Here is a 56,849-nt window from a genome sequence, read left to right on the forward strand (position 1 = left end):
GGTCGAGCGCCCGGCGATCGAACGGTTCCGTTCGAGTGGGGAATCCATGATGACCTCGTGGAAGGGATTGTGGCGCGGCCGATGCCGCGCCGATGGGAGAACGACGTCACGCCGGGGCGCCCGCGATGTGGAGCGCCCCGGCGCGCGGTCAGCGCAGCGCCTGTGCCGCTGCGACCAGGTTGCGCAGCGAGGCGGTCACCTCATCGGTGTGACGCGTCTTCAGACCGCAGTCCGGGTTGACCCAGAGCCGTTCGGCCGGGACGGCTTTCAGTGCCAGGCTCAGCGACTGCTCGATCTCACCCGGGCTCGGCACGCGCGGCGAGTGGATGTCGTACACGCCCGGTCCCACACCCAGGTCGAAGCCTGCGGCCGTGAGGTCGTCGAGCACCTCCATATGAGAGCGCGCGGCCTCGATCGAGGTGACGTCGGCATCCAATTCCGCGATGGCGCCGATGATCTCGCCGAACTCCGAGTAGCACAGGTGCGTGTGGATCTGCGTGGCGTCCGCGACGCCGGAGGTCGCCAGCCGGAACGCGTCCACCGCCCAGTCGAGGTAGGCGGGCTGGTCGGCGCGGCGCAGCGGCAGCAGTTCCCGCAGCGCGGGCTCGTCCACCTGGATGATGCCGATACCCGCGGCCTCGAGGTCCACCGTCTCGTCCCTGATCGCCAGCGCTATCTGGCGTGCGGTGTCCGCGAGCGGCTGATCGTCGCGGATGTAGGACCACGCCAGGATGGTGACCGGCCCGGTGAGCATGCCCTTGACCGGCTTGGCGGTGAGCGACTGCGCGTAGGTGCTCCAGCCGACCGTCATGGCCGCCGGGCGCACCACATCGCCGAACAGGATCGGGGGCCGGACGCATCGGGTGCCGTAGGACTGGACCCAGCCGTTCACGGTGGCGGCGAACCCGTCGAGCTGCTCGGCGAAGTACTGCACCATGTCATTGCGTTCCGGCTCGCCGTGCACCAGCACGTCCAGGCCGATCTCCTCCTGCAGCGCAACGACTTCGGCGATCTCGTCCTGCATCCGCGCTTCGTACTCGGCCCGATCGATCTCCCCGCGCGACAGTTCCGCGCGCGCCACCCGGATCCGGCCGGTCTGCGGGAACGAGCCGATCGTCGTGGTCGGGAGCAACGGCAGGTGCAGTCGCTGCTGCTGGAGGGTCCGCCGCTCCGCAGCCGGGGCGCGCCGGACGTCGGTTGCACCGGCCAGGCGGGCCCGCACGGTCGCGTTGTGCAGTCGAGTGTCGGATCGCCTGTCCCGCACGGCCGTTCGCGCGATCTCCAGCTGCTCGCCGACCGCGTCCTGCCCCTCATACAGGGCGCTCGCGAGCATCCGGATCTCCGCGACCTTCTCCGCGCCGAAAGCCAGCCACGAGCGCAGCCGCGGCTCCAGCGCCGTCTCGGCGTCCAGGCTGTAGGGAACGTGCAGCAGCGAGCAGGAGCTCGATACGGCGACCTGGGCGCCGCCCTCGCGCAGGGCGGCCAGCCGGGGCAGCGCGCGATCGGGATCGACGCGCCACACGTTGTAGCCGTCGACGATGCCGGCCACGACGAGCGTGTCCCGAAGCGACTGCGCCGCAACCACATCGGCGTCGCCGCCTGCGACCAGATCGACGGCGATGCCCTCGACACCGGTCGCCGCCAGCACCGGCAATGCCTCACCCAAGCGGCCGAAATACGAGGCCACCAGGAGCGCCGGCCGTGCGGACACCTCGGCCAGCCGGCGATAGACGGTGTGCACCAGCGCCAGTTCGGTCTCGCTCAGGTCGGTGACCAGCACCGGTTCATCGAGCTGCACCCAGCGCGCGCCCGCCTCCGCCAGCAGGCCCAGTAGCTGCTCATACAGCGGCAGCAGATCCGGCAGCCGGTCCAGCAGGGTGCTGCCGTCCACCGATTTGGCCAATTTCAGGAACGTGATCGGTCCGACGATCACGGGACGGGCTGGAACACCCAGTGCCAGTGCCTCTTTCAGCTCGGCCAGCGGCTTGGCCGGATGCAGCGAGAACTCCGTCGCGGCCGAGAGCTCCGGCACCAGGTAGTGGTAGTTGGTGTCGAACCACTTGGTCATCTCCAACGGTGCGACCTCGGCGGTGCCGCGCGCCGCGGCGAAGTACCGGTCCAGCTCGTCCTCGATGCCGCGCACCCGGTCCGGCAGCGCACCCAGCAGCACCGCGGTGTCGAGCACATGGTCGTAGTACGAGAAGGTCCCCACCGGAACCGAATCCAGGCCGGTGTCGCGGATTCGCAGCAGCTGCGTAGCGCGCAGACCCGCCGCGACGTCGTGCAGGGTCGCGGCGTCGATCCGCCCGGCCCAATAGGACTCGACCGCGCGCTTGAGCTCGCGGTTGGGCCCGATGCGCGGCAATCCGAGCACCGTGGCGGTGAAAGTGTTGTCAGGGTTCAGCATTGATGAACTCCTTGGTCAGTAGCCGATGGCCGCCGCCCTTAAGAACGCACGCTGACGGAGCCCGCAAAGCATCGATCCCGTGCCCAGGTCCCACTCGGCGTACCGCCCAATCCACGAGGCGACGACCGCCGGATACGGCGTATCCGGCACAACGGGCAGGTCTTCGGACTCGTGGGCATCGACCCGGAAGGGTCGGCCCCGGCGCTCGAGGCCCGGGGTTGGTCCTACTGGCCGTCGCTTCCCAGGCATCATTTCTTGCGCCCAGTGCGAATGACGGCTGTCGTTCCCACTCACCGCTGCGGGACAGTCCCGGATTCTCACCGGGTTCCCTCTCACCCGCTCGGCACGCGAACGCACCGCCGGGCTTCGACGCCATCGGATGGATCAGGGGCTCCTCGACTCCACCTCCGGCGAACCAGCTGCGATGGCGAATATAGCGAAGGTTCTCACGAACCTGTTGCGCGGCCGGTGCGATCCCATCAGGTGGACCCGGATTGACCAGCGGGGATGTGTCTTCGTATGGTGATTCGACGATGTCCTGAGGAATCCGGTGCAATTCCGGAGCGGTCGCGCCACTGTGAGCATCCCGGTAGGGGTGCGAGTCAGACCCTCGCATCGTGAATTCGATCGACTGTGGGGACGCGAAATCCCCCTGACTCAAAGGGGTCACCGTGGCTACGTCCTACGCTCCTCGTTCCGGTCTCGGCACCGGCGCGCTCGCCCTCCCCACCACCGCCCTGTGGCTGGTCGGCACCACCGTTCTCGCGCTGCTCGCGATCTACTTCATCGGCATCGACCAGGGTGCGGTGTCGATCTTCGGCAGTGACATGCACGTCCACGAGTTCGTGCACGACGGACGGCATTTCCTCGGGTTCCCCTGCCACTAGTCGCGGGAATCGAGTCACCACAATGGAAAAGCGAATCATTGGCCGAGGAGTCCTGCTGGGCGCACTCGGCGGATTGCTGGCGTTCGTCTTCGCCCGGATTCTGGCCGAGCCCATCATCAATAGGGCCATCGACTACGAATCCGGCCGCGACGACGTGCAGATGGCCCTCGACAAGGCCGCCGGAAAGCCCATGGCCGACATGGGTCCTGACATCTTCACCCGCACCCAGCAGGAGAACATCGGGCTGGGCTTCGGCGTGATCGTGTTCGGCGCGGCGCTGGGTGCGCTGTTCGCGGTCGTCTACTTCCTGGCGCTGCGTAAGGCCGGCAAGATCGCCCCCCGCAATCTGGCGCTGCTGGTGTCGGGCGGCATGTTCCTGGTGCTGTACGCGGTGCCGTTCCTGAAATATCCGGCCAACCCGCCCTCGATCGGGCATCCGGAGACCATCAAGGAACGAACGGCGCTGTTCGTGGGCATGATCGTGATCAGTGCGGTTGTCCTGCTCGCCGCCATCTGGCTGGGCCGGAAACTGGCGGCACGGCTGGGTAACTGGACCGCCACCATCGCGGTTTCCGCAGCCTTCGTGGTGGTCATGGGCGCGGTCATGGCATTGCTCCCGTCCCTCGGGAAGCTCTCGGCCAATAAGGAGTACGGCGACTTCGCCACCGAAACCCCGCAGCCACTGAAGGATCCGTCCGGAACGATCGTGTACCCCGGCTTCCCCGCCGACGATCTCTATCACTTCCGGCTGTATTCCTTCGCCGCCCAGCTGATCCTGTGGGCGGTCATCGGCGTCGGCTTCGCCTGGCTCGCCCCGCGCCTGCTCGGCGACCGCTCGACCACGACCGAACTGGCCGCATGAGCGCGGTCACCCGCCTCACCCTGGTGACGCACGCGATCACCGACGCCGTGCAGGCCGCCCGCTTCCCGGCCGACGAACCGCTCAACCCGCTCGGGTCGCAGTCGGTCGAGAAAGCGGGCGGCCTCCCCGGCCTCGAACCCGCCGTCGTCTACCACGCCCCGGAAATCCGTACGGCCCAAACCACTCACGGTCTGGGCTTGACCGGAACTCCCGAGCCGGCCCTCCGGGATATCGACCACGGCACCTGGAGCGGCCGGTCGATGGATGCACTTCCGCCCGACCAGCTGATGGCCTGGCTCACCGATCCCGCCTACCGCGCCCACGGCGGCGAATCCATCATCGGACTCCTCGACCGCGTCGGCTCCTGGCTGACCTCCCTGGCCGGCCGAGGCGGCCGCATCGTCGCGATCACCCACCCCGCCGTGGTCCGGGCCGCGGTGTTGCTCACCTTGAACGCCCCCGCGGAGTCCTTCTGGCGCATCGACATCCCGCCGTTGACGGCCACCACGCTCCACCATCGCGCCCCCGCCTGGACCCTGCGGACCACCGCCCACGACCTCATCGTTTGATCGTCGGTGGCGAGAGCGGACCTCCAGCGGCGGTCGCTCACGCGGGTTATCGGATCCCGACGATCACGCGGTCGTCGCCGTACTGCCACACGATTCCGGATTCGGCGAAGCCCGCCTCGCGTGCGAAGGCGATGTAGTCGTGGACGGTAGGTCGGTCGTCGACCGGGTGGGCGAATCCGCCGTCGCGCAGGCGGACCAGGTCGGCCAGTTCGGGAGCGTGGTCGACCGCGGCCCACCACGCGTCCCAGTCCTCCGAACCCGCGGTTCCCATGCGTTGGGCACGGTGGGCGGTCATGGCTTCGCCCAGTGCGTCCAATCGCGGGCCGGTGGCTCCTTCGTGGAGATGGTCCCCGTCGATGAACAGACCGCCGGGTGCGAGTGCGTCCGCGCAGGTGCGGATCAGCGCGCGAAGCGGTTCACGGTTCATCCAGTGCAGAGCGGTGGTGCTCACGAACGCGTCGGGCACTCGATGCAACCGGAGTCTGTCGAGCCAATCGCGCTCGCGCAGATCGGCGTTCACCGTACGGAATCGCGGTGACCCCAGGGTCATCTCGGCCAATGTCAGCAGCAGCGGATCCACGTCCACTCCGACGATGGTGGCGGCAGGCATTCGCGTGAGCAGCCGGTCCGACAGCGTTCCCGGACCGACGCCGAGGTCGACGATCAACGGGTCCGTCCGGTCGACAAGTTCGGTCAGGACGTCACCGATCACCTCGAACCGCTGTTCGCGATCGGGCATGTAGTGCTCCTGCTGACGATCCCACCGGCCGACCCAGTACCGCGCCCGCGACATATCGAGCTTGCTGGTCGTCACACGAATCCTCCTCGCAGGTAAGGTATTTCGCGCATTCTGCGACAACCGCCGCCGAGTCCTCCCCGGTCGACGCGCTTCGACGCCCCAGCATAAGTGTGTTCAACCCAATACAAGACCATTTGGTCCGGTTCAGAGCGAAAAGACTTCTGCGGCCGCTCACGGACAGAGTCGGATATGAGGTCGCAACTCGTGCGCACCCGCCGATGGTCCGGGCATCCCGGATATCACCGCGGCGTGCTGGTATGCATGCATTGCCGTAAAACCCACTCGATACAGAAAAGGAACCGGGATATGACCGACGAACACTCCCACGTCGAGCCCCATACCCATCCGCACAGTCACGGCACCCATACCCATACCCACGCCCACAGCACGCACGAGCATGACCACAGCGAACACGAACACACCCATACGCACGAGGATGGGACCGTGCATTCGCATCGCCATGTGCATCAAAGCGATCTACTCGACGATCACTCACACACCCACGACTGAGCCGAACCGTGCGGGAACACGGCTGCGGTGTGGCTGGGCGTCAGCTGGTCAGTCCTGGTCGGTTCGAGGCTGGAGTCCGGCAGTCCATTTCTCTTCGATGCGTCCATAGCGCCAGGCGAGGATGGCGATGGCCCAGGTCGCGACGAACAGGCCGACGATGAGGTAGCCGATCAGGTTGAGGTCCAGGGCGCTGATCCAGTCGAAGAAGCCCCCGGTCCAGCCGAATTGGTCGGCGAGCAGGCCGAGAAGTTCGACGGTGCCGATGATGAGGGCGACCGCGACCGAGAGCGCGGTGATGGTGATGTTGTAGTAGACCTTGCGCACGGGTTTGGCGAAGGCCCAGCCGTAGGCGAAGTTCATGAAGCTGCCGTCGATGGTGTCGAGCAGGCTCATGCCGGCGGCGAACAGGATCGGCAGGCACAGGATCGCGTACCAGGGCAGGCCCGCCGCGGCGCTGGTGCCGGCCAGGACCAGCAGCGCGACTTCGGTGGCGGTGTCGAAGCCGAGGCCGAACAGCAGCCCGATCGGGTACATCTGCCAAGGCTTGGTCACCGACTTCATCACCGGACCCAGCAGCCGGTTCACCAAACCGCGTTGTGCGAGCTGGTTTTCCAGCTCGGCCTCATCGAACTGGCCGCCGCGCATGCGCCGGAACACACGCAGAATGCCCACCAGCACAGCGATATTGATGATCGCGATGATGTAGAGGAACGTCCCCGAGACGGTCGTTCCGATCAGTCCGGTGTAGTGGTGCAGCGCCGAGGAGTCGTCCTCGACCGGCCCGACGATGGCCTTCACACCGATCGAGAGCAGCAGCGCCAGACCGAAGACGACGCTGGAGTGGCCGAGGGAGAAGAAGAATCCGACCGACAGCGGTCGTTGCCCGTCGTGCATGAGCTTGCGGGTGGTGTTGTCGATCGCAGCGATGTGGTCGGCGTCGAAGGCATGCCGCATGCCCAGCGTGTAGGCGGTCAAGCCGACGCCGACACCCAGGGTCCGGTCGCCCAGGCTGAAATGCTGCGGAGCGACGAACGCGACCAGGGTGAACCAGCCCAGCACGTGCAAGCCGATGATGACCCCGGCCATCGCGGCCAGCCGCAGCCATTCCGGGCGGGTCAACGCCAGCCGATCGGTGACCGCGCGAAAAGGTTTCAGGATTGCAGACATCACGATATCCCCTCTCCGCGCGAGCCGAATTCATCGAAGGTAGAACGCATCCCGCCTTGTTGCAAGTGATTGGCAAGACGGGGGTTGGCGGTCGAGCGGGTCGAAACGGCAGACTGGGGGCCATGGCGCGCGTTTCGCACCTCACTCACGCCCCGGCGCCGACCGGTGAGCACAACGCTCGCCGGCTGCTGCGCAGCCGCGGACTGCGGTGCACCGCACCACGACTGGCTGTGCTGTCGATCCTGGACGGATCGCGCGAGCAGGGGCACCTGACCGTGGCCCAGATCCAGCAGGGCCTCGCCTCGGCCGGCCACGAGGTCGACCTCACCACCGTCTACCGGACCGTGGCGACCCTGGTCGACGCGGAAGTGCTGCACGCCTTGGTTATCGATGAACGGATCACCAGTTACGGACTCACCGACATCCCGCACCATCACGCGGTGTGCACCCGGTGTGGCGCGATCGACGAGGTCCCCTCGGCGCATCTCACCGTGGCCCTGGCCGAAGCACGCAACGGCAGCCGCTTCGCCCTGCCCGACACCGGCGGACTCACCCTGCACGGTTTATGCCCAGCCTGCCAGCAGGACACCGAGGACTGACCACGCAGGAACCGCGGTCGACTACTCGATGAGTTTTATGGGGTCAATTCATGTTCGCGATGTGGTGTCGGATGACGTCGTCGACCGGGTGCCGGGTCGGGCCGGAATCCGGGGGATCGGCGCCGTCGAGAATGGAGTCGAGGATGGCCGCCCGGTCGAGAGTGGCCGGGACTCGGTGTGATTCACGCGCGCTGACGATGACCGCGTGCAGGACGGTTGCGTAGATCTGGGAGCGGGGCACGGTCAGTCGCCACCCGCACAGCTCGCGCTCGCGCAAGCGGGCCTCGACGATATCGAGAACATCCTTGATCACCTGAATCTCGACTCGATCGTAGTCATCCCGGTCGCAGTCATCGCAGGGCATGGCGACCGCCGAGAAACAGTGCACCCCAACCGGAGAGCGCGTCACGTAGCACGGCGAGCGGCGATCTACGGGCTGCATTGGTGCGCGTGGCACGCGGGTCCAGCACCATACGGCCAGCCGCGACCAGCGCGGTGCGTGCCCGCCGCCGCACCCGGCAGGTATCAACGCCGCACCCGAGATGCAGCTGCATGGCCGTATGCGCTTGCGCGGCAGTGAGTTTGCCCGGATCCGAGTAGCACGACCACAACCCGCGTACCGAATAGCCGACCTTGGTTTTGCTGGCCGTTACGCGTTCGGCGTCGGCCAGCTGCTTCTCGTGTTCGATGCGGTCGATGATGGCTTGCACCGACCACGCGCCGTCGTAGGACATCTCGCTACCTCCCTGCCGTCGTTGTGGTTTCAGCACACCACCAGCGACGCGGCGGATACAGTGATATCGGGTTCCCGGCCACATGTCGTTCGAATCGGCATGAACAGATTCGGAAAGGCAGTGGATCACACCCGATTTCGCGATCCAATCAACCCGATTTCGCGTAATGATGGGACGCCGATATGCCCGGTACTTGCGATGACGACACTGAGTTCGCCCCGAGTTCGACGCTTCCGCGGCGGCAGTTGGGACGGTTTCTGCGGGAGTGGCGTGAAGCCAACGGGTTCACTCTCGCGGCTGCTGCGAAGCTGGTTGATTTATCCGCCTCGGCGCTGCAGCGCATCGAGGCGGGACAGACGCAAAAGGTTCGCAAACAGGATGTGCGCGCACTATGCGACGTCTACGGCGTCGGCTCATCCGAAACAGCTGCTGCCATCGATCTGGCAACGATCGCCAGGATGCAAGGTTGGTATCGCGCCTACGGTGGGTTGTACTCGGATGCGTTCAATATGTATGTGGGTCTCGAGGCCGCCGCCCGGCGGCTGATCACCTACCACGAACATGTACCTGGACTGTTGCAGACCTCCGACTATGCCCGCGCGGTGATCGGCGCGTACCCGGGATTCGTCAGCAGCAGCGACATCGATCGTCGTGTCGAGTACCGTATGAAGCGGCAGGCGATCATTACCCGCAAGACCAATCCGGTTGCGCTGGAGGTACTTCTGCACGAGTCTGCGCTGCATCGAGTGATCGGCAGCCGACGGACCATGGAGGCCCAGTTGCGTCACCTGGCCGAGGTTTCCAAGCTGCCCAATGTCATTCTGCGCATCCACCCGTATTCGGCGGGATTGGCTTGGGGAATGCGGCATGGGTCGTTCACGATCCTCGAGTTCGACACCACCACCACAGCAGACGGGCCCGTCGAGCCGCCGATTGTGTTCATCGAAGGTGGCCCGGCTCAGGATGTGTACCTCGAAAAGCGTGATGACGTGCGGCTCTATAGTGAATTTGCTTCGGCGATCCGAAGCGCCGCACTGGAGGATCAGCCGACCCGGGAGTTGGTTCGCCGGGTGACGAAGGAGTTTGAGCATGACCAGCATTGACCTATCCGCGGCCGAGTGGTTCAAGAGCAGTCACAGTGGCAGCCAAAGTGATTGCGTTGAGGTCGCGCATCTGGACGGCGGCATGGTCGGTGTCCGGGACTCCAAGAATCCGACCGGCCCGGCTCTGGTCTTCGGGCCGGGGGAGTGGGATGCCTTTACGTCCAGTGTGGTCGCCGGAACGTTCGGTCATCCGGCCTGACGTCGATCGGCCTGATGCTGCGGTGACAGGTCAAGTAGATCATCGGGTTTCGGCCTGACGCGCAACTTCCGAGGGCTCGGCACCGCAGCGACACCGATGTGGGTGCGTGGCCGTGCGCGATGTCGGTGGTGCGGATCTTTGTGTGGCGGAGTTGGATTCGCTGATGGTCCGAGGCGCGTCCGAGGGCTCGGCCCGCTCCCTGTCGGAAACGAGGGAGTGGGCGTCGGCCGACTCTGGCTGCCGGACAGAGGGTTCCGGGTCGGTCGAACCTTCGGCTAGCCGGAGATGCTGGGGAGCGGGCAGCCGAAGCTGCCGGTGGAGCCGGCTGCGCCGACCTGGACGGTCAACGGCGTCAGGGGCATGGGGGTGTTGAAGCTGAAACCGGCTGTGGCGGTGAGGACGTGCTGGCCCGGGGTGGCCGGTGTCCACGAGACTTCGGCCGGGTTGCCGAGCAGGCTGGTGCCGACCTTGCCGGTGCCGATGGTGGCCCCGTTGTCGTAGAAGGTGACGGGCATCTCGTTGAACGAGCTGCTGCCGCCGCCGACCAGGTCGCCGCTGGTCAGCGTGTAGCTGCACCCGGCCTGCGGGTTCGAGCCCTTCAGCGTCACGTCGCCGATGCCGGCGGCCCCGGCGTCCGGGGCCGCGGCCAGCAGCAGCGCGCCCGTGCCCGCGACCGCCGTCACGGCGAGTTTCGCGTGGCGCACCCAGGGTGTTGTCATGGCGTCCCTTTCACTACGAGATGTCCGCGCGGTCACGAACATCCGACGCGATCCGCGACCACGCCGAGATAGTGAAATTAACATGCTTCAGAATTGGCCGAGCCCGATTCGCAGCAGCCGGACCGGCAGCCGTCCGGCTGCGCGAAGTTCCTGGTCAGTCGCAGAGGCGGACCGCGTCGGTCTTCTTGTCGGCATAGCGTGAGAGGGTGCCGCGCTCGCTGTCCTGGATGACCGCGAGGGTTTCCCAATGGTCGCCCATCCAGTTGAGGAGGGTGACCTGCTTGCCCGTCCGGTTCCAGTACGAGGTGAGCAGGTCACCCTTTCCGGCATTCCCGATGTCGTGGAGGAAGCAGTCGGAGTTGGCCTGGACAACCAGGTTTCCGGTGCCGTCGCGGCCTTCCCATCCGCAGAACATGCCACCGGGGCAGTCATAGGCGTAGGCGTGCGCGGGGGTCGCGGCGACCAGGGCTGTGGCGGTGAGCGCGCCGAAAGTCAAGGCGACGGCGGCGAGGGGCGCGAGACGCGCGCTGTTCGAGCGGGACACTGTTTCCTCCTCTGGTGGGACACCCAACTGCGGGTGCTGCGGGGAAGCGTATGAACCGCAAGCACTTTCGGGCGTCCGCTGAAATACTCACCGCGCCTACTCATTCGAAGTGGATGGCCGGGCGCCCGGTTCCCCACATCCCGAGTCCGGGCCGAGGCTGGCGGAAGCTGGACGACCTACCCCACGAGGAAACCGGCCTCGGCTCAACGAGGTGAGCCTGGGCTGAGCCGAATCGCCTTCCAGAACTCGTATCTCGGCTAGCGTGCACGCCAGGATCACCACGGACAGCGAGATCACCATGGCATGGCGGTGGTAGGCGCTAGCTCGTTCTCCAGGCTCCGGCATCCGTCGTCGCCGACACACTCGGGTTCTCGATCCGGGAGTGTTGTTGGCTCCCAACATGATTTGCGAGATTCTCCAGCGCCGGCCCGACGCCCCTCATCGCGCCGGGCCGGGTGCTTTCGACGGCCTCCGACGTCGAACGGTTACGCCGACCCGGTGGTGAGGCCCTTGAACTGGTCGCCCGGGGCGGTGTTCGGGTTCTGCGAGTTGGCGGTGATCGTGAGTTTGGTCGGCGTGAACGGGGTCTGATAGGCGCCGGCCTCGGTGCCTTCCTTGCACTGGGTGCGGACCCAGTAGGTGCCCGCGGGATAGTCGGCGCTGGTACCGGTGCCGGACCCGTTGGTAATGACTTGCCCAGCAACGAGAGTGGGACCGGTGATCGCGTATTCCGAGCCGACCTGAGCCGGGGCTCCCTCGTACAGCTTCACATTCGGGTCGGCGTCGATTGCCGGGTTGTAGTCGGTCTTCGTGGCGTCGAAGGCGATGCCCTCGCAGCGCAGCAACGGCAGGTCGGTCTTCAGACTCGTGATGACGGTGGTGAACTTCGTGCCGTTGACCGTCACGGTGCCGGTGCCGGTGATGGTCGCGGACGCGACGGCGGGGTTGGCGAGCAGCACCGCCGCCGCGATCCCGAGCGCCAGCCCGGCCGACCGTGACGTCGTGAATGTGCGCATGTGTGGTTCTCCTTCAGTTGTTTCACCGCGAGTTTCGACGACCGCGACGCCCCGACCCTGTGAGTCTGCTGCGTGTCAGCAGCGGATGGAAGGCTAGCCTTACCTAATGGTCAGAGCAAGGTTGATGTGACATGCCCCATACCGGCTCTGAACTGGGCAAATGTCCACTACTCGGGGGATTGATACCGCGCTCGATGTAGTCGCCCGTGCTCGCTGCGATCGCGATCGGAGGGGCGGTGAGGTTTTGGGTCCGATCCGGGAATTCGGGCGCGAGCATGATCAAAGCTATTGCGTGGCAATAAGTCTCGATTGCAACAGGTTTCTGTGGATTGCGATTCATGTGGGTTTCGGTGTGTTACAACGGAATTACAGATAGTTCACGTTGCTAACAATCTGGAGGTCCCCGAATGTGTGGGATTGCAGGGTGGGTGTCGTTCGAGGCGGATCTGACGCGGCGGCAGGGGGTAGTGGACGGGATGACGGAGACCATGGCGTGCCGGGGGCCGGATGCGCGGGGGACGTTCGTGCGCGAGCATGTGGCGCTGGGGCATCGGCGGCTGGCGGTGATCGACCTGCCCGGTGGGGCGCAGCCCATGGTGGCCGAGACCGGCGGGGGACCGGTGGCCATCGTGTATTCGGGGGAGGCGTACAACTATCGCGAATTGCGGAATCGGCTCCGAGGATTGGGGCATTCATTCCGGACCGATAGTGATACCGAGGTGGTGCTGCGGGGGTACTTGGAGTGGGGCGAGGGGGTGGTGGATCGGCTGAACGGCATGTACGCGTTCGCGATCTGGGATCAGCAGGGCGAGAAACTCGTGCTGGTGCGGGATCGGATGGGGATCAAGCCGCTGTACATCCACCCGACGCCGGACGGGGTGATATTCGGATCGGAACCGAAAGCGATCCTGGCCAATCCGCTCGTCCGCACGGTCGTCGACATCGACGGGATACGGGAGCTGTTCGCGTTCACCAAGGCTCCCGACTGGGCGCTGTGGCGGGGGATGACCGAACTGCTACCCGGCACGGTGATGACGGTGGACCGCAGGGGAATCCGCCGGCGCCCCTACTGGCGGCTCACGGCCCGCGAGCATTGTGACGGCACCGGGCGGACGGTGGAGAAGGTGCGCGACCTGCTCACCGACATCGTCGATCGGCAACTCGTGTCCGACGTGCCGCGCTGCGTGCTGCTGTCCGGCGGCCTGGATTCCAGCGCCATCACCGGCCTCGCCGCCCAGCAACTCGCCCGCCGGGGCGAGCGGCTGCGCACCTTCTCGGTGGACTTCGTGAACCAGGAGGCGAACTTCGTCCCGGACGAGATGCGCGACACCCCGGATTCCCCGTTCGTCCGCGATGTCGCCCGCCTGGTGGGTTCCGAACACCGCGATGTGGTGTTGAATCCGGCCGAGCTCTCCGATCCTTCGGTGCGCCGGGCGGTGATCGGCGCCCGCGACCTCCCGCTCGGCCTCGGCGATCTGGACAGCTCTCTGTACCTGCTGTTCCGCGCGATCCGGGAGCAGTCGACTGTGGCGCTGTCCGGCGAATCCGCCGACGAGGTATTCGGCGGCTACCGCTGGTTCCACGACGGCGTGGCCCTGAAGGCCGACACCTTCCCGTGGCTCGCCTTCAATTCCGCCTTCACCCTCGAATCCCGCTGGGACATCCTCCATCCCGACCTGCGCAGCCGGCTGCGCCTCCCCGAGTACGTGGCCGACCAGTACGCGACGGCCGTCGCCGAGGTCGATCACCTCCCGGGCGAATCCGACCTCGAACACCGCATGCGCTCCGTCTGCCATCTGCATCTGACCCGCTTCGTCCGCCAGCTGCTGGACCGCAAGGACCGCATGTCCATGGCGGTGGGACTCGAAGTGCGCGTGCCATTCTGCGATCACCGGCTCGTCGAGTACGTGTACAACACGCCCTGGGAACTCAAGACCTTCGACGGCCGCGAGAAGAGCCTGCTGCGGGCGGCGGCGAAACACGTGCTGCCGCAATCGGTCGTGGACCGCGTCAAGAGCCCGTACCCGTCCACCCAGGACCCGGGGTACGCAGCCAATCTGCAGCAGCACGTGAAAGAACGCCTGATGGAACACGATTCGCTGTTGTTCGACCTCCTCGACCGTGAGTGGCTACTGCGGGCCGTGGAACAGGATCCGGCCCGCATGGCCCCGCAGGTCCGCGTCGGTCTCGACCGTGCCATCGATATCGGCACCTGGCTGGATCTGTATTCGCCGGATCTGCAATGGAATTGAACCCGGCGATGTCAGCGGCTTCTCGAGACTGCGGCGCTCGACTTCCCGGAGCAGCGCGTGCACCCGCGGGTCACGGGCCAGGCGGGAATCGAGCACGGAATTGATCACGCCGCGCAGCAGCGAGTAGGGCATCCAGGCCAGCGGCGAGATGGCCTGGGGTGTGCGGTGCTCGATGGCGTCGGCGATGGTGCGCGCGGCGTGCTCGGCGGTGATACGGGTGCTCAGCGGCCACGGCAGCAGCGCCTCGATGCGGCGGCCGAGTTCGTCCCGGTCGAGGGTCGAGTGGGTCATCTCGGTGTCGACGATCCCGAAATAGGCGACGCCCGCGGACGCCCCGTGCGGCGCCAGCTCGACCCGCAGCGCCCGGCCGAGCTGCTCCACCGCCGCCTTGCTGATCATGTACGGCGCGCCGCCCATCCCCGGAGCGAAAGCGGCGCACGAGGACACGACCTCGACATGCCCGCGCGCGGCGATGATGTGGTCCAGCGCCGGGTGCACGGTATTGAACACCCCGGTGAGGTTGATGCCGATGACCCGGTCGAACTCGGCGGGATCCATGGTCCGCAGCGTCGCCGGCGGCGGCACCACGCCCGCGTTCGCCACCACGATGTCGAGATGCCCGAAGTAGGCGACCACCTGCGGAATCGCCTCGGCCATGGCGGCCCGGTCGGAGACATCCGCGATCACCGGCAGGGCCCGATCACCCAGGGCGGCGGCCAGCGAGGTGGCGGCCCGGGCATCGACATCGACGATGGCGACCGACGCGCCCCGCCGGTACAGCACCCCGGCGAGTTCGCGGCCGATACCCTGACCGGCCCCGGTGATCAGGGCGACCCGCCCCTCGGGACGGAAGGGGCCGGGACCGGGGAGACAGCGCGGAGTGGACATCAGCGGCTCATTTCGTAGGAGTCGGCGTCGAAACGCCGGGTGCGCCGGCGGTATTCGAAGCTCCAGTTGGGGTACAGGCCGGCATTGCGGCCGTCGGCGGTGGTGTAGTAGCTCTGGCAGCCGCCGGTCAGCCACACGGTGTCGGCGCTGCGGCGGTCCATCTCGTCGAGGAAATCGTCCTGCACCTCGGGACGCAGCTCGATACGGTCGATTCCCCTGTCGCGCATGGTCTTCACCGCATCCACGATGTAGGCGATCTGGGATTCGATCATGTAGACGGCCGATTGGTTCCCGGCCGCGCCGAACGGGCCCAGCGTGCAGAAGAAATTGGGGAATCCTGCGACGGCCGCGCCCAGATAGCTCTGCGGCTCATGGTGATACAGGTCCGCGATGGACTGCCCGTGCCGTCCGATATAGCGGTGATACGCCGACGGAATCGAGGTGAAGCCGGTGCCGAAGATGATGGTGTCGACCGCGTGCTCGGTGCCGTCGCGCAGCACGATCGAGTGCGGGCGCACCTCGGCGATGCCGTCGGTGACGACCTCGACATTCGGCTGATCCAGCGCCGGCAGATAGGCGTCGGAGAAGATGGCGCGTTTGCATCCGATGACATAGTTCGGGGTCAGGGTCTTGCGCAGCGCGGGATCGCGCACCTGCCGTAGCAGCTGCAACCGGCCCAGTGCCTCGTACGGATGGCGGAACCGCTTGTCCACCAGTGAGATAAGGCCGAAGCCCTCGATGGCCGCGTACCAGCCACCACGGATCGCTTTCTGGGCAAGAGGAATCCGACGTAGTAGCGTCCGCTCCAGACCCAGTGTCCGCCGATCCATCCGTGGCACGATCCAGGGTGCGGACCGCTGGAACAGCAGCAGCCGGTCGACCACCGGCTGGATCTCCGGCACGAACTGCACCGCCGACGCGCCCGTGCCGATCACGGCCACCCGCTCGCCGGTCAGGTCATGGTCGTGATCCCAGTGCAGCGAGTGGAAGGTCTTGCCCGCGAACCGATCCAACCCCGGCAATTCGGGATACTTGGCCTCCGCGAAGATGCCCGCCGCGGAGATCAGGACATCGGCGGTGAGCGCACCCCGGCTGGTCTCCACCCGCCACCGTGAGTGCGCCTCGTCCCAGCGTGCGTCCAGCAGTTCGGCGCCGAATCGGATGTGCCGCACCACATCGTGGTCCGCGGCGACCCGGCGCAGATACTCCAGGATCTCGGCCTGGCGCCCATAGGTCCGCGACCAGTCCGGATTCGGGGCGAACGAATAGCTGTAGAGCTGTGAGGGGACATCGCACGCGCAGCCGGGATAGGTGTTGGCCCGCCAGGTCCCGCCCAGATCCTCGGCGCGCTCGAGGATCACCAGGTCCTCGAACCCGGCCTCGCGCAGTTTGATCGCCAGGCCGATGCCCCCGAATCCGGCCCCGACGACGGCGATCCCGACATGTTCGGCCGGTGTCGAATCGGGTTCGGCCACAGTTGTTTCCGTATCAATCGACATGAGCGTTCCCCGCGTTCAGAGATCGAGCACGAGCGCGTCGCCGCAGGCGCGGGACACGCAGAGCAGCATCCGGTTCTCCCGCTCGGCCGCGGTGAGCAGCCGGTCGCGGTGGTCCACGTCGCCCGCGCGGACCCCGACCTTGCAGGTGCCGCAGAAGCCCTGGCGGCAGGAGTAGTTCACATCGGGCAGCACCCGCCGCACCGCCGTGAGCGCCGTCTCCTCCGCGCCGACCCGGACCGTCCGGCCGCTGCGCGCCAGGGTGATGTCGAAGGCCCGGCCGTCGACCACGGGCGGCGCCGAGAAGCGTTCCGTGTGCAGTGATCCCGTCGGATCCAGTGTGAACCGGCAGCGTTGCGCCGCCTCCAGCATGGCGGGCGGACCGCACACGTACACGGCCGCACCGGGTTCCGCACTCGCGATGATCGCGGCGATATCGGGCGGTCCGACCTCGTCGTCGGGCCGTACCTCCGCGTCGGGCAGCTCGTCCAGGAACGGCATCGTCGCCCGCGACCGTCCCGCGTACACCAGTCGCCCGCGCGACCCGGCGGCCCGCACCATCGGCAGGATCGGGGTGATGCCGATCCCGCCTGCCAGGAACAGATACGACGGCGCGTCCACCAGCGTGAAAGCATTGCGCGGCCCGCGAATTCGCATGCGGTCCCCGACCCACAGCGACTCGTGCAGCTCGCGCGACCCGCCTTCGCCGTCCGGGATCAGCCGCACCGCGATCCGGTACCGCGTCCGATCCCGTGGATCTCCGCACAACGAGTACTGCCGTTGCCGCCCCGACGGCAGGAACACGTCCACGTGCGCCCCGGGCCGCCAGCTCGGCAGGTCCCGCCCGTCCGGGGCTCGCAGCGTCACCGCGAGTACATCGGGCGCGGGCCGCTGCAGCCGCTCGACCACCGTGTCCAGCTCGAACCCGCTGTGGCGCACCGGGTTCGACGGAGACAGCAGCCGCGCCGTGCGGCCGCTCACGAACAGCTGCTTGTAGGCGTCCATCATCCCGCCGAGCATCCGCAGGCTCGCGGGCATCGTCCCCGCATCCACGGGGTCGACCGCATGCGCCCGGCCAGTCGCGCTCGCCAGGTCCGGGCTGCCGGACCGGTGCGCCGCGCCGACCCGGGCCGGGACGGCCGTTCGGCTCTTGGCGCCCAATTGGATTCGCATGCTCACGCTGTCCTCTGGGCTCACTCGGCAGCCGCCCGCGCCGCTGGGGAATGCGCCAGATACCGCAGCGCCACATCCATCGGGCCCAGCTGCGACGGATGGAAGCCCGGCCGCAGATACCGCGGAATCTCGGTGAAGAACACCGTCCAGCTGGGAATCACGCCGCGACGCGTCGCGCTCAGGAACTGCCGCGCCCAGAAGCTCCCCTTCCGCGGCGACGGATCCTTCCGGTACAGATATCCGGCCGAAACGATGAACAGCGGCAGCAGCGTCGCGCTGGCCAGTACCGCGGTGCGCGCCTTCCGCAGATACCCGCCGTCGAGGTACATGTACGCGTCGTAGACCACGCTGCGGTGCTCGACCTCCTCGGCCCCGTGCCAGCGCACCAGGTCCAGCATGGCCGGATGCATGCCCTCGGCCTCCAGAATGTCGGCATTGAGCAGCCATTCGCCGATGACGGCCGTGTAGTGCTCCATCCCGGCAAACAGGCCCAGCCGCTCCTTGAGCCACTCCTCGCGCGCCCGGCCGCTCAGCCCGTGATCGCCGAGAATCCGATCGACCAGCCAGGCAATGGCATCGACATAGGAGTCGACGTCCAGCCCGAGGGACTGCAGGTGCCGGCGCGCCGCCTCGTGACTGCTGGCGTGCATGGACTCCTGCCCGATGAACCCGGTCACCTCCTCCCGCAGCCGCTCGTCGTGGATGTGGGGGAGGGCCTCCGCCAGCGTCTGCGCCATGGCCCGTTCGCCCTCCGGCAGCACCAGGTGCATGACATCGACAATGTGGGTTGCCAGGACTTCGCCCGGAATGTAGTGCAGCGGAACGGAATCGAAATCGAACCGCACATCGCGGGCGGAGATGGCGTGCGCCTCGTCGCGGTAGTGGCGCTGCGTCGCGCCAGCCTTGTCAGCCATGACCGAACCGTACAGCGCAACAAATCCTATTGCAATGTTGCAGCTACAAATTATCCGAGATTGTTGCATCGGGGGTGGTGCCTGCTAGCGTGGATCCGGTGACGACCGCGTCGAAAAACCCGCTGACCCGCACGGATGCCGCCGATGACATCGAGACGCGCATCCTCGACGCGGCACTCGTGCAGTTCCAGAAGGTCGGGGTCAAGAAGACGACGATCGAGGACGTCGCCAAGCAGGCCGGCGTCGACCGGGTGACCGTCTACCGCCGGCTCGGCTCCCGCGACGACCTGGTACAGGCCGTCGTCAGCCGCGAGGTCGGCAACCTGCTGGCCGAACTGTCGAGCATGCCGGACCGGCACGACGACCTACCCGGACTGGTTGCCGACATCTTCGTCACCGTCATCACCCGCTGGCGGGCCCATCCGCTGGTGGAACGGCTGCTCGCGGTCGAGCCGGACCGAATCCTGGTGAAACTCACCGTCGAAGGCACGACCACCTTCGCCATGTCCGTCGCGGCCACCATCCAGATCCTGGAGCGGGCCGCCGCCCGGGGCCTGTTCGAGGCCCCGGCCGATCTGGCCGCGCGCACCGAAATCGGCTGCCGCATAGTGCATTCGCTGATTCTCGTCGGCGGCGGCGCGGCCACCCTCGAAACCCCGGACGAGCTGGGGGAATTCGCACGCACGTATCTGGTGCCGATCCTCGTCGGGTAGGCGATTGCCCGACTACAGCACCGCCTGGGTCTGGGTCACCTTGGCGACGAGTTTGCCCGCCTCGTCCCGGATTTCGGTCTCCATCACGATGAAGCTGCGCCCGGCGTGCAGCGGACGGGCCGTGGCGGTGGCGTGACCCGAGCGCAGGGCCCGCAGGAAGTTCGTCTTCGACTCCACCGTGGTCGTGCCCTGCTTGCCCGCCGGCAGATTCAGGAAAGCGCACACCGCGGCGGTGGCGTCGGCCAGCGACATGAGCGCGCCGCCGTGCATCGATCCGCCCAGGGTGCACAGCTTCTCGCGCCACTCCAGGCGGCTGCGCACCAGCTCCGGGCCGCACTCCAGGACCTGGACGCCGAGGCCCTCGGTGAACGGCATGGTGGCGAACAGCTGGGCGCCCGTCGGGGCGGTGGTGATCTCGGTGTCGGTCATGCGATCGACTCTGCCCGACGCCGGGCCGCGCGTCGATTACCTCGCGGGTAATCGTGCGGGCTCCGAAGTTGCCGCCGATGCGCGAGGTAATCGCCTGTGCTCCGCGGTGATCGGCGGGTCCGCGGCCGCGCGCCGGGCGACGATTCTGGAAGACTCGGCACGTGCAGGTTGGTGTGCTCGGGCCCGTTCGGGTCCATGCGGAGGATGGGACGCCGGTGGAGATCCCCGGCGTGCGGGTGCGGATGCTGCTGGCGCGGCTGGCGCTGGAATCGGGGCGGGACGTGCCGGTGACCGCGCTCATCGACGGACTCTGGGGTGAGGAGCCGCCCGCCGAGGCGGCCGGAGCATTGCAGGCCGCGGTGTCGCGGCTGCGGAAGGCATTGCGCGGCGTGGGCACGGTCGAATTCGGGACCGGCGGCTACCGGCTGCCCGGGGTGACGGTGGACGCCGATCGGTTCGAGGACCTGGTGCGGCAGGGCCGTCAGGAGCTGGCCGCCGGGCGGGCGGAGGCCGCCACCCGCCGGCTGGGCGAGGCCCTCGCGCTGTGGCGCGGACCCGCGCTCGGCGATGTGCAGGACGCACCGTTCGCCCAAGCCACCGCGACCAGGCTGGACGATCTGCGGGCCGCGGCGGTCGAGGACCGGTTCGAGGCCGAGCTGCGGCTGGGCCGGTACGCCGATGTGCGCACCGATCTCGAGATCGCCGGAGGGGACAATCCGCTCAGCGAGCGGCTGGCCGCGCTGCGCATGCGGGCGTTGGCGGCGGCGGGACGGCAGTCGGACGCGCTGGCCGTGTACGAGGAGATGCGGGAGCGGCTGGACGAGGAACTCGGCATCGATCCGGGGGCCATCCTGCGGGACACACATCTCGCGCTGCTCCGGGGCGAACTCGAAACCCCCGCTCCGCGTAGGGAACCCGTGACCCGGACGCTGCCCGTACGCCTGACCGGATTCATCGGGCGCGAGGCGGAACTCGCGGAACTGGCCGGGCTGCTGGCGGATTCGCGGCTGGTCACCATTGTCGGACCCGGCGGGGCGGGCAAGACCCGGCTCGCGCTGGAAGCCATGGACCGGCAGGCCACCGGGGCGGTGTTCTTCGTACCGCTGGCCGAACTGGGCGCGCCCGACCAGCTCGCGGACGCGGTGGCCGGGGCGCTCGACAGCGACTCCGCCGACCGGCCGGACAAGACCGCCCGGCTGACCGAACTACTGGACGTCGGGCCCGCGGTGCTGGTGCTCGACAACTGCGAGCACGTCATCGCGGACGCCGCGGCCCTCGCCGAACAGCTGCTGGATCGGCTGCCGCAGCTACGCGTACTGGCCACCAGCCGGGAACCCTTGGCCATCACCGGCGAGGCGCTGTGCCACCTGGGACCGCTCGGTGTTCCGGTCGAGACAGCGGATCCCGTTGTGGCCCAGAGTGCACCGGCCGTCCGGCTGTTCACGGATCGCGCCGCCGCCATCCGCCCCGGCTTCACCCTCGACGACGCCACCGTCGCCCCCGTGGTGGAGATCTGCCGCCGACTCGACGGCCTCCCGCTGGCGCTGGAACTCGCCGCCGCCAAGCTGCGCGCCATGAGTGTCGACCAGGTCGCCCGGCGGCTCGGCGACCGCTTCCGGCTGCTCACCTCCGGCAGCCGCACCGCCCTGCCTCGGCAGCGCACCCTGCTCGCCCTGGTGGAATGGAGCTGGGACCTCCTCGACGAACCCGAAAAGATACTGGCCCGAAGGCTTTCCGCCTTCCCCGGCGGCGCCAACGCCGAGGCCGTCGAAGCCATCTGCGCCGACGGCGACCTCCCCATCGAGGACATCGTCTACCTCCTCGACGCCCTGGTCGAGAAGTCCCTCGTCACCGTCACCCCCGACGACCCGCCGCGCTACCGCATGCTCGAAACCATCCGCGCCTACGCCGCCGACCAGCTCACCCGCTCACCCGACGACCTGACCCCGCTCTTCACCGACTACTACCTCACCCTCGCCGAACAGGCCGAACCCCACCTCCGCGGCACCGAACAGCTCACCGCCATCGCCCTTTTCGACGCCGAACACGCCAACCTCGCTGCGGCACTTCGTACCGCCCTCGGCCCCAGCCCCGCCCCGGAGACGGCGATGCGGCTCGTGCGGGCCATGTTCTGGTACTGGGGAATCCGGGGGATGAGCAGCCAGTTCGAGAGCTCGCTCGATGCGGTCCTGCGGTTCGGTGACGAGCTCCTGGCGGCCGCGCGGGCCGCCTTCCGGGTGATCGCGCTGATGGCCGGTTCGCCGCCCGCCGGGAGCTCGCTGACCGCGCTCATCGAGGACTGTGTGCAGGCCGGAGGGCTGGAATTCCATGCGGCCGTACCACTGTGGACGGCGCTCCTGGCGGCGCGCGCCGACGACGAGAAGCTGGCCGAACGGCAACTCGAGCAGGCGCTGACCTGGCCGGACCCGTGGGTGCGGGCCAGCGCGCAGCTCGCCCGCGACATCGCCCTGACGGGGCAGGGGCGCCTGCACGAGGGGGCCGCCGCGCGACGGGAAGCCTTGCGCGGCTTCGAAATCGTCGGCGACCGCTGGGGTCTGGGCATGGCGCTCCTCGCCGTCGGCCGCGCCCACTCTCTGCAGGGCGACCACGACCAGGCCCGCGTCGCCTACGCCCGCGCCGTCACCCTCGCCTCCGAACTCGGCACCGAGGACGACATCGTCGCCGCCCGCACCGCCCTCGCCGACGAACGCATGCGCGCCGGCGAACTCGCCGAAGCTGCCCGCGACATCGACGCCGCCCAGCGCCTCGCCGCCGACCAGGGCTTCCCCCGCCTCGCCGCCGTCATCCTCCTCACCAGCGCCGAATTGCACCGCCGCACAGGCGATATCACCCGCTCCGACCGAGAACTCGACCAGCTCGAGCACCGCTTCCGCCACCTGCCCTATCCAGAAGCGATGGCCGCCAACCACATAACGGTCGCCCGCCTCCGCAACCGCCTCACCGAAGGCTCACCCGCCGCGGCCCGCGCCCTGCTTCCCCGCGCCATCGAAGGCGCCTTCACCTACGGCGACTCCGCCGCCACCGCCCAGGCCCAAGCCCACGCCGCCGAACTCCTCGCGAAACTCCGTCTCCTGGAAGACAACCCGTCCGCTGCCGCCACCGCCCTCGGCCTCAGCCAAGTCATCCGCGGCACCGCCGACCACGGCGAGCCCGAAATCACCACCCTGACCACGACCCTCACAAACCTCCTGGGCGACACCGAATACCACCGCGCCTACCACCTCGGCGCAGACCTCCCTCGACCAGAGGCCCTGGCCAGCCTCGCGACAGAGGCGACCCCTGCCCCGTAATCGAAACCAACAAGTCGACCCGCGACTTTCCACGCGCTGGACGCTGTATTCTGATCGCCAGAGCTCGCCGCCCCCTCAATGAATTACGTCCTGCGGCATCGGAAAATTGGTAGAGACGTAACCGATAATCTCCATCCGGGTGGCGTCGGTCGATTGCCGACGGGGCTCTGGAGCGATTCTCCGTCCTCAGAAAGAGCAAGGTCCTCCTGGACTTCAACCCGCATCGCTCGTGAGCGCCGGCGGGCCCGACACGATCGAGGATGAGCGCCATGACCACACACAGCACCATCGGCATTCTCGGAGCAGGAAATATCGGCCAGGCGGTTGCGGACAAGGCCGTCCGTCAGGGCCATGAGGTACTCATCGGCAACAGCCGGGGCCCGGAGACGCTCCGGGCCGTCGTGGAGCAGTTGGGGCCGAAGGCCCACGCGGTGACGGCCGGGGAGGCCGCGCAGGCGGAACTCGTGTTCCTCGCGTTGCCGTTCTTCGCCGTGCCGGATCTGACCGGGCTCACCGACTGGTCCGGGAAGATCGTCGTCGACACGACGAATCAGTTCGCCGCGGCGAACCCCTGGCGGGGCCGCTACGACGTCGGTGACCTCACGGGCAGCGAGTGGGTCGCCGAGCGCCTTCCCGGCGCGCGGGTCGTGAAGGCATTCAACACCGTGTTCGCCGCATTCATCGCCGCGGACCCCCAGCATGCCGAGGGCCGGCAGGTGATCTTCTACGCGGGCGACGATGCCGAGGCGAAAGCCGCCGTGGCCGGATTGCTGGACGAGTTCGGATTCGCCGGGCTGGACCTCGGTGGTCTGCGTGCGGGCGGACAGCTGATGCAGCTGGACGGTCCGCTCAACGCGCGGCACCTCCTGCTTCAGGACGTCGGCTGACGCTCTGGCCATCTCGGTCGACTCGGCCACAGCGCGATAACCAGTTAGTTGCCGAAAGGTTCTGTATGGGAGCAGAATCGAGCGGGTGGAAGCGGGGCGTCGGCTCCGGTCGAGATAGTTCAGGCGATCGATGACACCACGAGGTGACCTTGATGCGAATGGACGGGGACAGCTGGGACATCGTGACGAGCGTGGGGCTGACCGCCTTGGGCGTCGCCACGTTTCGCGCACTCGAGACGATCGATCCCGAGCCGATGATCCGCGACGACTACGCGGCGTGGTTCGTCGAGGCGGCGGGTGAACCGCACTTCACGCAGATGCTGGAGGACCCGGCGTCCGTGGGCAACATGACGCGATTCGGGCGGTTCATGGGTGTCCGGACGAGGTTCTTCGACGAGTTCTTCGCCGCGGCGTGGCAGCAGGGTGTGCGGCAGGCGGTGATCCTGGCATCCGGTCTGGATGTGCGCGCGTACCGGCTGGATTGGCCCGCGGGCACGGTCGTCTTCGAGATCGATCAGCCCCGGGTGCTGGAGTTCAAGGACCAGGTTCTCGCCGAGCACGGTGCCGTGGCCAAGGCCGATCGACGCGTGGTGGCGGTCGATCTGCGCGACGATTGGCCCGCTGCGCTCACGGCCGCGGGATTCGATCCGGAGCGGCCGACGGCGTGGTCGGCCGAGGGGCTGTTGCCGTTCCTGCCGGGTTCGGCACACGACGCATTGTTCGAACGCATCGACGCCCTCTCCGCGCCCGGCAGCAGCGTGGCCACCGACGACTTCGGCCGCGGCTTGGACCCGCAACGCTTCGAAGACACGGAGGAGAAGTTCTTCGGCAGCAACCCCTTCGGGAACCTGGACGTGAGCGACCTCTGGTACGACGATGCCCGCGCTGTTCCCGGCGACTGGCTGGCCCGGCACGGCTGGTCGGTCCAGAGCACCGCTCCCGTCGACCTCGCCGCCGGCTACGGCCACCCGATCACCGATATGCCCGCCGAACTGCTCGATCTCATCCAGCAGGCGCACTACGTGAGCGCCGAAAAGCGCAGCTGAACCCGCATATGGGATGTGACGGAATTCGGTGCATGAAACAAATTGAGAAATATTCGGCTTCGATCTTGCGTCAGGTTCTATCGGATTAGTATTTCGAATCCCATCAGCATTCGCCGCGATACTTCGGCACGGTCGTATACTTCCGTTATGGCGGATGAGCGGTCCTCCACGGAATTATCCGAGTCCCCGGTTCTTGTGGTGCAGACGCGAGAACACGTCTATCGGCTACGCCCCGAGGGCGCATACAACATCGGCCGCGATCCGACCGCCGACATTGTTGTCACCGATCCGCGTGTTTCGGCGTTGCATGCCGTGCTGGAGCGGGGATCCCACGGTTGGGAAATCGAGGACGCGCACAGCCTGAACGGCACCTTTTTCGATGGTCACCGCGTCGAGCGGATGGTGATCGACCACGACGAGACCTTCCAGCTCGGGCATGCCAAATACGGTGCGCAGTTGTCCTGCTCGCTGGAAACATCACCCGACTCCGGCCCCGAGCCCGATGACGATATCGGTGGGGACACGATGATCGTCCCGAATCCTGGTTATGACCTCGACGATGAAGCCACGGTCACCAAGTTCGAGCCGGGCCTGCCCCGGCGAGTGTCGCGGTCGGCGCCTCAGGCCGCTCACCCCAGCGCGCTGGTACGGATCATCTCGGGCACACTCCGGATCGGGCGCGCCGCCGACAACGACATCGTCGTGCCCGACCTCATGGTCTCTCGCCATCACGCCGAACTACAGGTGATCGACGAAGGCAAATATCGAGTCGTCGACCTCGACAGCCACAACGGCACCTACGTCAACGGCCACCGGATCGAGACCGCGGACCTGTCCGAATCCGACCTGATCGGCATGGGACACACCACCTACCGGCTCGTCGGCAACGAACTGCGCGAGTCCGTCGACACCGGTGACATCTCGGTCTGTGTCCAGAACCTCATCGTGCGGACACCGGAAGGCAAAGTGCTGCTCGACGACGTGACCTTCCCCATCGAGCAGCGCTCACTCGTCGGGGTCATCGGACCCAGCGGAGCGGGCAAGTCGACGCTGTTGGGCGCGGTCACCGGGCTGCGGCCCGCGACCGAGGGGACCGTCCGCTACGACGGACGCGACCTGTACACCGATTACGACGAGCTGAGACACCGGATCGGCCTGGTTCCGCAGGAGGACATCCTGCACAACCAGCTCGCGACGCGACGCGCCCTGCTCTACGCGGCCGAGCTGCGCTTCCCCGGTGACACACAGAGCGAGGAGCGCGAGCAGCGAGTCGACGAAGTCCTCGACGAACTCGGCCTGTCGCGGCATGCCGACACCCGCATCGACCGGCTCTCCGGCGGGCAACGCAAACGGGTGAGCGTCGCATTGGAACTGCTGACCAAACCGTCGCTGTTGTTCCTCGACGAACCGACCTCCGGCCTGGATCCCGGCCTGGACAAGACGGTCATGGAAATGCTGTCCGAACTCGCCCACGACGGGCGGACCGTCATCGTCGTCACCCACAGCGTGGCGAATCTCGATTCCTGTGACCGCCTGCTGGTGCTGGTGCCCGGCGGCAAGCTTGCTTATTACGGGCCGCCCGCAGAGGGCTTGCAGGAGTTCGGGCAGCGCACCTGGGCCGAGGTGTTCCAAGCATTCGACCGGGAGGAGGACCGCGACTGGGCCGGTGAGTTCCGGAACTCCCCGCGCTACGAGAACTACGTCGCTGTCGAGCAGACCAACGAGACCGGACCGGTGGAAGTACCCGCACCGGCACCGCCGCCCGCGCCGCAGTCCAAGCTCAGCCAGCTCAGCACACTGTGCCGGCGCTATCTGGCGGTGATCGCCTCGGACCGCAGTTATCTGGCGTTGCTCGGCGCGATGCCGCTGCTGCTGGGCGGTCTGATCGCCGCGGTGCCGTCGGGCGCCGGTTTCACCGGGGCGCCGGGAACCAACACCGATGCCTCGACCAAGCTCATGATCTTGATATTCGGTGCCTGCTTCATCGGCACCGGCAACGCGATTCGCGAGATCGTCAAGGAACAGACGATCTATCGCAGAGAACGCGCGGCAGGACTGTCGGCCGGGGTCTATTTGATGTCGAAACTGCTGGTCTTGGGCGTGATCACCGTCCTTCAGACGGCGGTGCTGTTCTTGATCGGCACTATCGGTACGAGTGTCCCGCCGACAGGGATATTCACCTCGGTCCAGCTGGAGTTGATCTTGGCGATGGCGATGCTGGGCATCGCGTCGCTGGCGTTGGGCTTGCTGGTGTCCGCCTCGGTGGACACCTCGGAAAAGACACTGCCGCTGCTGATCGTGCTGTCGATGGCGCAACTGGTGCTCACCGGCGGGCTGGTGCGGCTTCCCGGCACTCCCGTTCTGCAACAGCTGTCCTACCTGTCACCGTCCCGCTGGGGCTTCGGCGCTGCAGCGGCCAGCATCGACCTCGACACCCTCTCGCCGCACAATGGCGGGCCCGACCCGCTGTGGAAGCACACCATGGGCACGTGGCTGCTCGATATGGGAGTCGTCGCCGGCCTGGCGGCGATCTTCCTCGCGCTCGCCTGGTATCGCCTGTACCAGATGCGGCCACGCCGCCGCGGCGCCCGCCCCGCCCAGATTTGAGCAGGGACGCACTCGGCGACCGGCAGCGTCTGCTGGCTCTCGACGCACCAAGGAGAGGACGCCTGCCCGGTATCGGGGGCGCCCTCTCGTTCAGAGGTGTCAGGAGACTCGGGTGAAGACACGGCCCGCGAGGTCGATGGCGGTGATGTCGCCGTTGGGGTTGCGGGTGAAGTAGCCGCGCTGGCCCTTGAAAGAGCCGTCGGTGATGACGTATTCGTCGCTGCCGGGGAGGAGGCCGAAGGGGAAGGGCGGGTGGTCCTGGGGGATCTCGGCGCCGGCGGCGGCGCGGATTTCGGGCTTGACCTTGCAGTCGAGGTAGAGCTGGTCGCCGTCGGCGTAGCAGGTCATGGTCATGGCGTCGATGTCGTAGACGCCGAACAGTTCCGGGGCGCGCGCAGCGTCGAAGGGGGCCGGCTCGGGATCCTTGTCGACGACGCCCAGGTAGTGCTCCAGGGCCCAGCGGATGATGGCCTGGTTGGCGGGGATGCCGTCGGGGCTGGCGTTGGAGAGCACGACCACCGCGAAATCGCGTTCGGGCACCAGCTGGAAATTGGCGAACTGGCCGAAGCCGGAACCGTCGTGGCCGACCGTGCGGACCCCGTCCACATCGCGCAGCATCCAGCACAGGCCGAAGGCGTCGGCGAGGGTGCTGGCCCGCAGCTCGACGGTCGGCTGCTGCATCCGGTGCATCAGCTCGGCCGGCAGCACCGGTGCGCCGCTCTCGGTGCGGCCGTCACCGAGGTGGAATCGGCCCCAGCGCACCAGATCCGACACCGTGGACCCGAGCCCGCCGCCGGGGTTGTTGGCGCGGCTGCCCTTCCAGGCCCGCGACACCTCGAGCTCACCGTCCTGCTGCCGCTCGTGCCCGGCGGCGAAGCGGCGGGTCATGACATCGCCCTGGAAGTAGAAGCTCTCGGCCAGCCCCACCGGCTCCAGAACCGTGTCGGCGACGACCTTTTCGAACGACTCCCCGGTCACCTTCTCGATGACGCGGCCCAGCAGGTTGAAGCCCGCCTGGCTGTAGGACGCCCGCTCGCCGGGCGCGCCGATCAGCGGCAACTCGGCCAGCGTGGCCACGAAGGCGGCCAGCCCGTCCGCGCCGTCGCCGGTGTCGTTGATGATGTTCCACTCCAGCCCGGCGGTGTGGTTGAGCAGCTGCCGCACGGTGATCGTCGCCGCGGACTTCTCGTCGATCAGCTCCAGCTCCGGCACATAGGTGCGCACCGGCGCGTCCAGATCCACCCGGCCCGCCGCGACCAGCTGCATCAGGGCGGTGGCGGTGAAGGTCTTGCTGGTCGAGCCGATCGCGAAGATCGTGTGCTCGGTGATCGGCACCGGGTTCTCGGTGCTGGTCACACCGACATTGGCGTGGATCTCCCGCCCGTCGACCCAGATGCCGACGGCCATGCCGGGCATCCCGTACTCGGCGGCGGTGGCCGCGACGAACTCGGTGAGGGCGGAATCGGTGTGCGCGTTCGCGGACATTTGCGGTGCCTTTCGGTGGTGGCTGTTCGTGTGTGTCCATGACGATGCCGACCCGCGCTGACAGCCCACCGACAGTGCGCTGACCGCCGCCCGTCGGTGGCGTGGATCCCGGTCAGCGGCGGCAGTGAGTGAAGTCACCCGAGCCGATTTCCGGCTCCGACCGGGGTCTCGCCACCCTCTCAGCCGCAGCTCAGCTTCGAGTCAGCAATTGCTAAGAGGCTGTGGGCAACGTGGGGGGCTGATTCGTGACACCTGCACAAACTGCTCGTCACGCCAGAGAAAACTGCCGAAGGAGAAAGCGTGCGTTCAACGAAGACCTGGGGCAGCGCGGCATTGGCCTTGACCGCAACCGTTCTGCTACCAGTGGCCGCGGGCGCCGCCTCCGCCGACCCGGGGACCTCGCTGAACTTCGCGGGCATCTCCGCCGACGGCTCTCGCATCGCCTCCAGCAAGGCCACCGACGCGCGCACCCTGACGCTGCAGGTCTATTCGGCCGCCATGGACAAGAACATCGAGGTCGATGTGCAGCGCGCCGCCGACACCTCGGCGCCCACCCCGGTGCTGTACCTGCTCAACGGCGCGGGCGGCGGCACCGACTCCGCGACCTGGCAGAAGCAGACCGACGTCCTGAACTTCCTGTCCGACAAGAACGTCAACGTGGTGCAGCCGGTCGGCGGCGGCTTCAGCTACTACACCGACTGGCGCGAGCCGGATCCCGCACTGGGCGTGAACAAGTGGAAGACCTTCCTCACCGAGGAACTGCCGCCGGTCATCGACCAGGCGCTGAACACCAACGGCCGCAATGCCATTGCCGGTCTGTCCATGGCGGGCACCTCGGTGCTGCAGCTGCCCATCGCCGCGCCCGGCCTCTACCAGTCGGTGGCCGCCTACAGCGGCTGCGCCCAGATCAGCGATCTGCTCGGCTACAGCATGGTCAATACCGTGATCGCCGCGGGCGGCGGCGACAGCGCGAACATGTACGGCCCGCAGCGCGATCCCATGTGGGCCGCCAACGATCCCTACGTGCACGCCGACCAGCTGCGCGGCCTGAACATGTTCATTTCCAGCGGTTCCGGCCTGCCGGGCCAGTGGGACACCCTCGGCGGCCCGCACACCCTGCCCGGCGCGGGCGGCTGGGCGAACCAGGTGGCCCTGGGCGGCACGCTCGAGGCCGCCACCAACTACTGCACCCACAACCTGCAGACCAAGCTCGACGGCCTCGGTATTCCGGCCACCTACGACTTCACGCCCACCGGTACCCACTCGTGGGGGTACTGGCAGGACGCGCTGAAGAAATCGTGGCCCGTCCTGGCGACCGGTCTGGGCCTGCCGGCCTGACCGGTACATCGACGAAACCGGCACGCCTTCAGGGGAAGCGAGCCGGTTTCGTCTTGTGTACACGTGTGGTAACGAGGGTGGGAATCGCGCCCTGACCCTACGGCCGGAAACGTACTCTCGGAGTCAGTTCAGTTCCGGGCCAGCATTTTCCGAATCCGCTCGGCACGCTGAAGTGCTGACTCGTGACAACGGGAATCTGCCGGAGGAGACAGCGTGCGTTCCACAATTACCCTGGGCAGCGTGGTATCGGCCTTGACCGCAACCATTTTGGTGTCGATGGCCGCGGGCACGGCCTCCGCCCAACCGGACACCCCGGTGACCTACACCGGCACTTCCGCCGACGGCTCACGCATCGTCTCCAGCACGACCACCGACACCCGTCTAGTGACTCTGCAGGTCTATTCGGCCGCCATGGACAAGAGCATTCAGGTCGATGTGCACCGTCCGGCCGACACCTCCCAGCCCGCCCCGGTGCTGTACCTGCTCGGTGGCGCGGGCGCCGCCGACGCCGTGACCTGGCAGACGCAGACCGATGTGCTGGACTTTCTGGCCGAGAAGAACGTCGATGTGGTGCAGCCGATCGGCGGGGATTTCACCTACTACACCGATTGGCGCGCCCCGGATCCCGCTCTGGGCGTGAACAAGTGGAAGACCTTCCTGACCGAGGAGTTGCCACCGCTCATCGACGAGGCGCTGAATGCCAACGGGCGCAACGCGATCGCGGGTCTGTCGATGGCGGGTACCTCGGCGTTGCAGCTGCCCATCGCCGCGCCAGGGTTGTATCGGTCGGTTGCGGTCTACAGCGGCTGTGCCCAGATCAGTGACCCCATCGGATATCACTTCGCCAATGACGTGGTGACGAAGGGCGGCGGGGACAGCGCGAACATGTATGGCCCCGAGGGTGATCCCGAGTGGGCCGTCAACGATCCCTATGTGCACGCCGACCAGCTGCGCGGCCTGAATCTGTTCATCTCCAGTGGTTCCGGGCTGCCGGGCCGGTGGGACGCCCCCGGCGGCCCGCACACCCTGCCGGGCACAGACGGCTGGCTCCAGCAGCTGATCATCGGTGGCGGGATCGAGGCCGCCACCGACTTCTGCAGCCACAATCTGAAGGCCAGGCTCGACGGCCTCGGCATCGCGGCCACCTATGACTTCACGCCGACCGGCACCCACTCGTGGGGTTATTGGGAGGACGCGATGAAGCGGTCGTGGCCCGTTCTGGCTGCCGGTCTGGGCCTGCCCGCCTGACCGTGGACGACGAAACCGGCTCGCCGCCAAGAGGAAGCGAGCCGGTTTCGTCGGGTCCAGTGACTACGCGGTGAGCTCGAAGTTCGGGTACCCGTTGTCGCGCTCGTCGTCGCAGTAGCGGCGGTAGTTGCCGAAACCGCCGATGTAGGGCATGAATACGCGCTTCTTGCCCTCGATGTTCGCGCCCATGTACCAGGAATTGGCCTTCACGAACAGCGTGCCCTCGGCGACCTCGAGCAGGTGATCGGTCCACTTGACCGCCGCGTCCGTGCGGGCTTCCGCCTTGCGGATCCCGTTGGCGCGGCAGTGCTCCACCAGCGCCAGCACCCAGTCCAGCTGCTGCTCGGAGTGCAGCACCATGTTCGCCATCACCGACGGGGTGCCGACACTGTTGATGCTGAACATGTTCGGGAAGCCGGGGATGCCGAAGCCCAGGTAGGTGACCGGCCCGTCGGCCCACAGCTCACCGAGGCGGGCATCCCGCGCGCCGTGCATGTCGATGCGCAGCAGCGCACCGGTCATCGCGTCGAAACCCGTTGCGTAGACCAGCGCGTCGAGTTCGACGAACTTGTCGGCGGTCCGGATGCCGGTCGGGGTGACCTCCTCGATGGCCTCGCGGCGCAGGTTCACCAGCGACACGTTCGGCCGGTTGAACATCTCGTAGTAGCCGGAGTCGGTGCAGATGCGCTTGGTGCCGATGGGGTGGTCGTAGGGGATGAGGTCGTCGGCCACCGCCTGGTCGTCCACCTTGGCGCGGATCTTGGCGACCGCGAACTCGCGCACCAGCTCATTAGCGGCCAGATCGCTGTTCTGGTCGGGGAAGACCTTGTTGAACAGCACGCCGCCGCCGTCCCAGCGGTCCTGCATGGCCTGCTCGCGCTCCTCGGCGGTCAGGTCCAGGGCCTTGGTCTCCAGCGAGCGGTGCGGGGTGGCGGCCGGTGCGTAGTAGGAGTTCTCGCGCCGCTGCCGGTAGGTGGCGCGGATCTCGCCCTGCTCCTCGTCGGTCCACGGCCGGTTGGGCACCGGGACGCTGAAGTTGGCCGAACGCTGGAAGACGGTGAGCGCCTCGGCCTCCCGCGCGATGATCGGCGCGACCTGGATGCCGGAGGAGCCGGTGCCGATGACGCCGACCCGCTTGCCCTCGAAGGACACGCCCTGCTCCGGCCACTGCGCGGTGAAAAGCTCCTCGCCCGCGAAGGTTTCGATGCCGGGGATGTTCGGCTTGATCGGCGCGGACAGGCAGCCGGTGGCGAAAACCACGAACTGCGAGCGGAATTCGTCGCCGGCCTCGGTGCGCAGCGTCCAGACGGCCGCCTCGTCGTCGAAGCGGGCGCCGACGACGCGCTGACCGAACCGGTAGCGCTGCTTCAGCTCGAAGCGGTCCGCCACATGGTTGATGTAGCCGAGGATCTCCGGCTGGGCGGCGAAACGCTCGGTCCAGGTCCAGCTCTGCTGCAGGTCTTCGTCGAACGAGTAGGAGTAGTCGACGCTCTCCACGTCGCAGCGCGCACCCGGGTAGCGGTTCCAGAACCAGGTGCCGCCGACACCCTCGCCCGCCTCCAGGCCGAGCACGTTCAATCCGGCCTTCGCCGCCTGGTGGACGCCATAGAGTCCGGCGAATCCGGCACCGATGATGATCACATCGAATGGGCTGCCCTGCTCGGGATGCATGCGCGACCTCTCACTATTCGTCTCGAGATATTTCGAATAGGCATATCGTCACGGCGCATGCGGGCACTCGGCGATACCACGTCCCACTGACCAGGAGCCGAGTCCCGGGAAATGCTCGCTATGCGTGCGATGGTTCGCCGGTCACGATGTGATCGGCGTGGTTCAGGCCCTCGCGGACCAGGCGGGCCAGGTGGCCGTCGCGGATGCGGTAGATGATGCGGCGGCCCTCGCGGCGGGTGTCGACCAGGCCGCTGAAGCGGAGTTTGGCCAGATGCTGGCTGACCGCGGTGCGGGAGGCGCCGCAGGCCTCGGTGAGGGCGGTGACATCGGCCTCGTCGGAGGCGAGGATCCAGAGGATGTGCAGGCGGGTCGGATCCGACAGCATGCGGAAGGTGGCGGTGGCCACGTCCAGATGGGGCTGATCCGGACGGACCGGGTGGATGAGGCTGGGTGCGGCAGGTGCCGGTTCGGTCTCCTCGCTCACCAGTTCACCTTCCTGCCGCCGCCCTCACCGCCTCGGGGCCCGTCGGCATGTGTGCGGGCCAGGCGTGGGCCGCCGTCGTAGCTGCCAGTGTAGCGACGGCGGCCAGCACGATCGCCGTGGTCGGCAGGCCCGCCAGCGCGCCCAGCTTGCCCGCGACCGGGTAGGTCACCAGGAAGCACGCGTGCGAGAGGGAGAACTGTGCGGTGAAAACGGCTGTGCGGGTGTCGGGTTCGGACTGGGCGCGCAGCAGGCGCGCGGACGGGGTGTTGATCATCGAGGTGCCCGCGCCCAGCAGCACCCAGGTCACCGCCAGCACGAGCGCACCGGCCCCGCGGGGGAGCAGGGTCGGCAGCGACGCAGCGATCAGGCCCAGCGGCAGCAGCACGCAGCCGGTCATCATGAAACGGCGGTCCGGCACCCTCGCCAGCAATCGCGGGGTCGACAGCGCCACCGCCATGGAGCCGAATCCGAAGCAGCCCAGCGCCAGTGCCACCGCGGTATTGGAACCGCCCAGCTGATCCCGCACGTACACAACGGTATTCACGATCACCAGCGCGGTGGCCGCGGCCACCACCATGTTCATGGCCAGCAGCCCGCGCAGCACCGGCCGGTTCATCATGATCCGGGCGCCCTCGGTGATGCGCCGCAGCAGCGGGGCGGACCGCTCGGGCGCGGCGAGCCGGGGCAGCCGGGTGGTCACCACCAGCAGCGCCGAGGCCACGAAACCGGCCGCGGTACCCACGAACAGCGAGTGATAGCTGATGACCGTCAGCAGCGCGGCCGCCAGCACCGGGCTCAGCAGCGACTCCATGTCGTAGGCCAGCCGCGACAGCGACAGCCCGCGGGTGTAGTCCTCCTCGTCGACCAGGATCGAGGGGATCAGCGACTGGAACGCCGGCGTGAAGGTGGCCGAGGCCGACTGCAGCAGCGCGATCAGCACATAGATCTGCCAGGTGTGCGTGACGAACGGCAGCATGAGCGCGATCCCCGCGCGCACCGCGTCCGCCGACACCAGTACCAGCTTCCGGGGCAGCCGCAGGGTGAGCGCCGAGATCACCGGCGCGACAGCCACATACGCCACCATCTTGATGGCCAGGGCGGTGCCCAGCACCGCGCCCGCCTGGCCCCCGGCCACCTCGTAGGCGAGCAGGCCCAGGGCCACGGTGAGCAGTCCGGTGCCGACCAGGGCGACCACCTGGGCGGTGAACAGCTTGCGGAACCGGGGATCGCGGAGCACGTCGAGCACACAGTTACTATAAGCCTATATGTGCGCAGTTGTGCACATGATGTCGGATATATCTGTGTGGTCGGCCTCGCTTGGTCCGATTGCTGTGCATTCGTCGCTATCCTCGCTCCCATGGGGAGGAATCTCGTGGCCGCTGGCCTGGCTGCCGCCACGCTCACGCTGGCCGCGTGCGCACAACACCCCGCCACCGCACCCATGGCCGGCAACCTCTCCCCGCACACCAGCGATCACGTCGTCCCCGGTCCGGTCACCCCCGTCTCCGCCCTCCCGCCCTGCGGCGATATCGCCTCGGCCGCCACGCCTCCCGACTGCTACCTGCAATCCCACGACGCCGCCGGGCTGACCTTCGAAGTGCGGCACCGCGGTACCGGACAGCAGGGGTCGGTCGCCATCACCGTGCTGGACCCCGTCGGCGCACCGCTGCAGACCCTCACCGAACAGGCCGTCGGCACCACCGAGCCACGACTGCGCGACCTCGACAACGACGGCCGCGACGAGTTGATCATCCCGATCATGCTGGCCAGCGCCAACACTCGCTACGTCATCTACCACGCGGCCGGCGACGGGCAGCTCCAGCGCGCGGGCGAACTCGCGGGCATCGGCATCGACACCTCCGCGGCCGGCTACACCGTGGTCACCGCGCGCGACAGCTACGAACTCTGGAACATCGAATTCTGGACCTTCGACGCCGAGAAACTGCAACCCCTGGTCACCGCCGAGGTCCGGCTCCTCGACGACGGGACCGGGCGCGTCGGCGGCAGCGAGTGCACGGTGATCGACAGTGGCGGGCTGAATCGCATCGGTCTCACCCTGGATCAGGCCACCGGGCAGTTCTGCGCCGAACCAACTGTGCTGCGGGTGAGGCGCTGACGCAGGTCAGCTCACCGGCTTCGAATACCGCCGGCGCAGCCACTCGGCATAGTCGTAGGACACCGTCTCGCCATCGGCGTCGAGGCACAGTGCAGCGTCGCGCAACCGTCGCACGATCCGGCCGACCGGCGGCACCGGCAGCGGCAGCAGCGCCTGGCCGAGAGCGTGGCGGCGGAGTTCGGCCAGCTCGCCGAGGGTCTGCGCGAGCGGACCGCCCAGATCGCGGACCCGGCCGGACGGGCCCGCCTCGACCGCGTCGGCCAGCCGGCCCGCCACCGCGACCACGTCGACCGGCTGGAACCGCATACCGGTGCGCGGCGCGACACGGAATTTCGCGGCCGCGCCGACCATTTCGTCGATGAGCTCGTGGAACTGCGTGGCGCGCAACAGGGTCCACGGCACCGGGCCCTGGGTGACCACCCGTTCCTGGGCGACCTTGGTGCGGTAGTAGCTGAACGGCACCCGCTCGCAGCCGACGATCGAGATCTCCACATGGTGGCCGACCCGGGCGCGCTGCTCGGCGGCCAGCAGGGTGCGCACACCGTCGACCATCACCCGCGCGCTGCGCAGCCCGCGATGGGAGGCCGCGTCCACCACCGCGTACACACCCTCCAGCGCCGCGTCCATCCCGGCGCCGGTGACCAGATCCACCGCGTGATGCGTGGTCCCCGGCACCGACTCGGCGGGCGCGGACCGGCTCAGCACCCGCACCGTATGCCCGCGCGCCACCAGATCCCGCACCACCGGCGCACCCAGCGTCCCGGTACCGCCCACAACCGCCACCTGCATGTCGGATCCCCTTCCTCGACCGGCCTTCCTCGGACGCTAGAACCACACCGTGTGCCGCTCAACATGATTCATCGCATGGCGTCGGATTCCCCACATTCGCCCGTGCCCCGCGCGTCGATGGGGTTGGATGTGCGGCTTCGCGGGGTCAGATGTGCGCGCCCTTCGTGCGGTTGCAGGCGCGGCAGAGGATCTGAAGGTTCGCGGAGCTGGTCGCGCCGCCGCGGCTGATCGGGATGATGTGGTCGAATTCGAGATAGTGACTGTCGCCGCATTCGACGCATTTGCCACCGTCGCGCTGCCAGACCACGGTCTTGACATCCGGTGGGATGGAACGGGTGTCGCGGCGGCCCGGGGTGAGGGCCAGGCGCTTGGCGATGCGCAGCGCGCCCTCCATGGCGGCGGCCACGAAGTCCGGATCGGCGACCTCGAGGATCGCGCCGCCGCGCGAGGAGGTGGCCGACACCTCGACCAGGCCATCGGCGGCGGTCACCGAAACCACGCGGGCCCAAGGCATTTCGGTGCCGGTATCCGCGCCCGTGAAGCGCAGCTTGCGGTTGCTGACGATCAGACGGCCCTCGGTGCGCTTGGGGCCGCGGGCCAGCTGCCGGATGTGCACGGCGGGGAGGTTCAGGTGGACCCGCTCGTCGGGATCCAGGTGCAGGCCCGTGGTGGGCTGCTGCGGCAGCTCGCCGGACCGCAGCCGGGTGAGCAGGCGGCCGCGGTGCAGGCGGCGGCGCAGGTCCTCGATGACCGGGCCCGACAGGGACAGCTCCGCGACGGTGTCCTCGAAGTCGTCCACGTCGGACTCGTCCACCACGCCGTCGGCGAAGGTGAAGGCGACCAGGCGTTCCAGCTGATCGAGGGCGAGCGGGCGCAGCAGATCCAGGACGGCGGCGCGGTCGACGCGCTGGAAGCGCAGCGCGGCCCAGAGCGTCTCCCAGTCATCGTGCGGGGAGAGGCCACGCAGGGTGCGCTCGGCGCGGGGCCGCCAGGTGCGCAGGTATTCGGCTGTCTCGGTGGCGCATTCGCGGCACAGCGGCGTGGCGCCGAACAGCGCCGCGCCGAACAGGCGGCGGCGCGGCGCCCCGCAGCGCGGGCAGTGGCGGGCATCCTGCGGCGGCGCAGGGCGGGCCGACGCCGTCCACGTCGTGCCGTCCCACCAGCGCAGGCGGGCCGGATCGCGAGGATCCGGATGCCATTCCGCCCGTTCGGGATCCGGGGGCGGCGGCGTGCGGCGCGGCTCGGGTTCGAAGCCGTGCGCGGGATCGATCCGCACCCCGAACTCGCGCACCAGCCCCGCCAGGCTGACCCCCGCGTCGGCCAGCGCCCGGAACTCCCAGCCCTCCTCGGCGCGCGTGAACTCACCCAGCACCAGGGCCGGTGCGGGGTCCGGCGTGTCGATGTCGTACCAAGCGACCGGATGGTCGTGGTCGAACACGGTCAGCCGCAGGCCCGCGACATCGGCGAAACCGCCTGGCACCGAAGCGATGACCACGATTCCCGCCACCTCCGGCCCGGTGCGCGGGAGCGAGACCGACAGCCGCGCCGTCCCCGGCGCGGGCTCCCGATCCAGCGTCACCGCCTGCGAGACGTGCCGGGGCGCGTCGAACCAGACGAAATCCCGGTCCGACCGGGCCCGCCCGTGCTCCGCCACCAGCACGGCCTGCGCCCGCACCGCATGCTCCGACCGCCACGAAAGCACAACCGTCAGAAGCGATGTCGGAACCGTTGTATGGCCACCCATGGTCAGTTTCATCGTGGTCGAACTATGCCACGACCCTCCGACAAAACCGCATGCCCGGCCCTGCGGGCCGATCTGAAAATCGTGCGGCACAGTAGAGGTATGACCAACCCCAAGGGGAGCGACCGTCAGCCCGCCAAACCCTCGACCTCGCGCGTCCCCACCGCCGGGGACATCCTGGCGGCGGCCCAGGCCGCGGTCGAAGCCGCCCAGAGCGCGGCCGGTCAGGCCCTGGATTCCGCCCAGGTGACCGCGTCCACCGCCTTCGACACCGCCGTCCGCCTCCCGCCCGCCTCCATCCAGCTCGCCGCCCAGCTGCCCGACCTGATCCAGAGCCTCACCATCGCCGTCGAGCGCCTCAACTCCACCATCGACCGCCTCGATCGCACCCTCGCCCTGGCCGAGCCCGCCTTCGTCGCCTACGACAAGATCCTCACCCGGCTCGAGGCGGTCACCGCCCTCGGCGAGGAGGTCTTCACCCGCCTGGACAAACTCCCCGGCGTCTCCCTGCTCGGCCGCCTCACCGGAACCCGCGAGAATCCGGAACCCGAACCGCCCGAAGGCAAGTCACGCCGCTCCCGCCGCAAGTGAGGTCGCAGCACCCCGGTGGGCCGGACTACCTGGCCGAGGGAATGCGGTCGCGGGGCGGGACGCCCAGGCCGGGCAGGGCGCGCAGCGCGGCGGCGGCCTTCCAGACCATTTCGTGGTACTCGCCGGCCGGGTCGGAGTCGAGGACGACCGCGCCGCCCGCGCCGACTCGCCAGCGATTGTCGTGGCGGACGGCGGTGCGGATGACGATGTTCAGGTCGGCGGCGCCGCCGAGGCCGAGGAAGCCGATGGTGCCGGAATAGATGCCCCGGGCCTCGGTTTCGAGGGAGTCGATGATTTCGAGGGTGCGGAGTTTGGGGGCGCCGGTCATGGAACCGCCGGGGAAACAGGCTCGGAGACAGTCGATGACGTCCAGGTCGGGGCGGAGGGTGCCGCGCACGGTGGAGACCAGCTGGTGCAGGGTCGTGTAGGTCTCGACGACCATGAGCTTGGGGACGTGCACCGATCCGATCTCGCAGACCCGGCCCAGGTCGTTGCGGAGCAGATCCACGATCATGAGGTTCTCGGCGCGGGTCTTGGGGCTGCGGGCCAGCTCGTCCTTCAGCTCTTCATCCTCGGCGGCGGTGCCACCGCGCGGGGCGGTGCCCTTGATCGGCTTGCTCTCCACCGTGCGGGAGCGATCCACCTTGAGGAAGCGCTCCGGCGAGGAACACGCCACCTCCAGCCCGGCGAAGCGCAGGAATGCCGCGTAGGGGGCCGGATTGCACCGGCGCAGCGTGCGATACACGGAGAGGCCGTCGGCGTCGCCCGGGGGATGAGCGCTGTCGGTGATGCAGATTTCGTACGACTCGCCCGCGAGCAGCTGCTCCCGGCAGGCCGCCACATCGGCGAGATAGCGGTCCCGGCCGCGCGTGAGGAACGGCGCGACCATGGCCTCGTCGGCGCGCAGCTCGAGGTCCCGCGGATTCTCCCAGGTCGGAAGGGTTTCCACCACGGCCCGGGTGGCGGCCAGCCAATCCTGTGCGGCGGCAGCGGCATCCGGCTCGGCCAGCGCCAGCAGATGGGTGCGGCCCGCTTCGTGATCGACCACGATCAGCCGGTCCGCGAAGATCCACTGGGCGTCGGGCGTGGCCGCGCGATGCACGGCCCCGGCACCGCAGTCGGCCTTCATCTCGTAGCCGAGATAGCCGACATAGCCACCGGCGAAATCGAAAGGCACATCCGGGAATTCGATCTCCCGACAGCGTAGCTCGGCGGATAGATAGTCGAGCACCCCGCCCGGCACCGTCCGCGGCCCGGCCGCCGACTCGATCTCGACCTGGCCGCTGCCGACCCGATACCGCACCACCTCCGCCAGCGGCCCGGACGCGTCACCCAGGAACGAGAAGCGATCCAGCCCCGGCTCCACATGCTCGCTGTCGAGCCAGAAGGCATGCGGGGAACCGGCATACAGCGCGTCGAAGGCCGCCTCGGTATCGACGGCCCGCTCCACGACCGTCTGCTCGACCCGATAGCGGACGGGTGCGCCGACGGCGGGCGGTCTCGAAGTCTCGCCTCCGATCCGGGGGCGCGCCGGCATCGTTCGTGTGGGCTCTCGGGAAATGCCCTGCCGCCGTTGATAGTCGGCGGTCAACGCGGCGAAATTGCGCAGCAGCAGTTCCCCGTGCTCGCTGGAGATCGACTCGGGATGGAACTGCACGCCCCACTGCGGCCGGGTGCGGTGCCGCACGCCCATGATCACCCCGTCCGGCGTGGTCGCCGTGACCTCGAGGTCCGCCGGCAATGGTCGAGCCGCACACAGCGAGTGATAGCGCACCGCCGAGAAGTCCTGCGGCACACCGGCGAACAGGTCCAGCCCGTCATGGCTGATCAGATCCGGGTACCCGTGCCGGGCCTGCGGCGCCGTGACCACCTGCCCACCCGCCGCGATCACGATGCCCTGATGCCCCAGGCACACTCCCAGCACCGGCAGCTCGGCTCCGGCGATCAGGGCCGCCGAGATGCCGAAATCGCGCGGGACATCCGGCCGACCGGGCCCGGGGGAGACGACGATGTTGTCGAACTCCCCGAGCCGGAGTTCCCCGATCGAGGCCGCCTCGTCATTGCGCACAACCACGGGTTCGACCCCGTTCACCTCGCTGATCAGCTGATACAGGTTGTAGGTGAACGAGTCGTAGTTGTCGATCAACAGGGTGCGCATTTGACCACGCACATTACGCTCCGTCCAATTTTGCAGTTACTGCTGGCGACTGCCTTCAGTTCGTGTGGACCGCTACGGCAGAATAGGCGGCATGTCTGTTGCGCAGCCGGTCGAAGTGGATCGTGACGTCGTCGATTTCGCCGTCGTCGGAAAGTGGATGGAAGAGCAGGGCCTGCCCGGCGGGGAGTTCGAGGAGGTGAAGCCGCTCGGCGGCGGCACCCAGAACATCATGCTCCGCTTCCGCCGCGGCGGCCGCGAGTACGTGCTGCGACGCGGACCCAAGCATCTGCGGTCCGCCAGCAACACCGTCATCCAGCGTGAATCCCGCATCCTCGGCGCCCTCGGCGACACCGAGATCCGCGCCCCCAAGGTGATCGCCGCCTGCCCCGACGAATCCGTGCTCGGCGCGTCCTTCTACCTCATGGAACCGATCGTCGGCTTCAACCCGCAGAACGAGCTGCCCGAACCGCACGCCTCCGACCCCGAGGTGCGCCGGCAGATGGGCCTGTCCGCGGTCGAGGCCATCGCCCGCCTCGGCTCGCTCGACCACGAGGCGCTCGGCCTGGCCGACTACGGCAAGCCGGAGGGCTTCCTGGAACGCCAGGTGCCGCGCTGGCTCAAGGAGCTCGACTCCTACAGCGTCAACGACGGATACCCCGGCCCGGAGATCCCCGGCGTCGCCCAGGTCGGCGACTGGCTCGACCGTAACCGCCCCACCCAGCCGAAAGCCGGCATCCTGCACGGCGACTGCCACCTCGCCAACATGATGTTCTCCTACGACGGCCCCGAGGTGGTGGCCATGGTCGACTGGGAGATGTCCACCATCGGCGACCCGCTGCTGGACCTGGGCTGGCAGATCGCCACCCGCCCGGTCCCCGGCACCACCGGCGCGGCGCTGGTCGGCTCGCTCGGCGCGGTGGGCGGCCTGCCCACACCCGAGGAGATGATCGCCCACTACGCGAAGTTCTCCGACCGCGACCTGACCCACGTCACCTGGTACACCGTGCTGGCCTGCTTCAAGCTGGGCATCGTGCTCGAGGGCACGCACGCCCGGGCCTGCGCGGGCAAGGCCCCCAAGCAGGTCGGCGACTTCCTGCACGCCATCACCCTCGAACTGTTCGAGAAGGCACACCAGCTGATGGAGTGACGGCACCGTAAGTTGGTCGCCATGCCGATCGTTCCCGATGCCAAGGACTGGACGTGGGTGCTCGAACGCGCCTGCGCCGAGTGCGGATTCGACCCCGCCGCCACCGCCTTCGCGGCGGTGCCGGGGTCGGCCCGCGCCAGTGCCGCCCGCCTCGCCGCCGCCCTGGAGCGACCCGACGCCCGGCAACGGCCCGATGAATCGACCTGGTCGCCGCTCGAGTACGCGGCCCACGTCCGCGACGTGTGCCTCATCTTCACCCACCGCCTCGACATCGCCCGCACCGGCGGGCCCCGTCCCGGCCCGGTGATCCCCGCCTACGACACCGCGGTCACCGTGGGGGACAACGGCATTCCCATGTTCGCCAACTGGGACCAGGACGCCACCGCGATCGCCGCGGACTACACCGCCGCCGAAACGGCCACCGTCGCAGTCGAACTCACGGCCGCCGCCGAGACCGCCGCCCGCGCCTTCGAAGCCGTGCCGGTCACCGAACTCGACCGGGCCGCACTGCGCAGCAACGGCTCCGCGTTCACCATCGACTCCATGGCGCGGTACTTCCTGCACGACCTCGTGCACCACGTGCACGACGTGGAACACGGCTGAGGTCTACGCCGGCTCCTGCTGGGTCGTGCAGTGGATGCCGCCGCCGCCCGCGGCGACCGCGTCGATATCGATCTGCACCACCCGGCGGCCCGGAAACAGCCGCGCCAGTGTGGCTTCGGCGAAGGCGTCGGCCTCCGGATCCCCGAACTCGGGGGCCACGACCGCGCCGTTGCAGACATAGAAGTTCATGTAGCCGGCCGCGAAGTCGTCGTCGGCGAACTCGTCGCGCACCCGCGCCGGGCCGGGAATCACCTCCACTTGCAGCGGGCGGCCCAGGGCATCGGCGGAGTCCTGGAGGATGGCGAGATGGCGGCGGGTGACGTCGTAGTCGTAGCAGTCCACATCGTCCTCACGACCGGCCACCACCACGCCCGGGCCCGCGAACCGCGCGTAGAAATCGGTGTGCCCGTCGGTGACGTCGTAGCCGGCGATGCCGGGCAGCCAGATGACCTTCGAAATCCCCAGCAGCCGAGCCAGTTCCGCCTCCACGTCCTCGCGCTGCCAGCCGGGATTGCGATTGTCGTTGAGCACGCAGCTCTCGGTGACGATGGCGGTGCCCGCCCCGTCGACCTCGATGCCGCCGCCCTCCAGTATCAGCTCGGTCGTCAGCAGTTCCGCCCCGGTGCGCTCGGCGACCAGCCCGGCCAGCCGCGCATCCTCCTGATACTCCTGCTTGTCGCCCCAGGCATTGAAGTTGAAATCGACCGCCGCCATGGCCCCGTCGCCGCCCACGAACACCGGGCCGCTGTCTCGCAGCCACAGATCGTCCATCTCCGCGGGCACCAGCGCCACCTCCGGCCCGGCCAGCGCGCGGGCCAGATCGAATTCCTCCGGCCGCACCAGCATCGACACCGGCTCGAATCGCGCGACGGTGCGGGCGATCCGGGCCACATCCTCGCGAATGCGGGGGAGCAGCTCGGGCGTCCACACCCGCTCATCGGCCCCGAAGGCCATCCAGGTCCGCCGATGTGGCTGTCCTTCGTCGGGCATCACCCACGGTTGGCTCGGCATGGACCTATTCCTTTCGGTCAGCGACAGCGGAGCAGGGCCTCACGGAGATTGCGCGAACGGACATCGTCGAGCACCGCCATACCCAGGCGGTTCATCACATAGCCGAACCCCAGACCCGTTGCCGGATCGGCGAATCCGAACGAGCCGCCATAGCCGGTGGTGCCGTAGGCGCGCTTGTCGGAGCCGAACCGGAAACCGCCGCGCGACCGGCGGAAGCCCAGGTGATAGCGGCTCGGGGTGAGCAGCACCAGGTCCTCGGCCGGGACGTCGTCGGCGGTGTCGGGGGAGCCCAGGCGGTCCAACAGGCTCGGCTCGATGGGCAGCTCACCGGTCCGCCCCGCCGCCGCGCCGTACACCCGCGCCAGCGCCCGCGCGGTGCCGACACCGCCCGCGGCCGGGCTCTCCACCGCGAGGAATTCGCGCCGGGCGGCCCGGGCGGGCGCACCGACCTGCGGGCTGTTCAGCGCGCGGAAGGACAGGCCGCGCTTGCTGTAGAGCTGAATGCCGATGCGCACCGGCAGATCTCGCTCATAGCGCAGAATGTCGAGGCCCTCGGTCGCCGACAGCGCGGCCACCCGATCCAGCGAAACCTCCTCCGGCAGGCCGATATAGAACTCCGCGCCCAGCGGTCCGGCAATGTCCTCGGCGAAGATGCGGCCCAGCGTGCGATGCTCCGGATCGACCCGCCGCAGCAGCTCGCCCTGATACAGCCCGGCCGTGATCGGGTGATAGCCGTGCCGGGTTCCCGGCCGCCACAACGGTTTCTGCTCGGCCAGCACCACCGCCATCCGATCCAGATCGGCCATATCCGCGAGCCGGAACGGCCGATCCAGCGCCGCCAGCCCGGCCTGATGGTCCAGCAGTTGCCGCACGGTGATGGACTCCTTGCCGTGCGCGGCGAACTCCGGCCAGTGCAGCGCCACCGGATCCTCATAGTCCAGCAGCCCCCGCGACACCACCGACGCCACCGCGAACGCGGTCATGCCCTTGGTCGAGGACCACACCGGGGCCATGGTGTCGCGCTCCCACATCACCCGGCGCTTGCGATCGCGATGCCCCGCCCACAGATCCACCACGGGCCGATCCCCGTCGTAGACCGCCACCGCCGCACCGATCTCCCCGTGCCGGCCGAAGTTGCGGCGGAACGCGTCGGCGACCGGGCCGAAACCCGCGTCCACCTCGCCATGGATCGTGACCTGCTCACTCATGATGGGTCCGATCGTAACCGGGCGTACGGTCTGTGCGGGTCGTAGCGACGATGGTGAATACCAGTGCGACGCCAGTACATAGCTGTGAGCAGTACGGATCCCCCGATGGATGCGCCACCCTGATGCCATTTCGACCGGTCCGAACCGGTAGCGTGGCCGCACATGCCCGGACTCCATCGGATTACCGCATCATTGCTGCGGACCAAGCCAGTTGAACAGCTCACCTCCGATGGAGAACACACCGCACTGCGGCGCAGCATGGGCCTGATCTCGCTGATCGCACTGTCGGTCGGCGCCACCCTCGGCACCGGCATCTTCGTGGTCCTGGGCGAGGCCGCACCGCTGGCCGGGCCCGCCGTCGTCGTCTCCTTCGTCATCGCCGCACTGGCCGCGCTGTTCTCCGCCCTGTCCTACGCGGAACTGGCCGGCGCGGTGCCGGTGTCCGGATCGGCCTACTCGTACACCTATGCGACGCTGGGCGAGATCATCGCCTGGATCTGCGGGTGGTGCCTGCTGCTCGAGTACGGCGTGTCGGTGGCGGCGGTCGCAGTCGGCTGGGGCGCGTACCTCAACGAGTTCCTGGGATCGACCATCGGCTGGCGGATTCCGGACGCGCTGGCGCAGCCGCCGGGCGACGGCGGGGTGATCAACCTGCCCGCCGCCATCGTGGTGGTGCTGGCCACCGTGGTGCTGCTGGGCGGCATCCGGGAGAGCGCGCGGGTCACCACCGTCACCACCATGATCAAGATCGCGGTGCTGGTGTTCTTCGTGGCCGTGGCGGTCACCGCCTTCCACTCCTCGAACCTGCACCCCTTCGCGCCGGCCGGCGTCTCGGGCATCGGGGCGGCGGCCTCGATGGTGTTCTTCTCCTTCATCGGCTTCGACGCCGCCTCCACCGCCGGTGAGGAGGCCAAGAATCCGCAGCGAGATCTGCCGCGCGCCATCATCATTTCGCTCGGCATCGTGACCTTGGTCTACGTGCTGGTGGCGCTGACCGCCGTCGGCGCGGTCGGCGTGGACGCCGTCAGCAGCTCGGGCGCGTCGCTGGCCACCGTGCTGGAACAGGTCACCGGGCGCGGCTGGCCCGCCACCATCCTCGCGGGCGGCGCGGTCATCGCCATCGCCTCGGTGGTGCTGACCGTGCTCTACGGGCAGACCCGCATCCTGGTCTCCATGTCCCGCGACGGGCTCATGCCCGCCGTACTGTCACGGGTCGGGGAGAAGCGCGTGCCGACCGTCAATACGCTCATCGTCGGCGGCGTGGTGGCGGTGCTGTCGGCGCTGGTGCCGCTGGGCGAACTGGTGAACGCCACCAATATCGGCACGCTGGTGTCCTTCGGGCTGGTGAACATCGGCGTGCTGGTGCTGCGCCGCACCAAACCCGAGCTACCGCGGTCGTTCCGGACCCTGGTGCCGCTGGTGCCGGTCATCGGCGTGGCCATGTGCGTATGGCTGCTGATCCACCTGCCGGGGGTGACCTGGCTGGCGTTCACACTGTGGTCGGCGGTCGGGCTGGTGGTGTACTTCGGCTACGGGCGGCCAAGGTCAGCCCTGAACAATGCCATGCCTGCCGAAACCGCTACCTCGCAGGCGCATTCGTAACCGGCGGACAGCCCAAAGGTTCGCGGCCGTCTCGATTCTGGACTGCGCTCCGCCTCCCCGCGCTTGGAGCGACGGAGCGCAGCGGAGGAGTGGAGGGAGGGAAGAATCGAGACCTCGGGGCCGCGAACCCGCCCGGAGCGAAGCGGAGGGCAAAATCAAACACAGTACTCTCGATGTGTGCGAGCGCTGGAGCAGATTCGACAGTGGCCGGTCCGGAACGCGGCGGCGGGGGTTGTCGTCCGCGGCAAGGGCGTGGTGGACGCCGAGGGTGACACCGCGCATGTCTTCCCGCTCGCCTCGGTGACCAAACCCCTTGTGGCTTACGGGGTTCTGGTGGCCGTCGAGGAGGGCGCGATCGAGCTGGACCAGCCCGCCGGGCCGCCCGGATCGACAGTGCGGCACCTGCTCGCCCACACCTCCGGCCTGGCCTTCGACACCACCGTGGTGCTGGCCCGGCCCGGCGCGAAGCGGATCTACTCCAGCGCCGGGTTCGAGGTGCTCGCGGATTTCGTTGCGGCGCAGACCGGTATCCCGTTCGACCAGTACCTGCGCGAGGCCGTCTTCGAGCCGCTGGGCATGAACTCCTCGGCGCTGGTCGGTTCGGCCGGACATGCCGGCCGCTCCTCGGTCGCAGATCTCCTGCGATTCGCCGAGGAATTGCTGGAACCTGCTGTCGTGAGTGCCGAATTGGTTTCCGAAGCAAGCACCGTGCAATTCCCGGGATGCAATGGTGTCCTTCCCGGTTACGGGTCGCAGCGCCCCAACGACTGGGGATTGGGTTTCGAAATCCGCGACCACAAATCGCCGCACTGGACCGGTGGCGCGAACTCGTCGCGGACTTTCGGGCACTTCGGGCAGTCCGGCACATTCCTCTGGGTGGATCCGGAAGTCGGCATGGCGTGTCTCGCGCTGGCGGACGAAAATTTCGGGGACTGGGCCCGAGCGGCGTGGCCGCCCCTCAGCGACGCCGTAATCGCGGAGTTTGCGTAGCGGCCGACACAGGCGTCAAGTAACACACGCAACACCGGGCACTCCAGTACACTCGGGCAACGCCGAGCTCAGAAGGGGCCGTTGGGGAAGACGTCCCTCGTCGAGCCGGAGGTGTCAGTGGTGCACGCGTCTAGTCAGTTCGCGGAGGCGACGTCTGGAGTCGTCTATATCCATTCGTCGCCGGCTGCGCTGTGCCCGCATGTCGAATGGGCTCTGACCTCCACTCTCAAGGCCCCCGCGAAACTGCGCTGGACCGCGCAGCCGGCCGATCCCGGACAGCTGCGTGCCACCACCGATTGGTGCGGCCCGGTTGGTACCGGAGGGAAATTAGCCAGAGCATTGCGGGATTGGCCCGTGCTGTATTTCGAAGTCACCGAGGACCCCAGCGAGGGCGTCGACGGCGCCCGCTTCAGCTTCGTTCCCGGCCTCGGCCTCTGGAGCGGCGCCACCGGCGCCTGCGGCGACGTCATGGTCGGTGAGATGCATCTGCGCGCCATCGTCGCCGAGGCCCGCGCCCACGGCCGCGGCTCCGCCGCCGAGATCGCCGCTGACATCGACCGCGCCCTCGGCACCGCCTGGGACGATATCCTCGAGCCCTACCGCCTCGGCGGCGAGGGCGCCGAAGTCACCTGGCTGCGCCGCGACGTCGGCTGATACGAGGAGGATTCGTGCGGACCACAGCGATCGCGGGTGCGGCCCTGTCCATGGCGACGGCCTTCGCCCTCACCGGCTGCAACGACAACAGCCCCACCGTCGCCTCCGGCTCCTCGGCCCACCCCGCCACCTCCGCCGCCGCCTTCCCGGCCGCGGGCCACGAGGCCGTCCAGTGCGGCGCCGGCCCCTGGGGCCTGGCGGTCGTGGTCTCCACCGCCAAGGGCACCGGCTTCTGCCCCACCGCGCTCTCCGTCGTCACCGCCTATGCCGACCAGCGCGCCAAACAATCCACCGGCGACATCGCCGTCACCGTCGACACCGTCCGCTGGGTCTGCGGCGAACGCCCCGCCACCCCCAATCCCTATCAGGAATGCGCCAGCCAGAACGAGTCCGCCGACAAGGTCCGCCTCCAGTCCTGACGTCGGCTCCCACTCGGGATCCGCGATGAACTGGGAGCTCGTCACTCCGATCCCGTACACCGCCCTGCAGCAGATGTTCGACGAGTCCTCCCCGGCGGGTCTGTTCGCCTACGAGAAGTCGCTCTACGTGGACGAGCTCACCGACGAGGTGCTCGCCACCCTCGTCGACCACTTCCCGCGCCGCAGCCTGGTCGACTCCCTGGTCCCGATCTTCCCCCTCCGCGGTGCCTACTGCGCGATTCCCAACGCCAACACCGCATTCGGCGGTTCGCGCCAACCGTGCTGGGCGATCAACATCAACGCCCTCAGCACCGAGCCCGACGATTTCCCGGCCGAACGCGAGTGGGCCCGTGACTTCTGGGCCGCCCTGCGCCCGCACGCCCGCTCCGACGTCGGATACGTCAACTTCCTCGTCGACCACGACCAGCATCGTGTCCGGGAATCTTACGGCGACAAGTACTCCCGCCTCGTCGCCCTCAAATCCGCCTGGGATCCCGACAACGTCTTCCACCACAACGCCAACATCCCCCCGGCCTGACAGCGAAACCCGTTCCCGGCCAACGAAAAGCGGGCGGTCTCCGAGGAGACCGCCCGCTATTGCGTTGCCGTGTAACCGATTACAGCGGAATGTTCTTGTTGTGCTGCGGCCGCGCCGGGGCGGCGGCCAGGGCGGCGGCGATGGTGGAGCGGGTCTTGGCGGGCTCGATGACCTCGTCCACGACACCGATCGAGATGGCGCGCTGGACGCCACCGGCGATGCGCTCGTGCTCCTCGGTCAGACGCTCCAGCAGGGCCTCGCGCTCCTCCTCCGGGGCGGCCGCGAGCGCCTTCTTGTGCAGGATGCCGACCGCGGCCTTGGCGCCCATGACGGCGACCTCGGAACCCGGCCAGGCGTACACGGCGGTGGCGCCCAGCGAGCGGGCGTTCATCGCGATGTAGGCGCCGCCGTAGATCTTGCGGGTGACCAGGGTGACGCGGGGGACACGGGCCTCGGCGAAGGCGTGCAGCAGCTTGGCGCCGCGGCGCACCACGCCCTCGAACTCCTGCGAGACGCCCGGCAGGTAGCCCGGCACGTCGGTGACGACGATCAGCGGGATACCGAAGGCGTTGCACAGGCGCACGAAACGCGAAGCCTTCTCGGCACTTTCGGAGTTGAGGCAGCCACCCAGGCGGATCGGGTTGTTGGCCAGCACACCGACGGTGCGGCCGCCGAGCCGGCCCAGACCGACCACCATGGAGCGGGCGTAGCCGCCCTGCAGCTCCTCGAAGGTGCTCTCGCCGTCGACGTTGTCGAGCAGCTCGTGGATGATCGGCTTGACGTCGTAGGCGCGCTTGGCCGACTCCGGCATCATGGCCTTGAGGTCGACATCGCCGTGTGCGGCTGCGGCCAGGTCGAATTCGCCCTGCTCGGCGAACATCGAGACCAGGCGGCGCGCACGATGCATCGCGTCCTGCTCGTCGTCGGCGACGATGTGGCAGACGCCGGACTTCTTGCCGTGGGTAATCGGGCCACCGAGGGTCGCCATGTCCACGCTCTCACCGGTCACCGTCTTCACGATGTCCGGGCCGGTCACGAAGACGCGGCCTTCCGGAGCCATGATGACGATGTCGGTCAGTGCGGGGCCGTAGGCGGCGCCGCCGGCGGCGAAGCCGAGCACCACGGAAATCTGGGGGACCTGGCCGGACGCGCGGACCATGGCCTCGAAGACCAGGCCGACGGCGTGCAGGGCCTCGACGCCCTCCGCCAGCCGGGCGCCACCCGAATGCCACAGGCCCACAACGGGAACCTGGGAATCGATGGCGGTGTCGATAGCGTCGACGATGTGCTTGCACCCCTCCACGCCCATGGCGCCGCCCATCACGGTGGCGTCGGAGCAGTAGGCGACGGTGCGGACGCCGTCGACCTCACCGATGGCGGCGAGCACACCGGACTTGTCGCGCGGGTGTAGCGGGAGAACGGTTCCGGGGTCGAAGAAGCGCTGCAACCGACCCAGCGGGTCACGGGGATCGGTAGCGGTGTCGGCGTGAGCGGGGGCCATTATGGTCATCGCAAACTCTCCTCATGGGGGAAAGGCGGTCGCTGAGAGCGGCTGCGAATGTCTAAGTCCCGGGGGGATTTTCGGGTGCGGGATCGTCCATCCGAAAACCCCCGCCGGGACCGCTTGTCTTACTGACCGGTAAAGCTGAGCCGGATTTCCGGTTTACCGGGATGAATCCGTGTCAGTACCGGCCGAAGGCGAGCGCGACATTGTGCCCACCGAAACCGAAGGAGTTGTTGATCGCGAACTCGATGTCCTGACGGCGAGCCTCGCCGTGCACGACATCCAGATCGATCGCCGGATCCTGGTTGTCCAGGTTCAGCGTCGGGGGGACGATGCCATCCCGGATGCTGAGCACCGTGAGTACCGACTCGAGTGCGCCGACGGCACCGATCGAGTGGCCCAGGGCCGACTTGGGAGCGTAGACCGAAGCGTGCTGCACGCCGGCCTTGTGAATCGCGTTGGCCTCCGCGGTGTCACCGATCGGGGTGGCAGTCGCGTGGGCGTTGACATGGGTCACGTCCTTGGGGGACAACCCGGCGGTCTGCATCGCGCGCTGCATGGCGCGAGCCGCACCACTGCCCTCCGGATCGGGGGCCACCAGGTGGAACCCGTCGGAGGTGATACCCGCGCCCATGAGTCGGGCGTGGATGGTGGCGCCACGAGCCTTGGCGTGCTCCTCGGTCTCGATGACCATGAGCGCGCCCGCTTCGCCGAAGACGAAGCCGTCGCGATCCTTGTCGAAGGGGCGCGAGGCCGCCTTCGGATCGTCGTTGCGAGTCGACATGGCCCGCATCATGGAGAACGCGGCGATCGGCACCGAGTCGATGAAACCCTCGACACCGCCGGTGACCATGATGTCGGCGTCACCCATGACGATCATCCGCCACGCGTTGGCGATGCCCTCCGAACCCGACGAACACGCCGAGACCGGAGTGATCACACCCGCGCGGGCCTTGAGTTCGAGACCGACGACGGCGGACGGCCCGTTCGGCATGACCATCTGAACAGCGAGCGGCGAGATCTTGCGATAGCCGCCGTTCTTCAGCTTGTCCACCGAATCGATCAGCGCGTCGCCGCCGCCGAGACCGGTGCCGATGGCCACACCCAGCCGCAGCGGGTCGACCTCGGGAGAGCCGGCGTTCTTCCACACCTCGCGACCGAGCACGGTCGCCAGTCGCTCGACGTACGCCATGCGACGGATCTCGACCCGATCGAGCAGCGTGTCCGGCGACACCTTCAGGTGGCCGCCGATTCGAACTGGAAGGTCGTACTCCGCAATGAAGTCGTCCTCGAGAGTGTCGATGCCGCTCTCGCCATTGAGGAGGCCCTTCCACGTCGCATCGACGTCACCGGCGATCGACGTGGTCGCCGCCATGCTCGTTACGACGACGTTGGGAAAGTTCCCGTTCAAGGTGGAAGGAGTGGTCACGGTGTCGGTTCCTACTCGCCCTCGGCGCCGAACTTGGCCTTCAGCTCAGCGGCCGCGTCGGAGTTCTCGGCCTCGAGCTTCTGGATGTACGCCACCGCGTCGCCAACGGTCTTCAGGCTCGCCAGGTCCTCGTCGGGGATCTTGACGCCGTACTTGTCCTCGGTCTGGACGGCGATCTCGACCATCGACAGCGAGTCGATGTCCAGGTCGTCGACGAAGGACTTCTCGATGGTCACCTCGGAGGGCTCGATACCGGTCACCTCTTCGATGATCTTCCCGAGCTCTTCGACGATCTGTTCCTGGGTCAGAGCGGCCACTGTGGTGGCTCCCTTCTTATTTCCTGTAGAGGGTGGATTTTCAATTGTTTGCGACCCGGTTGCTCCATCGCCGTTGATAGGAGCGGGCCGCGAGCCAAGCTAGCTTGCCGCGGTGAGTTCGGCGAGCGCGGGGAGGTCCGCGGGTGTCTTCAGCGCCAGATTCGGGGTGCCCTTGAGCTCCCGCTTGGCGATGCCGACCAGGGTGCCCGCCGGCGGCAACTCTGCCACCGCGGAAACCCCTGCCGCACGGATCGTTTCAGTGCACAGATCCCAGCGCACGGGGCGCGTGACCTGGGCAGCGAGCTTGTCGACCGCGTCCTGACCGGAGCTGACCGGCTGCCCGTCGAAGTTCGACAGCAGGGTCCGGACCGGCGCGCTGGGCGCGATCTTGGCGATGGCCTCCGCGACCGCGTCCTGGGCGGGAGCCATGAACGCGGTGTGGAAGGCGCCGGCGACCGGAAGTGCACGGACGCGGGCCTTTTCGGGCGGGTTCGCGGCAAGGGCTTCGAGCGCCTCGAGCTTACCCGCGGCCACGATCTGACCCACCGCATTGCGATTGGCCGGAATCAGACCGAGATCATCGAGACGAGCGAGCACCTCCGCTTCGTCACCACCGAGCACAGCGGACATACCGGTCGGCTCGAGTGCGCAAGCTTTGGCCATTTCCGCTCCGCGGATGGCGGCCAGGACCACCGCGTCATCGGCGGAGATGACTCCGGCGACGGCAGCGGCGGCGAATTCGCCGACCGAGTGTCCGGCGACGACTGTATCCGCGGGAAGCGAATCCTGCGGGATTTCCGCGAAAGCCATGAGGGCAGCCGCGACGACGAGCGGCTGGGTGACAGCCGTGTCGACGATTTCATCGGCGGTCGCAGTCGTGCCCAACCGCAGCAGGTCCAGCCCCGAGGCCTTCGACCACAGCGCGATGCGGTCCGCAGCGCCGGGAAGATCGAGCCAAGGGGTGAGCATGCCGGGAGTCTGAGAGCCCTGTCCAGGGGCGAGCAATGCGATCACGACTCAAGAAAACACTGTGAGGCCGCTCTCACGAGATGTCGGCGCGAATGAAGCTTGCTTGGCAGTTTTGTGAGGAGTCCACAAAAGACCAAGTGGGCCGTCCGGATCGCCCGATGCTCGAATCTCGTTACACCCCATCCTTAGGATCTGTGATGGGAGTCACATCAGTGGCAGGAGTGGGTGATTCGTTACGAGTTCGTGTCAGCCGACCTACTGTGGCCGCGATTCGTAACACATAGGCATCACGCGGGTTCATCGGATCCCGGCCCGTGATGTCGGCGATTCGCTTGAGCCGATAGCGGACCGTATTTGGATGAACGAACAGCTGGCGGGCGCAGGTCTCGACGGCTCCACCGCAATCCAGATACGCGTCCAGCGTGTCCGACAGATCGGCGCTGGCGGCGGCCAACGGCAGCACGAGGTGCTCGTTCAGGGCGTCTATGGCCGCACGGTCGCCGAGCAGGGCGCGTTCGGGCAGGAGTTCGGAGGCGTGCACCGGGCGTGGCGCACCCCGCCATCCCACCACGGCCTCCATGCCGGCCATCGCCTCCACCGAGCTGACGTGCGCGGCGGACAGCGCCCGCATGGTCGGGCCGATCACCACCGGGCCCTCGGAGAAGGCCTCGGCGAGCAGGTCCGCCAGGAACTGCGACGGATACATCGGGTCGCCGAGATGTCCGCTGACTACCATCACCAGCCGCGAACCCTGCACCACGGCGAGCGCGTTGCGGCCGTGCCGGCCGGCCACACTATGTACGGAACTGACAACAGCCACCTGGTCCTTGGGGGGAGTACCCACAAGGACCGTCGCCGGGGCGGTCGCGTCCCAATTGAGAGTGGCCGCACGGGACAGCATTTCGGGGCCGGTGTCGCCGCGCACCACGGCATCGACGACCAGGGCCTCCAATCGGGTGTCCCACGCGCCGCGCGACTCCGCGGCCGAGGCGTACACCGAGGCGGCGGCGAAACCGAGCTCCCGCCCGTACCGCAGCACCGCCTCGGTGAGCGCCACCAGCTGACGGTCGTTGCGCGCCAGGGCGGGCAGCCACTGCTCGAAGAACTCCATGGCCACCCGGACCATGTCGACGGTCTGGCGCAGCGTCAGCCGCCGCGCCAGATCGTCCGGAATCACTTGGAAGGCATCGAGACTGAAGCGGATATCCGACTCCGGGTCCTGCAGCCACTCCAGGAAGTTCACCACCGCCGTCTGCACCAGCATCTGGACGCCGGCCCGCTGGGCGGCGTCCAGATTGGCGAAGAACGGCAACCGATCCTGCATCGAGGCCACGGCCTCGGTGGACAGGCGACCGGAGAACTGCTTGACCCGTTTCAGGAGAGTGTCCGGAAGCGGGTCGCGCGTCTGCCGATTCGGGGAGAGCGCGCCGGTCGGGAGATAGACCTCGTGGGAGGAGGTGCCCTCTTCGTTGATCCGGCGCGGCCTCGGCGGTTTACGTTCCACGGTATTTATGTTCGGTTATGCGTCGCCGCCCTCGGTACCGGGTGCCGCCTTCGGCGCGGCGTTCACGTCGTCGATGGCGTAGCGGCGTGCCGCCTCGGCCACCGTGGCGGGTGAAATCCGGCCCTGAGCAGCGAGACCCTGCAGCGCGGCGACCACGATGGACGCGGCATCCACATTGAAGACGCGGCGCGCGGCCGGGCGGGTGTCGGAGAAACCGAAACCATCCGTACCGAGGGTGATGTATTCGGTCGGCACCCACTGACGGATCTGGTCGGGCACCGCGCGCATCCAGTCGGAGGCGGCGACGACCGGGCCCTGCGCCTTGGACAGCACCTCGGTGATGTAGGGCAGACCCGGATCCTGGTCGGGGTGACGGAGTTTGGCGATCTCCTTCGCGAGGGCCTCCTTGCGGAGCTCGCCCCACGAGGTCACCGAGTAGACATCGGCCTGCACACCCCACTCCTGGGCCAGCATCTCCTGTGCGCGCATGCCGTCGGGCATGGTGACGCCCGCGACCAGGATGTTGGCGCGCAGGTCGCCGGCGCCGCCGGGACGGTACAGGTAGATGCCCTTGAGCAGACCCGCCACGTCCAGGTTCTCCGGCTCGGCCGGCTGGACGTAGGGCTCGTTGTAGAGGGTGATGTAGTAGAAGATGTCCTCGCCGCCGAATTCGTGGTGCACCGAACGCGATTCGGGATCGGTGCCGGGCAGCGCCTCCTGGTAGCCCTCGGCCGGGCCGCCGCCGTACATGCGGCGCATGCCGTCGCGCACGATGTGGGCGATCTCGAAGGAGAAGGCCGGATCGTAGGCGACACAGGCCGGGTTGGTGGACGCCAGCAGCAGCGAGTGACCGTCGTTGTGCTGCAGGCCCTCACCGGTGAGCGTGGTTCGCCCGGCGGTAGCTCCGAGCACGAAGCCGCGCGCCATCTGATCCGCCGCCGCCCACAGGCCGTCGCCCGTGCGCTGGAAGCCGAACATCGAATAGAAGATGTAGAGCGGGATCATCGGCTCGCCGTGGGTGGCGTAGGAGGTGCCGACCGCGGTGAAGCTCGCGGTGGAGCCGGCCTCGTTGATGCCCTCGTGCAGGATCTGGCCGATGCTCGACTCTTTGTAGGCAAGCATCAAATCCGCGTCGACCGATGTGTACAACTGGCCGTTGCGGTTGTAGATCTTCAACGAGGGGAACCACGAGTCCATACCGAAGGTGCGGGCCTCGTCGGGGATGATCGGGACGATGCGCTTGCCGATCTCCTTGTCGCGCAACAGCTCTTTCATCAGGCGCACGAAGGCCATGGTGGTGGCCACCGACTGCTTGCCCGAACCCTTGCGGACCGAACGGTAGGCCTCGTCGCCGGGCAGTTGCAGCGGCTTTGCCAGCGTGCGGCGCTCGGGGACGAAACCGCCCAGCTGCTTGCGGCGATCCATCATGTACTGGATCTCGGGCGCGTCCTGGCCGGGGTGGTAGTACGGCGGCAGGTACGGGTTGGCCTCGAGCTCGGCGT

At 68.1% G+C, this 56,849-nt stretch carries 50 protein-coding genes, 2 pseudogenes and 2 riboswitches (1 of these 54 running past the window's edge); of the genes and pseudogenes, 24 read left to right on the forward strand and 28 right to left on the reverse strand.

The window, feature by feature from the left end:
• Positions 1 to 148 precede the first annotated feature (148 nt).
• Positions 149 to 2,407, reverse strand: coding sequence for a 5-methyltetrahydropteroyltriglutamate--homocysteine S-methyltransferase (gene metE / locus ACFXN1_RS14515; protein WP_379441665.1), 2,259 nt, complete (start codon positions 2,405 to 2,407; stop codon positions 149 to 151).
• 136 nt (positions 2,408 to 2,543) lie between these two features.
• A riboswitch (cobalamin riboswitch) is annotated at positions 2,544 to 2,773 on the reverse strand.
• Positions 2,774 to 2,897: 124 nt separating this feature from the next.
• A riboswitch (cobalamin riboswitch) is annotated at positions 2,898 to 3,040 on the forward strand.
• 38 nt (positions 3,041 to 3,078) lie between these two features.
• Between metE and ACFXN1_RS14520 the strand changes: the two genes are divergently transcribed.
• The 3 genes from ACFXN1_RS14520 to ACFXN1_RS14530 are packed head-to-tail and all read left to right on the forward strand — an operon-like array spanning position 3,079 to position 4,725.
• Positions 3,079 to 3,294, forward strand: coding sequence for a CbtB-domain containing protein (locus tag ACFXN1_RS14520; RefSeq protein ID WP_357003714.1), 216 nt, complete (start codon positions 3,079 to 3,081; stop codon positions 3,292 to 3,294).
• 22 nt (positions 3,295 to 3,316) lie between these two features.
• Positions 3,317 to 4,156, forward strand: coding sequence for a CbtA family protein (locus ACFXN1_RS14525; RefSeq protein ID WP_379399975.1), 840 nt, complete (start codon positions 3,317 to 3,319; stop codon positions 4,154 to 4,156).
• Positions 4,153 to 4,725 carry a histidine phosphatase family protein gene (locus tag ACFXN1_RS14530; protein WP_379441663.1) on the forward strand — a complete coding sequence of 191 codons (573 nt, stop codon included), beginning with the start codon at positions 4,153 to 4,155 and terminating at the stop codon, positions 4,723 to 4,725. Before ACFXN1_RS14525 ends, ACFXN1_RS14530 begins: the two co-directional genes overlap by 4 nt.
• A gap of 46 nt (positions 4,726 to 4,771) precedes the next feature.
• Here ACFXN1_RS14530 and ACFXN1_RS14535 read toward each other — a convergent pair whose 3' ends face one another.
• Positions 4,772 to 5,539 carry a class I SAM-dependent methyltransferase gene (locus ACFXN1_RS14535; protein WP_379441662.1) on the reverse strand — a complete coding sequence of 256 codons (768 nt, stop codon included), beginning with the start codon at positions 5,537 to 5,539 and terminating at the stop codon, positions 4,772 to 4,774.
• A gap of 291 nt (positions 5,540 to 5,830) precedes the next feature.
• Here ACFXN1_RS14535 and ACFXN1_RS14540 point away from each other — a divergent pair, with 291 nt between their 5' ends.
• Entirely contained in the window at positions 5,831 to 6,034 is a 204-nt protein-coding gene (locus tag ACFXN1_RS14540; RefSeq protein ID WP_379441660.1) for a zinc transporter Slc39a7, read from the forward strand.
• A gap of 48 nt (positions 6,035 to 6,082) precedes the next feature.
• On the opposite strand, the gene ACFXN1_RS14545 is transcribed toward ACFXN1_RS14540, so the two are convergent.
• Positions 6,083 to 7,201, reverse strand: coding sequence for a HoxN/HupN/NixA family nickel/cobalt transporter (locus ACFXN1_RS14545; RefSeq protein ID WP_379441659.1), 1,119 nt, complete (start codon positions 7,199 to 7,201; stop codon positions 6,083 to 6,085).
• Between the two features lie 122 nt (positions 7,202 to 7,323).
• Between ACFXN1_RS14545 and ACFXN1_RS14550 the strand changes: the two genes are divergently transcribed.
• Positions 7,324 to 7,800, forward strand: coding sequence for a Fur family transcriptional regulator (locus ACFXN1_RS14550; RefSeq protein ID WP_379441657.1), 477 nt, complete (start codon positions 7,324 to 7,326; stop codon positions 7,798 to 7,800).
• Between the two features lie 43 nt (positions 7,801 to 7,843).
• On the opposite strand, the gene ACFXN1_RS14555 is transcribed toward ACFXN1_RS14550, so the two are convergent.
• Entirely contained in the window at positions 7,844 to 8,113 is a 270-nt protein-coding gene (locus ACFXN1_RS14555) for a hypothetical protein (RefSeq protein WP_379441656.1), read from the reverse strand.
• Between the two features lie 37 nt (positions 8,114 to 8,150).
• Positions 8,151 to 8,534 (reverse strand): hypothetical protein, encoded by a 384-nt coding sequence (locus ACFXN1_RS14560; protein WP_379441655.1) that lies wholly within the window; start codon positions 8,532 to 8,534, stop codon positions 8,151 to 8,153.
• Positions 8,535 to 8,716: 182 nt separating this feature from the next.
• Between ACFXN1_RS14560 and ACFXN1_RS14565 the strand changes: the two genes are divergently transcribed.
• Entirely contained in the window at positions 8,717 to 9,637 is a 921-nt protein-coding gene (locus ACFXN1_RS14565; RefSeq protein WP_379463594.1) for a helix-turn-helix domain-containing protein, read from the forward strand.
• A complete protein-coding gene (locus ACFXN1_RS14570; RefSeq protein WP_379399957.1) occupies positions 9,624 to 9,836 on the forward strand; it encodes a DUF397 domain-containing protein in 213 nt (70 codons plus the stop codon). Before ACFXN1_RS14565 ends, ACFXN1_RS14570 begins: the two co-directional genes overlap by 14 nt.
• Positions 9,837 to 10,111: 275 nt before the next feature.
• Here the strand turns inward: ACFXN1_RS14570 and ACFXN1_RS14575 are convergent, their stop codons facing one another.
• The 3 genes from ACFXN1_RS14575 to ACFXN1_RS14585 all read right to left on the reverse strand — a co-directional run bounded on the left by ACFXN1_RS14575 (position 10,112) and on the right by ACFXN1_RS14585 (position 12,115).
• Complete coding sequence (locus ACFXN1_RS14575) at positions 10,112 to 10,555, reverse strand: hypothetical protein (protein WP_379441652.1); 444 nt, start codon at positions 10,553 to 10,555, stop codon at positions 10,112 to 10,114.
• A 154-nt stretch (positions 10,556 to 10,709) separates the two neighbouring features.
• Entirely contained in the window at positions 10,710 to 11,099 is a 390-nt protein-coding gene (locus ACFXN1_RS14580; RefSeq protein WP_379441651.1) for a peptidase inhibitor family I36 protein, read from the reverse strand.
• A gap of 485 nt (positions 11,100 to 11,584) precedes the next feature.
• The gene (locus ACFXN1_RS14585; protein WP_379441649.1) at positions 11,585 to 12,115 is read right to left on the reverse strand and encodes a hypothetical protein; all 531 of its coding nucleotides are present in this window, start codon (positions 12,113 to 12,115) and stop codon (positions 11,585 to 11,587) included.
• Between the two features lie 407 nt (positions 12,116 to 12,522).
• Between ACFXN1_RS14585 and asnB the strand changes: the two genes are divergently transcribed.
• Entirely contained in the window at positions 12,523 to 14,367 is a 1,845-nt protein-coding gene (gene asnB / locus ACFXN1_RS14590; RefSeq protein WP_379441648.1) for an asparagine synthase (glutamine-hydrolyzing), read from the forward strand.
• 6 nt (positions 14,368 to 14,373) lie between these two features.
• Here asnB and ACFXN1_RS14595 read toward each other — a convergent pair.
• The 4 genes and pseudogenes from ACFXN1_RS14595 to ACFXN1_RS14610 form a co-directional block, all read right to left on the reverse strand.
• Positions 14,374 to 15,255, reverse strand: a pseudogene (locus ACFXN1_RS14595) (short-chain dehydrogenase/reductase); the annotation flags it as partial.
• Positions 15,255 to 16,754 carry a flavin-containing monooxygenase gene (locus ACFXN1_RS14600; RefSeq protein ID WP_379441646.1) on the reverse strand — a complete coding sequence of 500 codons (1,500 nt, stop codon included), beginning with the start codon at positions 16,752 to 16,754 and terminating at the stop codon, positions 15,255 to 15,257. The pseudogene ACFXN1_RS14595 and the gene ACFXN1_RS14600, both read right to left, overlap by 1 nt.
• A 15-nt stretch (positions 16,755 to 16,769) precedes the next feature.
• Positions 16,770 to 17,789, reverse strand: a complete 1,020-nt coding sequence (locus ACFXN1_RS14605) for a PDR/VanB family oxidoreductase (protein WP_379441687.1) — start codon at positions 17,787 to 17,789, stop codon at positions 16,770 to 16,772.
• 155 nt (positions 17,790 to 17,944) lie between these two features.
• Entirely contained in the window at positions 17,945 to 18,838 is an 894-nt protein-coding gene (locus tag ACFXN1_RS14610) for a metal-dependent hydrolase (RefSeq protein WP_379441645.1), read from the reverse strand.
• 98 nt (positions 18,839 to 18,936) lie between these two features.
• On the opposite strand from ACFXN1_RS14610, the gene ACFXN1_RS14615 reads away from it, so the two are divergent.
• Positions 18,937 to 19,551 carry a TetR/AcrR family transcriptional regulator gene (locus tag ACFXN1_RS14615; RefSeq protein WP_379441643.1) on the forward strand — a complete coding sequence of 205 codons (615 nt, stop codon included), beginning with the start codon at positions 18,937 to 18,939 and terminating at the stop codon, positions 19,549 to 19,551.
• Between the two features lie 12 nt (positions 19,552 to 19,563).
• Here the strand turns inward: ACFXN1_RS14615 and ACFXN1_RS14620 are convergent, their stop codons facing one another.
• Positions 19,564 to 19,980 (reverse strand): PaaI family thioesterase, encoded by a 417-nt coding sequence (locus tag ACFXN1_RS14620; protein ID WP_379441642.1) that lies wholly within the window; start codon positions 19,978 to 19,980, stop codon positions 19,564 to 19,566.
• Positions 19,981 to 20,195: 215 nt separating this feature from the next.
• Here ACFXN1_RS14620 and ACFXN1_RS14625 point away from each other — a divergent pair, with 215 nt between their 5' ends.
• The 4 genes from ACFXN1_RS14625 (at position 20,196) to ACFXN1_RS14640 (ending at position 27,831) form a co-directional block, all read left to right on the forward strand.
• A complete protein-coding gene (locus tag ACFXN1_RS14625) occupies positions 20,196 to 23,291 on the forward strand; it encodes an ATP-binding protein (RefSeq protein WP_379441640.1) in 3,096 nt (1,031 codons plus the stop codon).
• A gap of 269 nt (positions 23,292 to 23,560) precedes the next feature.
• On the forward strand, positions 23,561 to 24,178 hold the full coding sequence (locus tag ACFXN1_RS14630; RefSeq protein WP_379441639.1) for an NADPH-dependent F420 reductase: 618 nt from the start codon (positions 23,561 to 23,563) through the stop codon (positions 24,176 to 24,178).
• Between the two features lie 149 nt (positions 24,179 to 24,327).
• Positions 24,328 to 25,224 carry a class I SAM-dependent methyltransferase gene (locus ACFXN1_RS14635; RefSeq protein ID WP_379441685.1) on the forward strand — a complete coding sequence of 299 codons (897 nt, stop codon included), beginning with the start codon at positions 24,328 to 24,330 and terminating at the stop codon, positions 25,222 to 25,224.
• A gap of 147 nt (positions 25,225 to 25,371) precedes the next feature.
• Positions 25,372 to 27,831 carry an FHA domain-containing protein gene (locus tag ACFXN1_RS14640; protein WP_379463595.1) on the forward strand — a complete coding sequence of 820 codons (2,460 nt, stop codon included), beginning with the start codon at positions 25,372 to 25,374 and terminating at the stop codon, positions 27,829 to 27,831.
• Positions 27,832 to 27,930: 99 nt separating this feature from the next.
• Here the strand turns inward: ACFXN1_RS14640 and ACFXN1_RS14645 are convergent, their stop codons facing one another.
• Positions 27,931 to 29,316 carry a serine hydrolase domain-containing protein gene (locus ACFXN1_RS14645; protein WP_379441636.1) on the reverse strand — a complete coding sequence of 462 codons (1,386 nt, stop codon included), beginning with the start codon at positions 29,314 to 29,316 and terminating at the stop codon, positions 27,931 to 27,933.
• Positions 29,317 to 29,616: 300 nt separating this feature from the next.
• Here ACFXN1_RS14645 and ACFXN1_RS14650 point away from each other — a divergent pair, with 300 nt between their 5' ends.
• Both ACFXN1_RS14650 and ACFXN1_RS14655 read left to right on the forward strand, forming a co-directional pair.
• Entirely contained in the window at positions 29,617 to 30,654 is a 1,038-nt protein-coding gene (locus tag ACFXN1_RS14650; RefSeq protein ID WP_379441635.1) for an alpha/beta hydrolase, read from the forward strand.
• A gap of 276 nt (positions 30,655 to 30,930) precedes the next feature.
• Positions 30,931 to 31,902, forward strand: a complete 972-nt coding sequence (locus ACFXN1_RS14655) for an alpha/beta hydrolase (protein ID WP_379441684.1) — start codon at positions 30,931 to 30,933, stop codon at positions 31,900 to 31,902.
• 63 nt (positions 31,903 to 31,965) lie between these two features.
• Here ACFXN1_RS14655 and ACFXN1_RS14660 read toward each other — a convergent pair whose 3' ends face one another.
• From ACFXN1_RS14660 to ACFXN1_RS14670, 3 genes are all read right to left on the reverse strand, one after another.
• Complete coding sequence (locus ACFXN1_RS14660; RefSeq protein ID WP_379442374.1) at positions 31,966 to 33,573, reverse strand: flavin-containing monooxygenase; 1,608 nt, start codon at positions 33,571 to 33,573, stop codon at positions 31,966 to 31,968.
• A 118-nt stretch (positions 33,574 to 33,691) separates the two neighbouring features.
• On the reverse strand, positions 33,692 to 34,057 hold the full coding sequence (locus tag ACFXN1_RS14665; protein WP_379399932.1) for an ArsR/SmtB family transcription factor: 366 nt from the start codon (positions 34,055 to 34,057) through the stop codon (positions 33,692 to 33,694).
• A gap of 4 nt (positions 34,058 to 34,061) precedes the next feature.
• Positions 34,062 to 35,303, reverse strand: coding sequence for an MFS transporter (locus ACFXN1_RS14670; protein ID WP_379442375.1), 1,242 nt, complete (start codon positions 35,301 to 35,303; stop codon positions 34,062 to 34,064).
• Positions 35,304 to 35,414: 111 nt separating this feature from the next.
• Between ACFXN1_RS14670 and ACFXN1_RS14675 the strand changes: the two genes are divergently transcribed.
• Positions 35,415 to 36,173, forward strand: coding sequence for a hypothetical protein (locus ACFXN1_RS14675; protein WP_379442377.1), 759 nt, complete (start codon positions 35,415 to 35,417; stop codon positions 36,171 to 36,173).
• Positions 36,174 to 36,179: 6 nt separating this feature from the next.
• Here ACFXN1_RS14675 and ACFXN1_RS14680 read toward each other — a convergent pair whose 3' ends face one another.
• Positions 36,180 to 36,962: an SDR family oxidoreductase gene (locus tag ACFXN1_RS14680; protein ID WP_379442378.1), complete on the reverse strand. Its 783-nt coding sequence runs from the start codon at positions 36,960 to 36,962 to the stop codon at positions 36,180 to 36,182.
• 145 nt (positions 36,963 to 37,107) lie between these two features.
• Positions 37,108 to 38,718 carry a TerD family protein gene (locus tag ACFXN1_RS14685; RefSeq protein ID WP_379442379.1) on the reverse strand — a complete coding sequence of 537 codons (1,611 nt, stop codon included), beginning with the start codon at positions 38,716 to 38,718 and terminating at the stop codon, positions 37,108 to 37,110.
• Positions 38,719 to 38,805: 87 nt separating this feature from the next.
• On the opposite strand from ACFXN1_RS14685, the gene ACFXN1_RS14690 reads away from it, so the two are divergent.
• The gene (locus tag ACFXN1_RS14690; RefSeq protein ID WP_379378468.1) at positions 38,806 to 39,294 is read left to right on the forward strand and encodes a hypothetical protein; all 489 of its coding nucleotides are present in this window, start codon (positions 38,806 to 38,808) and stop codon (positions 39,292 to 39,294) included.
• A gap of 25 nt (positions 39,295 to 39,319) precedes the next feature.
• Here ACFXN1_RS14690 and pabB read toward each other — a convergent pair whose 3' ends face one another.
• Positions 39,320 to 41,452, reverse strand: coding sequence for an aminodeoxychorismate synthase component I (pabB, locus tag ACFXN1_RS14695; protein WP_379442381.1), 2,133 nt, complete (start codon positions 41,450 to 41,452; stop codon positions 39,320 to 39,322).
• A gap of 91 nt (positions 41,453 to 41,543) precedes the next feature.
• On the opposite strand from pabB, the gene ACFXN1_RS14700 reads away from it, so the two are divergent.
• Positions 41,544 to 42,599 (forward strand): phosphotransferase family protein, encoded by a 1,056-nt coding sequence (locus tag ACFXN1_RS14700; protein WP_379442382.1) that lies wholly within the window; start codon positions 41,544 to 41,546, stop codon positions 42,597 to 42,599.
• Positions 42,600 to 42,620: 21 nt separating this feature from the next.
• Positions 42,621 to 43,202, forward strand: coding sequence for a DinB family protein (locus tag ACFXN1_RS14705; RefSeq protein ID WP_379399917.1), 582 nt, complete (start codon positions 42,621 to 42,623; stop codon positions 43,200 to 43,202).
• Between the two features lie 3 nt (positions 43,203 to 43,205).
• On the opposite strand, the pseudogene ACFXN1_RS14710 reads toward ACFXN1_RS14705, so the two are convergent.
• Positions 43,206 to 44,207, reverse strand: a pseudogene (locus ACFXN1_RS14710) (agmatine/peptidylarginine deiminase); the annotation flags it as partial.
• Between the two features lie 23 nt (positions 44,208 to 44,230).
• The gene (locus tag ACFXN1_RS14715) at positions 44,231 to 45,421 is read right to left on the reverse strand and encodes a serine hydrolase domain-containing protein (protein ID WP_379442384.1); all 1,191 of its coding nucleotides are present in this window, start codon (positions 45,419 to 45,421) and stop codon (positions 44,231 to 44,233) included.
• 162 nt (positions 45,422 to 45,583) lie between these two features.
• Here ACFXN1_RS14715 and ACFXN1_RS14720 point away from each other — a divergent pair, with 162 nt between their 5' ends.
• From ACFXN1_RS14720 to ACFXN1_RS14740, 5 genes are all read left to right on the forward strand, one after another.
• Positions 45,584 to 47,023, forward strand: a complete 1,440-nt coding sequence (locus ACFXN1_RS14720; RefSeq protein ID WP_379442385.1) for an amino acid permease — start codon at positions 45,584 to 45,586, stop codon at positions 47,021 to 47,023.
• A 177-nt stretch (positions 47,024 to 47,200) separates the two neighbouring features.
• Positions 47,201 to 48,013 carry a serine hydrolase domain-containing protein gene (locus ACFXN1_RS14725; RefSeq protein ID WP_379399914.1) on the forward strand — a complete coding sequence of 271 codons (813 nt, stop codon included), beginning with the start codon at positions 47,201 to 47,203 and terminating at the stop codon, positions 48,011 to 48,013.
• Positions 48,014 to 48,133: 120 nt separating this feature from the next.
• The gene (locus ACFXN1_RS14730; RefSeq protein WP_379378458.1) at positions 48,134 to 48,667 is read left to right on the forward strand and encodes a DUF3145 domain-containing protein; all 534 of its coding nucleotides are present in this window, start codon (positions 48,134 to 48,136) and stop codon (positions 48,665 to 48,667) included.
• A gap of 14 nt (positions 48,668 to 48,681) precedes the next feature.
• Entirely contained in the window at positions 48,682 to 49,086 is a 405-nt protein-coding gene (locus ACFXN1_RS14735; RefSeq protein ID WP_379442387.1) for a hypothetical protein, read from the forward strand.
• A gap of 25 nt (positions 49,087 to 49,111) precedes the next feature.
• Positions 49,112 to 49,624 (forward strand): BBE domain-containing protein, encoded by a 513-nt coding sequence (locus ACFXN1_RS14740; protein WP_379442388.1) that lies wholly within the window; start codon positions 49,112 to 49,114, stop codon positions 49,622 to 49,624.
• 79 nt (positions 49,625 to 49,703) lie between these two features.
• Here ACFXN1_RS14740 and ACFXN1_RS14745 read toward each other — a convergent pair whose 3' ends face one another.
• From ACFXN1_RS14745 to aceE, 6 genes are all read right to left on the reverse strand, one after another.
• Positions 49,704 to 51,134 carry an acyl-CoA carboxylase subunit beta gene (locus ACFXN1_RS14745; RefSeq protein WP_379378453.1) on the reverse strand — a complete coding sequence of 477 codons (1,431 nt, stop codon included), beginning with the start codon at positions 51,132 to 51,134 and terminating at the stop codon, positions 49,704 to 49,706.
• Positions 51,135 to 51,306: 172 nt separating this feature from the next.
• Positions 51,307 to 52,557: a KasA/KasB family beta-ketoacyl-ACP synthase gene (locus ACFXN1_RS14750; RefSeq protein ID WP_379399911.1), complete on the reverse strand. Its 1,251-nt coding sequence runs from the start codon at positions 52,555 to 52,557 to the stop codon at positions 51,307 to 51,309.
• Between the two features lie 11 nt (positions 52,558 to 52,568).
• Positions 52,569 to 52,874 carry a meromycolate extension acyl carrier protein AcpM gene (acpM, locus tag ACFXN1_RS14755; protein WP_033086997.1) on the reverse strand — a complete coding sequence of 102 codons (306 nt, stop codon included), beginning with the start codon at positions 52,872 to 52,874 and terminating at the stop codon, positions 52,569 to 52,571.
• A gap of 99 nt (positions 52,875 to 52,973) precedes the next feature.
• Entirely contained in the window at positions 52,974 to 53,888 is a 915-nt protein-coding gene (locus ACFXN1_RS14760) for an ACP S-malonyltransferase (protein ID WP_379399910.1), read from the reverse strand.
• A gap of 127 nt (positions 53,889 to 54,015) precedes the next feature.
• Positions 54,016 to 55,317: a PucR family transcriptional regulator gene (locus ACFXN1_RS14765; protein ID WP_379400047.1), complete on the reverse strand. Its 1,302-nt coding sequence runs from the start codon at positions 55,315 to 55,317 to the stop codon at positions 54,016 to 54,018.
• A 45-nt stretch (positions 55,318 to 55,362) separates the two neighbouring features.
• Positions 55,363 to 56,849, reverse strand: the 3' portion of a protein-coding gene (aceE, locus tag ACFXN1_RS14770; RefSeq protein WP_379442418.1) for a pyruvate dehydrogenase (acetyl-transferring), homodimeric type. It continues 1,381 nt past the right edge of the window; the window shows 1,487 of its 2,868 coding nt (coding positions 1,382-2,868); its start codon lies beyond the right edge, outside the window — the gene reads right to left on this strand; the stop codon is at positions 55,363 to 55,365.

Origin of the sequence: Nocardia sp. NPDC059154 (genome assembly GCF_042755705.1) — a bacterium.
GTDB lineage: Bacteria > Actinomycetota > Actinomycetes > Mycobacteriales > Mycobacteriaceae > Nocardia.

Excerpts from the sequence above, each read along its gene's own strand:
- metE (WP_379441665.1), bottom strand. The coding sequence starts at position 2,407 with ATGCTGAACCCTGACAACACTTTCACCGCCACGGTGCTCGGATTGCCG.
- ACFXN1_RS14525 (WP_379399975.1), top strand. The coding sequence starts at position 3,317 with ATGGAAAAGCGAATCATTGGCCGAGGAGTCCTGCTGGGCGCACTCGGC.
- ACFXN1_RS14530 (WP_379441663.1), top strand. The coding sequence starts at position 4,153 with ATGAGCGCGGTCACCCGCCTCACCCTGGTGACGCACGCGATCACCGAC.
- ACFXN1_RS14540 (WP_379441660.1), top strand. The coding sequence starts at position 5,831 with ATGACCGACGAACACTCCCACGTCGAGCCCCATACCCATCCGCACAGT.
- ACFXN1_RS14545 (WP_379441659.1), bottom strand. The coding sequence starts at position 7,201 with ATGTCTGCAATCCTGAAACCTTTTCGCGCGGTCACCGATCGGCTGGCG.
- ACFXN1_RS14550 (WP_379441657.1), top strand. The coding sequence starts at position 7,324 with ATGGCGCGCGTTTCGCACCTCACTCACGCCCCGGCGCCGACCGGTGAG.
- ACFXN1_RS14560 (WP_379441655.1), bottom strand. The coding sequence starts at position 8,534 with ATGTCCTACGACGGCGCGTGGTCGGTGCAAGCCATCATCGACCGCATC.
- ACFXN1_RS14565 (WP_379463594.1), top strand. The coding sequence starts at position 8,717 with ATGCCCGGTACTTGCGATGACGACACTGAGTTCGCCCCGAGTTCGACG.
- ACFXN1_RS14570 (WP_379399957.1), top strand. The coding sequence starts at position 9,624 with ATGACCAGCATTGACCTATCCGCGGCCGAGTGGTTCAAGAGCAGTCAC.
- ACFXN1_RS14575 (WP_379441652.1), bottom strand. The coding sequence starts at position 10,555 with ATGACAACACCCTGGGTGCGCCACGCGAAACTCGCCGTGACGGCGGTC.
- ACFXN1_RS14585 (WP_379441649.1), bottom strand. The coding sequence starts at position 12,115 with ATGCGCACATTCACGACGTCACGGTCGGCCGGGCTGGCGCTCGGGATC.
- asnB (WP_379441648.1), top strand. The coding sequence starts at position 12,523 with ATGTGTGGGATTGCAGGGTGGGTGTCGTTCGAGGCGGATCTGACGCGG.
- ACFXN1_RS14600 (WP_379441646.1), bottom strand. The coding sequence starts at position 16,754 with ATGTCGATTGATACGGAAACAACTGTGGCCGAACCCGATTCGACACCG.
- ACFXN1_RS14605 (WP_379441687.1), bottom strand. The coding sequence starts at position 17,789 with ATGCCCGCGAGCCTGCGGATGCTCGGCGGGATGATGGACGCCTACAAG.
- ACFXN1_RS14610 (WP_379441645.1), bottom strand. The coding sequence starts at position 18,838 with ATGGCTGACAAGGCTGGCGCGACGCAGCGCCACTACCGCGACGAGGCG.
- ACFXN1_RS14620 (WP_379441642.1), bottom strand. The coding sequence starts at position 19,980 with ATGACCGACACCGAGATCACCACCGCCCCGACGGGCGCCCAGCTGTTC.
- ACFXN1_RS14630 (WP_379441639.1), top strand. The coding sequence starts at position 23,561 with ATGACCACACACAGCACCATCGGCATTCTCGGAGCAGGAAATATCGGC.
- ACFXN1_RS14640 (WP_379463595.1), top strand. The coding sequence starts at position 25,372 with ATGGCGGATGAGCGGTCCTCCACGGAATTATCCGAGTCCCCGGTTCTT.
- ACFXN1_RS14645 (WP_379441636.1), bottom strand. The coding sequence starts at position 29,316 with ATGTCCGCGAACGCGCACACCGATTCCGCCCTCACCGAGTTCGTCGCG.
- ACFXN1_RS14655 (WP_379441684.1), top strand. The coding sequence starts at position 30,931 with ATGGCCGCGGGCACGGCCTCCGCCCAACCGGACACCCCGGTGACCTAC.
- ACFXN1_RS14660 (WP_379442374.1), bottom strand. The coding sequence starts at position 33,573 with ATGCATCCCGAGCAGGGCAGCCCATTCGATGTGATCATCATCGGTGCC.
- ACFXN1_RS14675 (WP_379442377.1), top strand. The coding sequence starts at position 35,415 with ATGGGGAGGAATCTCGTGGCCGCTGGCCTGGCTGCCGCCACGCTCACG.
- ACFXN1_RS14680 (WP_379442378.1), bottom strand. The coding sequence starts at position 36,962 with ATGCAGGTGGCGGTTGTGGGCGGTACCGGGACGCTGGGTGCGCCGGTG.
- ACFXN1_RS14685 (WP_379442379.1), bottom strand. The coding sequence starts at position 38,718 with ATGAAACTGACCATGGGTGGCCATACAACGGTTCCGACATCGCTTCTG.
- ACFXN1_RS14690 (WP_379378468.1), top strand. The coding sequence starts at position 38,806 with ATGACCAACCCCAAGGGGAGCGACCGTCAGCCCGCCAAACCCTCGACC.
- pabB (WP_379442381.1), bottom strand. The coding sequence starts at position 41,452 with ATGCGCACCCTGTTGATCGACAACTACGACTCGTTCACCTACAACCTG.
- ACFXN1_RS14700 (WP_379442382.1), top strand. The coding sequence starts at position 41,544 with ATGTCTGTTGCGCAGCCGGTCGAAGTGGATCGTGACGTCGTCGATTTC.
- ACFXN1_RS14705 (WP_379399917.1), top strand. The coding sequence starts at position 42,621 with ATGCCGATCGTTCCCGATGCCAAGGACTGGACGTGGGTGCTCGAACGC.
- ACFXN1_RS14715 (WP_379442384.1), bottom strand. The coding sequence starts at position 45,421 with ATGAGTGAGCAGGTCACGATCCATGGCGAGGTGGACGCGGGTTTCGGC.
- ACFXN1_RS14720 (WP_379442385.1), top strand. The coding sequence starts at position 45,584 with ATGCCCGGACTCCATCGGATTACCGCATCATTGCTGCGGACCAAGCCA.
- ACFXN1_RS14740 (WP_379442388.1), top strand. The coding sequence starts at position 49,112 with ATGAACTGGGAGCTCGTCACTCCGATCCCGTACACCGCCCTGCAGCAG.
- ACFXN1_RS14745 (WP_379378453.1), bottom strand. The coding sequence starts at position 51,134 with ATGACCATAATGGCCCCCGCTCACGCCGACACCGCTACCGATCCCCGT.